The organism is Clostridium tertium, from assembly GCF_017873245.1.
GTDB lineage: Bacteria > Bacillota > Clostridia > Clostridiales > Clostridiaceae > Clostridium > Clostridium tertium.
In genome coordinates this window covers 57,672-111,306 of sequence record NZ_JAGGJY010000014.1, presented here as the reverse complement: position 1 = coordinate 111,306, position 53,635 = coordinate 57,672, and the positions used below count along the sequence as shown (strand labels likewise).

Genomic DNA, 53,635 nt, shown 5'->3' with positions numbered 1-53,635 from the left:
CTTAAGTAAAGTTAATAGGTATATTTTTAATACATACACTTCTATCTCAACTCCTCAACTTTCTTTCTAGCTTTATTAAATTCATTTATGCAGTTATTACAAAGCTTAACTCCTAAGATAGTTGCCTTTACATTTACATCACCACAACAATGGCAACCTGGTATATGTTTCTTAAGAATTATCATTTCGCCTTCTGTGTACATTTCTAATGGTTGTCCTTCTTCAATATTCATTGACTTTCTTAATTCCATAGGTATAACTACCCTTCCTAATTGATCTACTTTTCTTACTATTCCTATACTTTTCATTTTTACATTTCCCCCTCTTTTTAGTTATATTCTATTTCTGTAACCTTAACCGGATTAAGCAATTCATAAATTTTAGTCATACTCATGTTTATATAAGCTCTATTCTTGTCAATCCAAAAATCTTCTGTTTCACCTTCATCTGGAGCATATAAATCTATCTCTAAATCTATTTCTCTATTATCAAATGTGTGTATCTTAGCATAAGTAAATCCTATAAAATCCACTACAATCTCACCATTTACTCTAGGTAATAACCCTAAATAAATATCATCTGATATAAACTCAACCCTTCTTATATCTTTTTTATTAATTATTGTTCCATGAACTTCTAAAAATCTTTCAATATTAAATTACCTCCTCAAAATCTACTTGGTTATTTACTTGTATAATTTCATCTAATAAAGCTTTAGGTGCTTTATAATTTGTTATTATTCCTTTAGCAAGTTCTATTTGACTTCTCTTAATAGCTTTATATGACTTTACTTGAAATTCTCTTTTAACTTGTCCATAAATGTCTGAATAAACTCTACCTCTTAAAGATTTATCTTTATATGCAGGTGTTTCGTATCCAGTTACCTTAGTGCAGATCTTTTTAATTAAACTAGTAATTTCATCACAATCCACTCCAAGTAATGGCAAGTTATCTTTTAAATCCTTAACCTCATCTCTTACAACAATTATTTCTTGTTCTAATTCTTGTTGCTTGCCGTCTATCATAAATATTGCTTGCAACTCCTTAGATAACTTAGCTTGTACAATTTGCTTTGCTCTGAAATAGTTATTAACTAATTCTCTTTGAACTTTCCATGCTAAATCATCTTGAAGTGACTTTACTAACATTAAGTAACCACTTTCTGTAATTAGTAGTCCTTTAGGTGCTTTTTTATCAAATCCATATGTTAGTACGAAATCCGTACCGACATCATTTTTAGATAATTCAAAATAATCTACATTCTCTATAAAGTGTTTTTTATTATCTGCAAAATTTCTCTTTGCAGTTCCTTCTACTCTTTCATGTAACATATCAATATCTTTGAATGTTACAACTCTTTGTCCGTTAAATTCTTTTACTGATAAATCAGTATTGTTGATCTTTACAATTTGATTATTCATTTTCCATCCTCCTTAATTTTTATACTGCTAAGCTTTAACTCTTAATTCAGTTACATTATTTAAATCTGTAAAGTCTTTTCCAGAAGAAAATTCTATAAATCTATCTAGTTCCTTATCTGTAATCTTCAAAGCACCAAGCTTAAGAGCTATTATGTTCCCTGATTTTATAAGGCTATAAACTGTATTTTTATTAACCTTTAATTTACTTGCAGCTTCCTTAATAGTTAGTAACTCCAAATCATTCACCCCTTGTATTTCCGTCATTTTTTAATAAATTTAAATCAATCTCTAAAGCTGTAGCTAATGAAAGTAATTTTTCTACACTTGGTATATATCTCCCACACTCTATATCAGAAATATAGTTTCTTGATATACCTACTCTTTCTGATAAACCCTGCTGTGTTAGAGATTGCTTTTCTCTTGCTCTTTTTATAACCTTACCGATTTCCTTAGCAACTGTTATCGTCATTTGCTCACCTCCTCGCAACTTATGTTATTATTGTATTGTATATCCGTCATTAATTCAAAGTTCATTTACGTGTATTTCCGACCAAATTTGACTAAATAAGAGCATTAGAGTTATATTTCTTACACGCGCTTATATTTACTTGTATTTCCGTCTTTTTATGTATTGTAATTCCGACTTTCAAATTATATAATTACTATATAAAGTCGGTATGTTCGACATGGAGGTTATTGAAATGAGTATTGGCCAAAAAATTAAAAATATTAGAAAAGCAAATAAATTAACTCAAGTTGAATTAGCTAAAAAAGCTAATATTTCACGTTCATATTTAGCTGATATAGAAAACGATAGATATAATGCTAGTGTAGATACTCTTAAATCTATCGCTAATTCGCTAGATGTTAAACTTTCTGAACTAATAGAGGAAAGTTCTTCTGATAATAAAATTAATTCTAAAAATAATAAAAATAAAAAACAAATAGAAACTATTGCAGCTCATTTAGAAGATAAAAACTTAACTCCTAAAAAAGTTGAATTAATAAAAAACTATATAGATGCTCTATTTGATGAGTTTGACGATTAGGTTCTGATTTTATATAAGGGGATTATGGGATGACTTATGACGAAATGCTAATTGAAGCTGAGAAGGATGGATTAAGAGTAAAAGAAAAAGCCTTAAAATACGGATTCAAGGGACTATACAAAGATGGGAAAATACTTATAGACAAAAAAATTGTTACTGATGCTGAGCGTAAATGTATTCTTGCTGAAGAAATTGGTCATCATGAAACAACTTTCGGAGATATAATAGATGAAACCTCTATATCCAATAGAAAGCAAGAAATAATTGCTCGAAGATGGGCATATAAAAGAATGGTAAGTTTAACAAAAATAATAGTTGCCCATCAAGTTGGCATTAGAAATATATATGAGCTTGCTGATTTTCTTGAAGTAACTGAGGCTTTTTTAAAAGAAGCTTTAAATTATTATGAAAATAAATATGGCAATTGGTACTCAATTGATAATTACATTATTAGGTTTAATCCACTAGGTGTGCTTGAGAAACTTGAGGACTTCTAGTGTTTATTTTAAAAATCAAATAGAACATAAGTTCTGAAAGGAATGGTTTTATGCCAAAGGGATCAATTAGACAACGAGGAAAGAAATGGTATTATCGTTTCTTTGAAAATGGAAAAGTTATAGAGCGATGTGGAGGTGATAGGAAAGAAGATGCTTTGAAAGCGCTAAACGAAGAATTAAATAGAAAATATAAAGGATATACAAGACCAGAAGAAACAAAACTTTGCGATTATCTTAATATGTGGCTAGAAAATTATATTATAGATGAAAAATCAAAAAATACTTATGATAAATATAAGAATGTGATTACTAATAAAATAACACCAAGCATTGGTAATGTTAGACTTTGCGACCTTAAGGTAATCCATATTGATAAATTTCTGAGAGATTTAAAAAAAGATAAAATAAAGAAAGGTAAAAATATAACATGTCTATCTGGAACAACTATTCAAATGTATTACGGTATTCTAAATACTGCATTGAATAGAGCTGTAAAGTTACAAATGATAATAGAGAATCCATGTAAATATATTGATACACCAAAAAGAAATAAATATAAAGCAAACATTTTAACTTTAGATGAATTTAAACTTATTTATAATAATCTAAATGATAATGTTTTTGAAGATCACATTTTTAAACTTGCATTAGATATTTCTATAGAAACAGGCTTAAGACGTGGTGAATTATGTGGCTTGACATGGGATAGTATAAATCTCGAAGATAAATTTATTGATATTACTAAGGCTCTAATAAGAATAGAAAATATTTATACTATATCTACTTTAAAAACAGAAGGTTCATATAGAACTATACCTATAAGTGATGAACTTGTACAAAAATTGAAAAAACATAAGAATATTCAAAACTCAAATAAATTAAAATATGGAGAATTTTATAAAAAAGTATTTTTTAATAAGATGTCCTATGATTTAATTTTTAGACATGAAAATGGGGATTATATAATTCCATCAACTTTTTTACAACGATTAAAGAGATTATGTAAATATAATAAAATAGATAAAAATATTCGTTGGCATGATTTAAGGCATACTAATGCTACTTATTTGATAGAAAGCGGTGTAAATCTTAAGGTCGTTCAAGATAGATTAGGACATTCTTTAATGCAAACTACTGCTGATACTTATAGTCATGTAACAAAAAAAATGAATAGAGAAGCAACTGTAAAATTAACATCTCTGATTCATTCTTAAAGGTATACTTGGGCAAATACTTGGGCAAAATTTATATTACCCTCAGTAAATCCCTATAAACACTTGGTTGCGAGCAAGCCTTAAGCGGAGTTCTGTATTAAGCAATCATCTATCTAGGCTTATTGTTGCCAATAAGCTCAAGCGGTACACCCGGAAACGGAGCGGGCAACTCCTAAATGTTTCCCTATTCGACCTTGCTCCAGGTGGGGTTTACATAGCCATCATGTCACCATGATGCTGGTGAGCTCTTACCTCGCCTTTCCACCCTTACCTAAAAATTTAGGCGGTATCTCTCTGTTGCACTTTCCTTCAAGTCGCCTTGACTGGACGTTATCCAGCACCCTGCCCTATGGAGCTCCGACTTTCCTCTCCTAGATCTAGTCTAGCAGCGATTGCATGTCTTACTCGCGAAGATTATCTTAACACAACTTAATTAATAATGCAAATTATATTTTTTACAATTTACACAAATTGTAGTATTAATACTAACATAATTAATATAACCCAAGAGTAAAATCCTATCCCAGAAAGTAATAAAGTTAATAATATAAGTATGAATATACATAACCTGGCAGCTGGATTTACACAAGTTTTAAAAAAAGCTCCACCTTTTCCAATATTTTTACCTATACCATCACATATATCTTTGAAACCATCTTGAAATACTTTTGTCCATGATTTATTTTTCTTTTTATAATATGATTTACTCATAGTTCATCCCCCAATAATATTCCTATTATTAATATTATGCTTAAATCAAAAATTTTGTGTATAAAAAAGACCTTACACAAATGTGTAAGGATCTTCACTTTTTGTAGATATTAATATTTCTAAGTCTTCTAATTTATCTTTTATTTTATTTATAACTTCTAAAAAAACTATCCATTCAGACGAAAAATGTCCTGTATCTATTATAGATACTCCCATTTCTTTATAATCAGATGCATAATGATATGTTGTATCACCTGTTATTATGCAGTCTGCTCCTTTTTTGTATGCTTTTTCAAAAAAGTCACTTCCACTTCCATTTATAACTGCGATATTTTTTACTTTTTCACAGCCCCTAACAACCTTTAAGGAATTTATATTTAGCTTTTCTTTAATATCTTTTATTAAATCTTCCAATTGAATATAATCTTCTAATCTAATAATTCTCCCTAACCCTTCATTGTCATTTCTAGCCCTCTTATTTACCTCTAGAAGCTCTTTAGATTCATATCCTAGTATATTTACTATAGTTTCATTTAAACCTTTCTCAGCCGAATCTAAATTAGTATGACTAGAATATAAACTTATATCATTTTTAATAAGTTCTATTATTTTTTTGCCTATTAAAGTATCAGTTGTTATACTATTAGGTTTTCTAAATATAAGTGGATGATGGGTTATTATTAAATCTACCTTCTTTTCCTTTGCTTCTTCTATAACATTTAAGGTACAATCTAAAGCCAAAAGTATTTTTTCTACTTTCTTTTGTTTATCCCCTACCATTAGTCCTACATTATCAAAATCTTCTTTTAATGTTTTTGGAGCAAATTCCTCCATTACCTCAATAACATCTTTAACTTTTTTCATAAACATCTTCCTTATAAAAAATTAATCATATTACTAATAACATCTATTTTTTCTTGTATTGATTTTCTTCTTTCACTTGCATTAACAGTACTTTCTGTTATAAAACTAATAATCCTTTTATAATTTTCAACTTTTGAAATTAAATACTCCTTCATTAAATGATGTTTTTGCATCAAAAGTTTTGGACTTACTTCGTAATATATTGAATCTAAACTAGTAGCTTCGCCCTCTTTTCGTCTTACCTTAAAAAGCTCATAATATATATTTTCATCTAAACAAAGATCTTCACTTATTATTTCATAATTATTATTATAAAGATATTCTCTTAACACTTCTGGATTTTGTGCTGGTTGAAGTATTAAATATTTCATAGAGTCAACTTTTTCAATTTGTGATTCAAGTATATCTCTAATTAAATTTCCCCCCATACCTGCAATTACAGTTACCTCTACCTCATCTTTTTCTAAAGCATTAAGCCCATCACCTAATCTAAACTCTAATTCGTCTCCTGTACCTTCTAATATAGCATTTAACCTTGCTTTATCTAAAGGTTCCTTATTTATATCTACTGCAATTGCTTTACTACAAATTCCATTTTTTACTGCATATAGAGGAATATATCCATGATCTGTTCCTATATCTGCTAATACTGATGTGTTTTCAATGTGTTTAATTATAAAATTTAATCTTTCGCTTAGTTCCATAATTCTTCTCCTTGCTAAATTAAAATTAGCACCTTTTGGTGCTAATCTAAATAATCCTTTAATTTTTTACTTCTTGAAGGATGCCTTAATTTTCTAAGAGCTTTCGCTTCTATTTGTCTTATTCTTTCTCTTGTTACATTAAACTCTTTACCAACTTCTTCAAGAGTTCTTGCTCTTCCATCATCTAATCCAAATCTTAGCCTTAATACTTTTTCTTCCCTAGGAGTTAAAGTATCTAATACATTTATTAATTGTTCTTTAAGCATTGTAAATGCAGCTGCTTCTGCTGGTGCTAAAGCATCATCATCTGGTATAAAGTCTCCAAGATGTGAATCTTCTTCCTCACCTATAGGAGTTTCTAGAGATACTGGCTCTTGAGCTATTTTTTGAATTTCTCTTACCTTATCTACTGGTAAGTCCATAACCTTTGATATTTCCTCTGGGAATGGATCTCTTCCTAGCTCTTGTAACAATTGTCTTTGTACTCTTATTAGCTTATTTATAGTTTCTACCATATGTACAGGTATTCTGATAGTTCTTGCTTGGTCAGCAATAGCTCTTGTTATTGCCTGTCTTATCCACCATGTAGCATAAGTAGAGAATTTAAAGCCCTTTCTATAATCGAACTTTTCTACGGCTTTTATAAGCCCTAGATTTCCTTCTTGTATAAGGTCTAAAAATAGCATTCCTCTTCCAACATATCTTTTAGCAATACTTACAACAAGTCTTAAATTTGCTTCAGCTAATTTTTTCTTAGCTCTTTGATCACCTTGCTCTATTCTATTTGCTAATTCTATTTCCTCTTCTGAAGATAATAAAGGAACTTTTCCAATTTCTTTTAAGTACATTCTTACTGGGTCATCTATTGCAATTCCTTCTGGAATAGTTAAGTCCAAGTCTAGTTCCTCTTCGACTTCATCTGCTTCATTAGGATCACCTATTACTTCAATTCCCATTGACTCTAACACTTCATAAATTTTTTCTATTTGTTCTGGACTTAGGTCAATATGCTCAACCTCATCCATTATTTCCTTATATGTTAAAGTACCACTCTTCTTTCCTTTATCTAGTAGATTTTTAACTATAGTCATTTTGCTATTTTTGTCCTCATTCTCTTTTTTGCCTTGCTTAGCTTTTGTTTTTTCATCTACCATTTTGTTACCTCCTTCCGTTATTACCAACTACTACTTTGCACCTCTCTTTAACTGATCATTAACATTTTTTAATTCAATTGCGATTTGTATAGATTCTTCAATTTTTCCTTGTGATTCTAATACTTTTTGCTTACGTTTTAATTCATTTAGTTTTTGATTCAATTTATAATTATCCAATTGCTTGATAAAATCTTGTATTAACTTTTTATTATCCTTACCTATCAGTACATGATGTTCTTTTATTTTTACAATTTCCTCAATTGTTTTTACATTTGTACACTTCGATTCTAAAAAGGTAATTATATTATTTATATTCCCCTTTTTGGCTTCTTTAATAATAGAAAAAATCTCTTTATGTTCTGGAAGAATTAACTCATCTTGGTTTATTAACTGACTAATATAATCAAAATACTCTTCATTTAAACATAACTTCATTAAAGATCTTTCAGCTTTTATAAAAGCTGGCTCTAAATATAATTTTGTTCCATTTTCTTCCTTATTATTCATAAAATCATTTTCTTTTATATTTTTTGTCATTTCTTTTGATAATAAATCGTATAATGTTTGTTCTCTTATGCCTGTATTTTCAGATATTTTTTTTATATAGACATCTTTTTCTATAGAATTAACACTTGCTAATATTTCTGTAACTCTTTTTCCATATCTAACTAAGTCATTACTATCTTTAAGATTAATTCCTTCTTCTGCTTTCTTAAGCCTATAATCGATTAAGCTTTCAGCACCATTTATTAATTTTATAAATGCATCTTTTCCATTGCTTCTCACATATTCATCTGGATCTTTTCCCTGTGGAATACTTAAAACTCTAACATCAAATCCTGCATCTTTTAATATATCTAGTCCTCTCATAGTTGCTGCTTGACCTGCTATATCAGCATCATATGAGATTATTACCTTATCTGCATAACGTCTTAATAATCTTGCTTGATTTGTAGTTAAAGCTGTTCCTAATGAAGCTACTACATTTGTTATTCCATACTGATGCAACGTTATTAAGTCCATATATCCTTCAACAATAATAAAGTATCTTTCTTGCATCTTGCTTTTTATTGCAAAGTTTAATCCATAAAGATTAGTTCCCTTTTGAAACACCAAAGTTTCAGGTGAATTTAAATATTTGGGTTTTGAATCATCTAAAACTCGTCCTCCAAAACCTATTACCTTCCCCCTGTAATCAAATACAGGAAATATAACGCGATTTCTAAACCTATCATATTTATTTCCTGTCCTCTCAGAAGTAGATACTAATCCTGCTTCAAGCAATAAATCATCTTTAAAGCCTAACTTTCTTAAATGAAATAATAAATTATTCCAACTATCCTTTGCAAAGCCTAATCCAAATCTTTTAATTGTCTCTTCCTTAATACCCCTATTTAAAAAATATTCCTTTGCTTCTTTTGTTAATCTTAAGTTTGAATAAAAGAACCTTGCTGCTTCAACATTAACTTTATAGAGCAATTCTCTCTTTTTTGCAGTTGGACTTATTCTCCCTTTATCACTTTCTATTGTAATATTAACCCTATCAGCTAAATACTTAACTGCTTCAACAAAAGGCATATTTTTATTTTTCATAACAAAAGTAATTACATTCCCTGATTCACCACATCCAAAACATTTATATATTTGTTTATCCTGTGATACGGAAAATGAAGGTGACTTTTCATTATGAAATGGACATAGTCCTGAAAAGTTTCTTCCAGATCGCTTTAGTCTAACTGACTCAGATATTACATCTACTATATCATTTTGTTCTTTTACTTTTTCTAGAATCTCTTCAGAAATCTGCAAGGAGATTCACCTCCTTACCTATAATTTTCGTCAACTTATATTCATTTCGACATTTTTTCTCTATTTCCTTCTTTGAAAAAAAATTTTTATAAAAATTTATTGAATCTTCTTTATTTATATTCTTTATCAAATCTAAAATTCCTTTTAAATATATACTTTTTATTGTATCCATTTATTTAATATATTACTATTTTTGGTACAAATAGAGAGTTAAACTTATTTAAGCAATAATCATCACTCATTCCAGCTATATAATCTGTAACTGCTCTTTTTAATCCTTCTTCTTTAGCTATTTCTTTATATATAGTTGGCAATTCATCTTCATGAGTATAGTAATAGTTTATTATGTTTTCTAAAATAAATTTCGCCTTATTTCTCTCTACTTTTAAAATATCCCCTAAGTAAACATTTTTAAACATAAATCTTCTAAGCTCTGTCATAGCCTCCCAAACCTCAGTACTAAATTTTATATCAACTTCATTATTATTTAATGCATTTGTAGTGTTTTCTATTACATCTGTAACTAAAGTTTCAATTCTTTGAGAATGTGTTTTACCTAACACCTTTATTACTTCCTTTGGCAATACATCTTCACTTAAGAGCCCAGCCCTTATTGAGTCATCTATATCATGATTTAGATATGCTATTTTATCACTTACCTTAACTACTATTCCTTCTAATGTCTTAGCTTTGTTGTTGCCATTATCAAGACCACTATGATGTAATATTCCATCTATAACTTCAGTTGTTAAATTTAATCCTAATCCATTCTTTTCAAGTTTCTCAACTACTCTAACACTTTGTTCATTGTGTCTAAATCCGCCTTCCAAAAACTCATTTAAGACCTCTTCTCCATTGTGGGCAAATGCTACATGACCTAAATCATGCCCTAATGATATGGCCTCAATCAGATATTCATTTAATCCAATTCCACTACCTATTGTTCTTGCAATTTGAGATACCTCTAATGTATGAGTCAACCTTGTTCTATAATGATCACCAAAGGTCTTTATATAAACCTGAGTCTTATGTTTCAATCTCCTAAAGGACTTGCTATGAATGATTCTATCTCTATCAACCATAAAACAAGTCCTTACAGCGTCACTTTTTTCATCTCTTTTTCTTCCTAAAGTTGAAGTGCTAAAAGTAGCTTGAGGGACTAATGTCAACCTTTCGAAACTCTCTATTTTTTCTCTTACATTCATATATCTCACCTCTATATTACATATTCTATATTTTTCTCTTTTTTCCTCTATTTAAACATATTTTATAATAATATATTTAATACCAATTATATTTTACTTATATAAGTATATTTTGTTTTTTTTATTAATATCTTAATAATGAGTAATTATATAAGGAGAGAGTAATGGAAAACCTATTATCAGATTTAAGAGAAGAGTTGCTTCCTGTTAATGAAATAAAGACTAATATTTTGTCTCACTATAAACTTCAGAAAGCATCTATATTTAGTATTAAATTCAAAGATACAGAAAAACAAAGAGCTGTATATAGAATAGACTCTAATAATAAAAGTTATTGTTTAAAAAAAGTTTATTATGATGAAGCAAATCTTTTATATGTATATTCAGCCATGGAATGGTGTTATAGAAATAGAATCGATGTTCCTAAATTGTTACCTACTGTAGATGGAAATAGATATGTTAAATATAAAGATATGCTATTTATATTAACTCCATGGCTTAAAGGTGAAAAATGTGATTTTGATAACTTAGACCATGTTTTGTTATCATCAAAAACATTAGGCAAACTACATATAGCTTCTAAAAACTTTTCTCCAATAGCTGGAAGCAGCTTAAGAGAAGGTTTTGAAAATTATAACGAAACTATATCAAAACACTTTAATCAACTACTTTTGAGTATAAATAATGCTCATAGATATAATGATAGATTTTCAAAAATATTCCTAGAAAATATTAACGAAAACTTAGAACTTGCTAAGATTTCATTTGAAGTATCATCATCAATTATCCCTAATGAACTTTCAAGATCTCTTTGTCATGGAGATTACGTAAATAAAAACATACTAATAGATGACAATAAAATTTCTCTCATTGATTTTGATAAATGTAAAATGGATTATTGCTCTAGAGATATATCATATTTTTTAAGAAGATTATTGAAAAGAGAAAGTACTAATTGGCAGATAAATTTAACCTTAGAAGTTCTTGATAAATATATGGAAGAAAACACTTTAACCAGTTCAGATTTAAAATATATCTTATCATATATTGCTTTTCCTCAAAAGTATTGGAAATTATCTAGAGATTATTATAAAAATATAAGAAGATGTAATAAAAATGCTTTTATTCAACTCCTTGAAAAAGGTTTAGATAGGACAGCTAATCAATTAGAGTTTATTTATGAGCTTATGAATTCATTTGAAAAACATTATAATGTAAAATTTTAAAGAGGAGGTTTAACACCTCCTCTTTTTATAAATTATCTTTTATTTCTAACTTGTGCTTGTGCAGCAGCTAGTCTTGCTAATGGAACTCTAAATGGTGAGCATGATACATAATCTAATCCAATATTATGACAGAACTCTACTGATGATGGATCTCCACCATGTTCTCCACATATTCCAAGCTTAATATTTGGTCTAGTTAATCTACCTTTTTCTACTGCTATCTTAACTAATTCACCAACTCCAGTTTGATCTAACTTAGCAAATGGATCTTGTTCGTAGATTTTCTTTTCATAGTAATCTTTTAAGAATTTAGCAGCATCATCTCTTGAGAATCCAAATGTCATTTGAGTTAAATCATTTGTTCCAAATGAGAAGAACTCTGCTTCCTTAGCAATTGTATCTGCAGTTAACGCAGCTCTTGGTATTTCTATCATAGTACCAACTTTATACTCTAATTCAACACCCTTTTCTGCCATAACTTCTTGTGCTGTTTTAACAACTATATCTTTAACATATTTTAATTCTTTTATTTCTCCAATAAGCGGAATCATTATTTCTGGAACTATGTCAAATCCTTTAGCATTTTTCACTTCTATTGCTGCCTCAATTACAGCTCTAGTTTGCATTTCAGCTATTTCTGGATAAGAAACTGCTAATCTACATCCTCTATGTCCCATCATTGGATTAAATTCATGTAATTCATTAACAGTAGCCTTTAATTCTTCAAAAGTTATATCTAACTCTTTAGCTAATTCATGAATATCCTCATCATTATGTGGTAAGAACTCATGTAGTGGTGGATCCAAGAATCTTATAGTAGCTGGCATTCCGCCTAAAGCTTCATATATTCCAACAAAGTCTTCTCTTTGCATTGGAAGTATTTTTTCAAGAGCTTTTCTTCTTTGCTCTTCATTCTTAGCAACTATCATTTCTCTAACTGCCATTATTCTATCTTCTGCAAAGAACATATGCTCAGTTCTACATAAACCTATACCTTCTGCTCCAAATTCTACTGCTTGTTTTGTATCTCTTGGAGTATCAGCATTAGTTCTAACCTTTAATTTTCTAATTTCATCTGCCCATCCCATAAATGTAGCAAAATGTCCTGATATTTCTGGTGTAACTGTCTTAACAGCTTCTCCATATATATTTCCTGTTGAACCATCTATTGAAATAAAATCATTATCAGTATAAACTTTTCCATCAACTTCTAAAGTCTTAGCTTCTTCATTAACTTTTAAAGCTCCACATCCTGCAACACAGCAAGTTCCCATTCCCCTAGCAACAACAGCTGCATGAGATGTCATACCGCCTCTAACAGTTAATATACCTTCTGCTGCTATCATACCTTCTATATCTTCAGGTGAAGTTTCTAGTCTAACTAAAACAACATTTTCACCTTTTTCTTTTCTTTCTTTAGCTTCTTCAGCTGTAAAAGCTATTTTACCACAAGCAGCTCCAGGTGATGCAGGAAGTCCTTTAGCAATTGGTGTAGCCTTCTTTAAATCTCCTGTATGGAAAGCTGGGTGAAGTAGAGAATCTAATTGATTTGGCTCAACCTTTAATATTGCTTGTTCTTTAGTTAACATTCCTTCTTCAACTAAATCAACAGCTATCTTTAAAGCTGCTTGAGCTGTTCTCTTACCATTTCTAGTTTGTAAGAAATATAGCTTTCCTTCTTCTATAGTTATTTCCATATCTTGCATATCTTTATAGTGATTTTCTAATGTATGAACTATATCAGTAAATTGTTTATATATAACTGGATTTTGCTCTTCTAATTTTGCTATTGGAAGTGGTGTTCTTATACCTGCAACAACGTCTTCACCTTGTGCATTCATTAAGTATTCACCATATATTTTATTTTCTCCAGTAGCTGGGTCTCTTGAGAATACAACTCCTGTACCTGAAGTTTCTCCTTTATTACCGAATACCATTTCTTGTACGTTAACTGCTGTACCCCATTCCCCTGGAATATCGTTTAATCTTCTATAAACTATTGCTCTTGGATTATCCCATGATCTAAATACTGCTGTAATAGATTCAATTAATTGAGTTTTTGGATCTTGTGGGAACTCTTCTCCCATTTCTTTTTTATAAAGCTCTTTATATCTTCCAACTAATACTTTTAAATCATCAGCTGTTAAATCGGTGTCAACTTCAACACCCTTTTCTTCTTTTATCTCATCTATTAGATTTTCAAATAATCTCTTTTCAATCCCCATAACAACATCTGAGAACATTTGAATGAATCTTCTATATGAATCATATGCAAATCTTGGGTTATTAGTTAAATCAGCCATTGCAACTACTGATTGATCATTTAATCCAAGATTTAATACTGTATCCATCATACCTGGCATTGATACTCTTGCACCTGATCTTACAGATACTAATAATGGTTTTGTTAAACTCCCAAACTCTTTTCCTGTTAGTTTTTCTAGTTCTGTAATTTTTTCGTGAATTTCTTCAATAACTTCTTCTGCGATTATTTTTCCATCCTCGTAATACTTATTACAAGCCTCTGTTGTAACTGTGAATCCTTGTGGTACTGGAATTCCTAGTAGAATCATTTCTGATAAATTTGCCCCTTTACCTCCTAGAAGGTTCTTCATTGAACCATTGCCTTCACTAAAAAGGTAAACGTACTTCTTTTTCTCCATCTCAATACTCCTCCGTTCAATCAAATTGAATATATTTACTAACAGTACTTTTGCACTGTAGTTACCCTAAATAAATTACCCATAGTCTTCTCTTAATTGCCTTCTCCAAGCTTAACAAAAAGCTTTGTTATGTTAGTTTTTGATATCTTTCCAATTATTTTAAATTGATTTTTTTCATTAGCTGTTGTTTCTATCTTTTCTACTATTGGAATACTATCAATCTCATGCTCAATAATTTTCTTTGCTAAGCTATAAGCACTATCTTCCGCATATCCACATATGATATTTGGCATTCTAGTCATTATAACCCCAATAGGAACTTTATGAATATCAGTTCCCCCTATAGCATTTTTTAAGAAATCTTTTCTAGAAACTGCACCTACAAGCACTCCGTTACTTTCTACAAACAATGTACCTACATCATTTAAGAATAAGAATACGATTGCATCATACACTGTAGTTTCCTCACTTACTGTAACCGGTTTAGACATAATTTCTCCAACTAAAACCTTAGAAATATTTTCTAAAATTCTAGTATTTTGTGCCTCTCCTAAATATACATAACCAACCTTAGGTCTAGCATCAAGTATCCCTATCATGGTTAAAATAGCTAAATCTGCTCTTAATGCTGCTCTAGTTACACCAAGATGCTCTGCTAAGGCTTCGCTTGTAACAGGCTGTCCTTCTTTTACTATCCTTATAATTTCCTCTTGCCTTTGTGATAACTTCAAATTTATCCCTCTTTCTGCATTTTCAAGGAATATTCAGATAATTTAGATTTGTTTGATTAGTTTGATATTTACAATCTAATTATAACATTTTCTAAAAGTTTGACTATACTTAATTTTCTGAAAAATCAGTCATATTAGCTGAATATTCCTTTTCTGTTTATTTTATTCTGCTGTATCTCCTGTTTATCTCAATTTTGCTTTAATTTAGTCCTCATCTTCAAAATTCACAGTATATGTAAATACATTTTCATCTACTTGCTCATTTTTATCAGATTTTGTTTTCTCATTATTATTGTCATTGCCCTTAAATTTTTCATTTTTAACTTCGCTTACTTTATCTTTAAACATATAAGCAACATCTGTAGCAGCATCCTTTATATCATTAGCAGCCTTACTTATATATTTATTAACAACTTCGACACTACCATCTGCTTTAGTTATTTCTATAGTTATTTGAGTTACCACTGCTGCAATAACAACAAAAGCTAATATAGGCGGAATAATGACAGCAATTACCCCAGCTGCTATCCCTGCATTAACAGGAACGTCTACAAGTTCTTTACCATCCTTACTAACTTTAATCCTAGTAACATTTCCCTTATTTATTAAGTCTTTTAACCATTTCTTAAGCTCATCTATAGTTTCATACTTTTCTTTCTCTTGGCTATCTTCTATATGGTCTTGCTTAATTCCCTTTGTGCCTTCAATATATATTATTGCTTCTAGTACGTCTCCATTACTTACTTCAAGGGCATATTTTGCCTCTGCATAGCTTACACCAGTTCTCTCTTTAACTTGATCTACCTTTTCTAAATTTATTTCCATATCTATTCACTCCTTTATATAATTTAACATTTCTAAGCTTTTTGGCTTTTTAGAATAGTTTGAGGATATAATAAATGTCGTAACCTTACTTATATCTCTCTTTACATCCGCATTAATATTTAGTTTGTATATCTTATCCATAGGAGTCCTCATTAAAAATCTTATAGCATTATATGCAGGCTTTGAAATATAAATTCCATATTCTCTTGAACATTCTTCACAAACTCCACCATAATGTGATAAAGATATATAATTAGATACCGATATTTTTTTTCTACAACTTACACAACTTTCTAAGTTTAATCCATACCCAGTTGCTTTTAATAATCTAAGTTCAAAGGATCTAATAAGCATTTCATAATCTAATGCATCTGTATTAAGTAAATACATACAAGTTAGAAAATCTTTAAATAGCCCCTCATTTACTTCTCCCTCTTCTACACATATATCTATTAATTCACATATATAGGATGAGTAAGTTAATTTATCTAAGTTATCCAATAAGCCTTGAAAAGAATTTGTTATTTTACCTTCTTGAAGATTAAATAAACTTTTCCCTTTAAATAAAACATACTCTCCGTAGCATAGAGGCAAAGTAAGAGATAAAAGCTTACTCTTACTTTTTCTTGCTCCTTTTGCTATAGCTGTTATTTTTCCCAAGTTATTTGTGTATAACCATACTAGTTTATCATTTTCTTTAAATTCTTTAGTCTTTATAACTACCGCATTTACCTTATGTAGTGACAGAAACACCATCCCCTTATTTTATTTAACCTTTTTATACCCTAGCTCTTTTAATAGGTTTTGATTATCTCTCCACTCTTTTCTAACCTTTACCCAAATTTTTAGATTAACCTTAGCACCTAAGAATTTTTCTATTTCATATCTTGCACTTTCACCTATTTTCTTTAGACATTGACCATTTTTCCCTATAATTATTCCTTTATGTGAATCCTTCTCACAAAGCATATCTACTTCAATGTGCCATGTTCCACTTGGACTTTGTTTCATTTGAATTATATCAACTGCAATTCCATGTGGTATTTCTTCTCTTAATGTTCTTAAAGCCTTTTCCCTTACTATCTCTGATACAACAAATCTCTCTTGTACGTCTGTTATCATATCATCTGGATAATATTTAGGTCCTTCTGGCATTGTTTCAATCATCAATTCAACTAATTTATCAACATTCTTTCCTCTAAGTGCTGAAATAGGAATTATTTCTTTGAACTCTAATTCTGATGAATACATTTGAAGAGTTTTTGCAACTCTCTCTTGAGTAAATTCATCAATTTTATTTACTACTAAAAACACAGGAGCTTTTTGGTTCTTCAAAGTCTCTATTATAAATTTGTCTCCTCTTCCTACTTCCTCTTCAGGATTTATTAAGAATAATACAAGATCTACTTCTTTTATAGAATCTTTTGCCGAGTTAACCATGTATTCTCCTAATTTATGTTTAGGTTTGTGTATTCCTGGTGTATCTACAAATACTAACTGATGATCTTTTCCTGTTAATATTGTTTGTATATTATTTCTAGTAGTTTGGGGTTTATTTGATACTATTGATAGCTTTTCTCCCATTATATGATTTAATAAAGTTGATTTCCCTACATTTGGCCTACCTACTATTGTTACAAATCCTGATTTAAACATTTTTCCTCCTAATTATCTAAATCTTTTAGCTAATGCTTCTAGCATTATTTTTAAAAGTTTTAATTAGATACTTATCCTTATTTTTATTATTTTGTCTTTTTAATTTCAAAATTATTGTATCTTTTATTATATCATTACTTTTTCAAAATTAAAGCATTGTTAGTAAGATTTATAAAAGTACCAAGATACTATATTATATCTTAAATATAACAAATATCAATAATGTTAATAAAGTTCCAAATAGAGCACCCACAATAACCTCCCAAATAGAGTGCACATTAGAATCTACTCTACTTTGCGCTGTTATTAATGCCATTAAATAACTTAATACTATACATATGGGTTCTTCTGTTATTAACGAAATTGCTGTTGCTATTGAAAACGAAAGAGCACTATGCCCGCTAGGCATTCCTCCTCTTAATGGCGTTCCTTCTCCAAAAATAGACTTTATTATTAAAGTAGCTAAAACGACAAATACTAATGCTATAAATATCATATAAGGTTCTGATTCTTTTACCTTGTGTATTACATTATAAGACAAATTAGATATCTTATCCCAAAATATTATATATCCTACAAGTAATGCATTTACAGCTGTAACTAATACGGCTCCTGCTGATGCATTCTTTGCTATTTTGGCTAAAGGATGATAATGATTTGTAGACATATCTATAGTTGCTTCTATTGCTGTATTAATTATTTCAGCTCCAAGTACTAATGTGATTGTGATTGCTAAAATAAGAAACTCTATCTTTGATACATCGAATAAAAAACATGCTAACAGCACGCATAATGCTGCAAATATATGAATTTTCATATTTCTCTGTGTTCTCACAGTTTCTATAATCCCATTTATTGCATAGTTAAAACTCTCCACCATCTTCTTTATTTTCATAAGCTCCCCCCACTTATAGTATTATCTTCTAATTTGCAATTTATTTAATATTTCTTCCTCTCTTTTTCTCATTCTTTTTTTGTCATCTTCCTCCATATGATCATAACCTAATAAATGAAGAATTGAATGTACTACTAAATAGCTAACTTCCCTTTCATATGAATGGCCATATTCCTCACTTTGCTCTAAAGCTCTTTCCAAAGATAAAACCATATCTCCTAAAATCAATTCATCTCCATCTTTGAAAGTTTCATCAAAATCATAATTTAAATACATTTCATTAAAAACTTTCTTATCTTCAAAATCTAACATTGGAAAAGATAACACGTCTGTTGCTCTATCAACATTTCTTGTTTCATTATTTATTTCCCTTATTTCTTCATTATCAACAAATAATAAAGAAATTTGATATTGACATTCTACCCCTTCTTCTTTCAATGCAAAATCACATACATTGCTTAATCTTTCTATAAAATCTTCTGTAACCTCTAACTTATCTTGTCTGTTTTCTGTATATAACATTTTTATCTCCTTTATTATTTTTTTAAAATTAAAGGGAAAGGTATGATACCCTCCCCTATCAAATCCCTTATAAAATTAAATTACTTAGTTATTTCACTTTCTTTTCAGTTGGATATTCAATTCTATGATGATATATTCCATCTAATGTCTTAAGAAAAGTCTTTCTTATAGTCTCTATATCTTTTAATGTTAAATCACAATTCACAAGCTGTCTAGAATTAAGTTTATCATTTATTATATTATTTACCATCTCTTCTATTTTCCCCTTTGTAGGCTCATTAATTGACCTTACAGCAGCTTCCACACTATCTGAAAGCATCAAAATTCCTGATTCCTTAAAAGATGGAATTGGACCTGGATATCTAAAATCCTCTTCCTTAATTTCCTCTGGTTTATCTGATGAATTCTTAAGTTTATAATAGAAATATTTAACTAATGTAGTTCCATGATGTTGTTCTATCATATCTTGAATTACCTTAGGAATTTTATGCTCCCTAGCCATTTCTAAACCATCTTTTGTATGTGATAATATAATTAATGTACTTAAATTAGGTGTTATCTTATCGTGGGGATTTTCTTTTCCCATTTGATTTTCTCCAAAAAAGTATGGTCTTTTTGTTTTTCCAATATCATGATAATAAGCACCTACTCTAGCTACAACTGGATTTCCTCCCACAGCCTCTGCAGCAGCTTCTGCCAAATTAGCAACCATCATACTATGATGATATGTTCCTGGCGCCTCCATTAATAGTTTTTTCATTAATGGTTGGTTTGGATTTGATAATTCTAATAATTTTATATTAGTAACTACATCAAATATCGATTCAAAGAAAGGTAATAGTCCAACTGCTAAAATTCCTGAAAGTAAAATTCCTATTGCAGTATATCCTGTCTGTATTAATATTTCTTTTATATTATTTGATGAAATCATACCTAAAGTAAATGATAATAAAGCTAGTATTCCAGTTATATAAATGGTTGAATATATTATATCATTTCTTTGCTGAACTTTTTTAAGACCTGTTGATCCAAGAACAACACTTAATATTGATAACACAACTACTGATGGATTAAATCCAACTATTATAGCTATAAATATTATATTTAACAAATTTATAACTAAGGATATCTTATAATCGATTAATATTGTCATAAGCATAGCACTACAAACTAACGGTATTAAATATGGAGAAATTACATTTAACCCCATTGAAATCAATATTATTATAAGATTTATACTACTTATAAGTATGATCATTTTAGTGTCATTAAATACTTCAGGCTTTTCTTTAGATATATATCTATATTGAATAAATAATACTAAAGCAACTAATATTCCTAAAGAAATAAATGAGAATAAGTAACTCTTTGTTGTACCATTATTTAAAAGACCTAATTCTTTTAAAATTTCTATTTGTCTTTCAGTTACTGGCTCCCCTTCTTTTACTATTATTTGATTTTTCTTTATTATTTCTTTTGGAACACTTTTTTGAGCTTCTTTAACTGCTTCTTCCATTTTTGCATTATCAACAAATTTATTTGGATTAATTTGAATATGGCATATATTCTTTAAAACATCCTCTAAGTCTCTATCTATATTACTATTAGACAATTGACTATCTGCTATTGACTTAGCTTCTAATAAATCTTCATATTTATTTTCTTCTATTTCTTCCTTATAAACTGTTTCTAATACATTTACTACCAAATGTTGTATCTCAGATGTCTTTTCCTTTAACTCAACTAATATCTTATACTCAGCATCAGTTAAATTAAATTCTTCAATTTTTTTTATTTCAGCTATCTTATCTTTTTCTTCCTTATTAGAAGAATTTTCAGATACAATCTTATTAAATAATTTATTAACATTTTCAATTGCTTGAGCTTTTACCTCACTTTTAACTATATACTGCTTATCTTCTCTTGCTTTAGCCATAGCCTCTTCTTCTTTTTGCTTAGTTGCAATTTCATCTACAGTATCAATAGGAGCTTTTATATCTACAGTTGCTATATCTCCAACTGAAAGATTATGCCTCTTAGGTGCAATCACTGTTAATAAAAGTAAATATATTACTAAAAACACAGTTAGATAAGTAAATCCTCTTTTGTATTTTATATCATCTTTTTTCTTTTCTTTATTCCAAAACAAGTCCATCACCCTCTAATCCATATAGTTTTTCTAATAATCTATCGGCTCATTATTTACTATATTTTGTTCTACAACAAATACTACATTTACTATTATATTTCCATCCGAACTATCCTTTGTGCTTATTATTCTATCAACTACTTTAGCTTCTCTAGTCAAATTATTATAAAGAGATTCCTCTAATTCATTTACTGCACTATCAATCGCCTCTTCTTTTGTGTATGTAACTGGAAATTCTCTCTTTTCAAAATAATTAGCCTTCTTTATAATTTTTCCACTCTCTTCTATTTTATCATACTCTTCAAAATCTTTTATAGCTTTTTTCAGATAAATTTTTTTTCCGAATACTTCTACGTATATATCACTATCTTTCTCTCCACTTCTTTTTAGTTCTGTCCCTTCTACTTTAGTAGTCATACTCTTTTCATAAAAAGTATTTGCCATAACTACACCTTCTGGTACAACTTCATATGGATCTTCCTCTTTACCGTTAATTCCTTCTATAACAATATCACCAGCCTTCACCATATCTCCAACATGAACTGCTGATCTACCTGAAAAAGCATAAACTCTACTTACTTCCCCATCCATCTTTGCAACTAAATTTCCTTGTTTTTCTTCTTTAACTTCTGGTGGATTCACTTTCTCTTCTATAAATATCTTCAATGTTGAGCCTTCTATTCTAGCTCTTAGCCATAAAACATCCGAATTTACATCCTCTAGTTTCTTTTCTACATCTTTAACATCTATTTTATTTTTGCTTATCCCTGGCTTTATACCTATTTCATATAATTGTTGTCTTAACTCATAAGGTGAAACATTCTTTTTAGTAGTTATTTCTATACTCCACACATAGGTAGAAAAATATAATAACAATGCAATAAATATCCCTCCTCCTATAGCTAAGAATAATTTACTCTTTAGTTTTCCTATAAAAAATAATATTCCGGTACTTCCTATGACTTTACTTTTACCATTCAATCTTTTTACAACATCAATTAAAACATTATAATCATTATAATCAATTGTTACTCTAATCGTTGCTACATCTATTCTCTTAACATTTATAACATTTATATTTTCATTCCACAATATGTTTAAAAGTCTTTCTGGCTTTAATATGTTAACTTCAACTACTACTTTTCCACTATCAAAAACTCCTGTTGCCATATTACACCTCGTATGATATAGATTTAAATTTTCCACTAATTGTTATTGTAGAATCCCCAATATAAAGTATCTCAAAATTCTCACCTTCAATATTAATGGCCTTTACTTTTGTATTTACTTTTATAACATTTCTCTCAAATAATATTATTCCTTTATGATTTTCTATCGTTATTTCATCATTTCCTATGATAGTTATTTTAGGGACATTTAAAACTATATCTTTAGGTAAATCAAAAGTTTCTGCTATGATTTCTCTGCTCTTCTCTATTTTTCTTTGCATAATCTTCTCTCCTTATATTTTTCCTAATAGTACTTTATGATAAAAATATATAGAAAATTACTTATAATTTATTTGAGTTTATAAAGTTAACAGTTTCAATGCCTTATAAAATTTATTTCAATATAACAAAAAAGCAAAAGGAACTAGATAAGTTCCTTTTGCTTTATTTATTAGTTAATATTCTTCTTATAAATTGACTTTATTTTGTCATAACTAAGCTAATTAAGACTTAGCTATCTTTTAAATGTTATTAACACCGATGGTGTAGCCGTTCCTTTAATAATTCTATCTTTTCTTTTATAACTGCTGAGGAAGGTACTCTAACAAGATCTACCTCTTTAGAATATCCAATTAATTAAATCCTGTTTATTCCCTTAAATTCAAGTATAATAATTCTTACACTTATTTTTGCTAAAATATATAACTATAGTCCTCAACCTTAGTGTATTATAAACAATACATCCAGACTTATTGGATAAATTGTAGACTCCAATAATAACTTTTAATTAAGTTCTATTAAAATTTCAAACCAAAATAGTTTCTACTTGAATTTTCTCTTTCTAGCAGCTTCTGATTTTTTCTTTCTCTTCACGCTTGGCTTTTCATAGTGTTCTCTCTTCCTAACTTCTGAAAGAACTCCAGCTCTAGCGCATTTTCTCTTGAATCTTCTTAATGCACTTTCAAGTGTTTCATTTTCTCCAACTTTTATTTCTGACATCTATTATCCCTCCCTCCGCTAGCTCAAATTAATTAATTTAACTCAGCTACGGGCTTAATAACACACGCTATATTATACAATAGGCACATCTTAAAGTCAACCTTTAGATAAAAAACTCTTTAGCCTGGTGGCCATTTTAATTCTCTTTGTCCTAGCACGTGAAAATGCATATGATCAACTGTCTGCCCACCATCTTTTCCACAGTTATTAACAATTCTATATCCTGTTTCAGCTATATTTAGCTCCTTTACTAGTTTATTAATAACTAAGAAAATATGTGAAATAATATTTGCATTTTCTTCATTTAATTCATTCACACTTTTTATATGTTTCTTAGGTATAACTAAAAAATGTATAGGTGCTTCAGGGCTTATATCATGAAAAGCTATGACCTTTTCATCTTCATAAAGCTTTTTACTTGGTATTTCACCCTCTGCAATTTTACAAAAAATACAATCCATAAATTCACCCCGTTTCTTTAATTGATAATGGTTAATTGATAATTTATAATTTTGGAGATAATTCAGCATAGCCGAATTGTTTTCAATTATTCGACAACTACTTTTACCTATGCATTGTCGACTACCAATTGTTATAGAAGTTTTGCTATTCCAATTTCATTTTCTGCTTCTGTAATTTCTATATCAACTATTTTACCAGTAACGTCTGCACATGTACATGGTACTTGAACTTTTATATAATTTCTTGTATATCCTTCATATATACCATCTTTACCTTTTACTTCTGCTTCTATAAGTGCATCCATTTCTTTTCCTATGAATTTTTCTATGAATTCTTTTTCATTTTTATTGCTTAATTCAATTAATAACTTACTTCTCTTTTCCTTTATGCTTCCATCAAGTTGATCTTGCATATCTGCAGCTTTGGTTCCTTTTCTTGGACTATATTTAAATACATGAGTTTTAGTAAGCTTAATATTTTTTAAAAATTCATATGTTTCATTGAATTCCTCTTCTGTTTCTCCTGGGAAACCAACTATGACATCAGTTGTTATAGATACATCCGGCATAGTTTCTCTTAATAAATTTACTGAATCAGCATATTCCTTTGCAGTATATCTTCTATTCATTCTCTTAAGTGTAGCATCACATCCACTTTGTAGTGATAAATGGAAATGTGGACATAACTTCTTAAACTTCTTTATCTTTTCTATAACTTCAGGCGTAAAGAATGCAGGTTCAATTGATCCTATCCTTATTCTTTCTATCCCCTCAACTTTTTCTATTTCTTCTATTATGTCTATTAAATTAACACTACCTTCTAAATCTAAGCCATAAGAAGCTGTATGTATTCCCGATAAAATTATTTCTTTAAATCCATGCTCTGCCAATTTATTAACTTCTTCTAATACCTTTTTAGGATCTTTTGAACATACTGAGCCTCTTGAATATGGAATTATACAATATGTGCAAAATCTATTACATCCATCTTGTATTTTTAAAAATGCTCTAGTTTTATCTTGATATTCTTCTATATTTAATTCTTCAAACTTCTTATTTTTAAGTACACCTTCAACATGAACTTGTGACTTTCCTTCGTCTCTAGCTTTATTTACATAATAAACAACATCACCTTTGTTTCTTGTTCCAAGAACTACATCTACTCCCGGTATTTCTGAAACTTCCTTAGGTGCAATTTGTGAGTAACATCCTACAACTGCTACTGTAGCATTTTCATTTAATCTTCTTGCTCTACTTATAATTTGTCTTGATTTTTTATCACCCATATTAGTAACAGTACAAGTATTTATTACATATACATCAGCTGCTTCACTTGCATCCACAACTTCATAGCCTTCTCTAATAAACTTTTCGGCCATTGCTTCTGATTCATATACGTTAACTCTACATCCCAATGTAGAAAATGCAACTTTCATTATTAATTTCCTCCTAAATCTCCTAGCTCATATTGAACTAAAGAAGTAGCTACAAAACCTGCTGTCTCTGTTCTAAGGATTCTACTTCCTAAAGTTACTATATAAGCACCATTTTCTTTTAGTCTATTTATTTCATCTTCTTCAAATCCGCCTTCAGGACCAACTAGTATTCCAACAGTTTTTATTTTAGTTCTATCCAAATCAGTATGATTAAATAAAGTCTTAATTCCAAAGTTTTCAGCATTTTCGTATGGAACTATAACAATGTCTAAATTATTCATTTTATCTAAAGCTTCATCAAAGCTTATTGGATCCACAACATTTGGTATTATACTTCTTTTACTTTGTTTAGCTGCTTCTAGCGCTATTCTATTAAGCCTATCTAATTTCTTAAAATCACCTTTTAATTTTATATCAACTCTATCTGTTAAAGTTGGTATAAATTCAGTAATTCCAAGTTCTGTCCCCTTTTGAACTATTAAATCCATCTTTTGTGCCTTGGGCAAACCTTGAAACAAATATATTTTTACACTACTTTCATTGTTTATTTGAAGCTTTTCTTCTATTTCAACAATAACTTCTTGCTTAGTTATTGTTGAAATAGAAGCTAAAAATTCTTCACCATCACAATTATTTAAGACTATTTTATCCCCTTCATTTAGCCTTAGTACTTTATATAAATGTTTTACATCATCACCTAAGATTTTAGCTTCATTATCTATAAAATTTTCTTTAGGAGTAAAAAATTTATGCATTGTTCATTCTCCTTAAAACTATTTTACTTTGGCAACTATACAGTTCCATTCCCCATCTTTATTTATTTCTATTACTTCAAATCCAGTTTCTTCAAGTTTTTTAGTAACCATATCTACTCTATCATGTATTATTCCTGAAGTAATAAAGTATCCATTATCCTTTAAGACTCTTTTTACGTCTTCCGTTAAAATACATATAACTTCTGCAATTATGTTAGCAACAACTATATCTGCTTTTCCATCAATTACTTCTACTAAATTACCATATAATATTTGTATATTTTCCAAATTATTATATCCAACATTTTCTTTAGCAGATTCAACTGCAACTGGATCTAAATCAACTCCAACAGCCATTTTAGAACCAAGCTTTGCTGCTGCTATAGCAAGAATTCCTGAGCCACATCCAACGTCAAAAACAGTACTATCTTCCTTTACATACTTTTCTAAGGATTGAATACACATTCTTGTTGTTTCATGTGTACCTGTTCCAAAAGCCATACCAGGATCAAGCTCTACTACTAACTCTTCCCCCTGTGCATCATATTCTTCCCATATAGGCTTTACAACTATTTTTTCTCCAATCTTCGTTGGTTTATAATACTTTTTCCAGTTATTAGCCCAGTCTTCTTCAAACATTTTTTCACTTTCTACTTTAGCTACTCCTGTGTCAATTCCAAGCTCTTTAAGTTCATTCATCTTTTCATTTATATACTCTAATATCTCATCTATATTATCTTCTTCTGAGAAATAAGCTTTAACAACTGCAACCTTCCCCTTATGCTCTAATACATTAATATCTGCAAAATCCCAAGTTAATGGTCCTTGTTCTCTTTCTAATATATCATTCGGATCTTCAATTGCAACTCCTTTACAATCTAATCCATAAAATATTCCAGAAACAGGTTCTAGTGCCTCACTTTTAGTTATAACTCTAACTTCTATCCAAGTTCCTTGCATTTAAATCAGTCCTTTCAAACATACTTTGACTAATTTATTATTTTACACTTATGTTAACTTTCTGTCTATATTTAAAACTAAAGTAATTAATTCCTTTTAAATAAATAAAAAAAATTAAAAGTATTTGGAAGCCCCAAATACTTTTAATTTTTAACATATATTATTTTGCTGATTTAGCTGCTTCTAAAACTTTATCATAACTTGGTTCACTTGTTATTTCATCAAGATACTCAACAAAAGTTACAACTCCATTTGAATCTACAACAAATGATGCTCTTGTTAATAAACCTAATTCTTTTGCATAAGTTCCAGTAGCCTTAGCAAAACTTCTATCTTTGTAGTCTGATAAAGTCTTAACTTTTTCTACTCCTTCTGATCCACACCATCTAGCTTGTGCAAATGGTAAATCCATTGAAATAGTATAACATGTTACTCCATCTAAACTATCTACTTCTTTATTAAATCTTTTTACTTCCATATCACAAACTGGTGTATCTATTGAAGGTACTGTTAAAAATACCCTAACACCATTTGTATCTTTAAGAGTAAATTCTCCTAAATCATTTGTTGTAACTGAAAAATCCGACAACTTATCTCCAACACTTAATGTGTTTCCTTCTAATGTTATTGGTGATCCTTGAAATTTTACTTGTTTCATTTTACCCTTCTCCTTACTTTAAGATTTCTATTCTATCTTTTCCAAAATCTCATAAAATTATATATTTCAATTATACTTGATAATTATTATTTGTAAATACTTTTTATCGTTATAATTTTCTGCTGTAAGTGGAAGGCAATTAATTAAATTTTTATACAGCGTATTTATTTACTATTTCTTTAAAGCTTTCTTCTTTTTCTTCTAGATATTCTTCAAATTTTAAATCACTAACTTCTATAGCTTTAGAAAGTTCATATAAAAATTCTGGAATCTTATTGCCTGGAATATCTCCATAAGAATTGCCTAAATTTGTTTTTCCTACACCAAATGATCCACCAGCAAACATAGTGAAGCATTCCTCAATTTTTTCTCCTACTCTCTTCTTCTTACCAGTAAATCCTATAGATCCAATTTGATGAACCCCACAAGAATTTCCACACCCTGAAATATAGACTCTTGGTAATACATCTGATTTATATTCTTTATCTTTAAAATAATCCATAATTGAGTTTAACGTTCCTTGACTATTACATATTCCCACTTGACATGTTGGTACTCCTATACAAGATACACTTTGCTCGAAATTAGTTGTTGCCCCCATATTTTCAGTTAATTCTAATAGTTCTCTAGCTTCATTACCATTTAAGTTTCTAAAATAAACTCCTTCTGTCATAGCTAATCTAATTTCTATATCTTCAAAATTTTTAATTGTATCTAGAATTGCTTTTAAATCATTAGCAAGTAATTGCCCTCCAATCGGATGAAGATAAACACTATATAATCCTGTTTGTTTTTGGTCAATAATTCTTGGATTATTAATTTCTACTTCTATTCCTTTTTTATTACAAATTTTATCTTCAACTTGTATTTCTAAATTACCTTTTTCTATAACTTCTTCTATATGTTTTTTATAACATTCTAAGAAATCTTTCTCGCCCATTCTTTCTAAAATATATCTAACACGTGCTTTATTTCTATTTTCATAATTTCCTTCAGCCTTAAATAAGCTTACCATTGCTTCTACATAATAAAGTACATCTTTTGCTTCAATTAAATCATAATATTTAACTGCTTTTCTAGGATTTTGTCCTAAGCCTCCACCTAAATATATTTGAAAATACTTCTCTCCATCTTTATTAACTGCAACAAAACCTAAATCTTGAACAGTACAATGTGCTGAATCATATTCACTATTCGAAAATGAAACTTTAAGTTTTCTAGGAAGCTTATAAGTATAAATTCTTTCTAAAAAATAATTCCCTACAGCTTTTGCATAAGGAGTTACATCGAACTCTTCTTTTGGATCAACCCCAGATAGCGGTGACATAGCAACATTTCTTGGATAATTTCCTCCTGCACCTCTAGTATATATATCATTATCTAAAGCTTCCTTCATTAAATCACAAACTTCATCAATACTTAGACCATGTAGTTGTATTGCTTGACGTGTTGTTAAATGTATTTTATCCAATCCATATCTTTTTGCAAAATCATAAACCTTATACATTTCATCAATATTAGTTATACCTGAAGGAATCCTAAGTCTTATCATGAATTCTTTACCACCTCTATGAGCATATACACCAAATCCTCCAGATACATGCTTGAATTGCATTACATTTAATTCCCCATTTAAAAATTTATGTCCTTCTTTTCTAAATTCTTCTATTTCTCCATATAGAACTTCTTTTAATTTGTCCATTTCATACCACCTCTTTTATAAATTAGTACTATTGTTAATTATATCACTAAATATAATATACATTTATTGAATATTCCTATAGTAATAATAGGGAAAACTTATATTGTATATCATATCACTTTTAGTATTTTGTGCATATATCATATATTTTATAAAAAAAGAATTAGCAACATGCTAATTCTTTTATTTAAATAAATCTTTAAATCCTTTTTTATGATGGGTTCCTTCACCAACATTTTCTCCACAAGCTTCCATAAATGCTTTTAAAGCATCTTTTTGCTTATCATTTAAGTTTTTAGGAATATCAACAATTACCTTAACATATTGATCTCCTCTGCCTGATGAATTTACTCTTGGAACACCTTTTCCCTTTAATCTAAATAAAGTTCCTGATTGTGTTCCTGCAGGAATTGTATATTTTACATCTCCATCTACAGTTGCAACAGTTATTTCAGTTCCTAGCGCTGCTTTCCCCATAGATATATGAGTATCTATATATATATCATTTCCTTTTCTTGTAAACTTCTTAGATGAAGCAACATTTATTCTTACATATAAATCTCCTGGAGGACCATCATTAGTTCCATGATCTCCTTGCCCTCTAAGCGGCATAACATTTCCTGTATCAACTCCAGCTGGAATATTAACAGTTATTTTTCTGTTTTTTCTAACATTTCCTTTTCCATGACATGTAGTGCATGGATCATCTATTACTTTACCACTACCACCACACGTGCTACATGTTGAAGTACTTACAAAGCTTCCTAAAGGTGTTTGCCTTTGAACTCTTACTTGACCTTGACCATTACATGTTGGACAAGTTTTTGCTGAAGTACCTGTTTTAGCTCCACTACCTTTACATGAATCACAAGTTTCACTTCTATTTATAGAAATTTCCTTTTCTACTCCAAATATAGCCTCTTCAAAGGTTAAATTAACTGTATATTCTAAATCTGCACCTCTTTGTGGCCCATTTCTTCTTCTACTGCTACCACCGCCGCCGCCAAAGAAGCTATCAAATATATCTCCAAAACCTCCCATATCTGAGAAGTCAAAGCCACCAAACCCACCTGATCCAAATCCACTTCCGTCAAAATCCGCTGTTCCAAACTGATCATATCTCGCTTTTTTTTCTGGATCTGAAAGCACTTGATAAGCTTCATTTATTTCTTTAAACTTATCCTCTGCTTCTTTATTGCCTTGGTTTTTATCAGGATGATATTTTATAGCTAGCTTTCTAAAGGCCTTTTTTATTTCTTCATCTGAAGCTCCCTTTTGAAGCCCAAGGGATGCATAATAGTCTTTATTTGCCATCTATTTTCACCACCATTTTTTTACTTTATAAAAGGGAAGACGACTTATGCCTTCCCTCATATATTATATATATTAGACTAATAGGTTACAACTATTTATCGCCTTTAAAATATTATTTATCTTCTTTAACTTCGAAATCTGCATCTACAACATTATCATCTTGTGGAGTTTGGCTTGCACCTGCTCCTCCCATATTGTTTGGATCAAATCCAGCACCTGCTGCACCATTTGCATTTGCATCAGCATATATCTTTGATGATATCGCATAGAATTCTTGGTTTAATTCATCCATAGCTTTCTTTATAGCTTCTAAATCTTCGCCATCTTTTACTTTGTTTAATTCATCAAGTTTAGCTTGAACCTTAGCTTTATCGTCAGCTGTTACTTTATCACCAAGTTCTTCTAAAGTTTTAGTTGTTTGATAAGCAACTTGATCTGCATTATTTTTAACTTCTATTTTTTCTTTTCTCTTCTTATCTTCTTCTGCAAATCTTTCTGCTTCTTTTACTGCTGCTTCTACTTCAGATTCACTTAAGTTAGTTGAAGCTGTAATAGTTATATTAGCTTCTTTATTAGTTGCTTTATCAACAGCTGATACTTTAACTAATCCATTTGCATCTATATCAAATGTAACTTCAATTTGTGGAATTCCTCTAGGAGCTGGCGCAATACCTGATAATGTAAATCTACCTAGAGTCTTATTGTCAGCTGCCATTTGTCTTTCACCTTGAACTACATGAATTTCAACTGATGTTTGACCATCTGCTGCAGTTGAGAATGTTTGACTCTTCTTAGCTGGAATTGTAGTATTTCTTTCAATAAGTGGTGTAGCAACTCCACCTAATGTTTCAATTCCTAATGTTAATGGAGTAACATCTAGTAACAATACATCTTTAACTTCTCCAGTTAATACACCTGCTTGAATAGCTGCTCCAACTGCAACACATTCATCTGGGTTTACTCCCTTTGAAGGTTCTTTTCCAGTAAAGTTTTTAACTGCTTCTACAACAGCTGGGATTCTTGTTGATCCCCCAACTAATATTACCTTATTGATATCACTTAATGAAAGATTTGCATCTGCTAAAGCTTTTTTCATTGGCTCAATTGATCTTTGAACTAAGTCATGAGTTATTTCATTGAATTTAGCTCTAGTTAAGTTCATATCAATATGCTTTGGACCTGTTGCATCTGCTGTTATAAATGGTAAGTTAATGTTTGTTTGCATTGATGATGATAATTCAATCTTAGCTTTTTCAGCAGCTTCTTTTAATCTTTGAAGTGCCATTTTATCATTTCTTAAATCTATTCCATTTTCAGCCTTAAATGTTTCAGCTATATGATCCATTATTCTTTGGTCAAAGTCATCTCCACCTAATTTAGTATCTCCATTTGTTGATAAAACTTCGAATACTCCATCACCAAGTTCTAAGATAGATACGTCGAATGTACCACCACCTAAGTCATAAACAAAGATTTTTTGATTTGTATCCATTTTATCTAAACCATAAGCTAAAGCAGCTGCTGTAGGTTCATTTATTATTCTTAATACTTCTAATCCAGCTATTTTACCAGCATCTTTAGTCGCTTGTCTTTCTGAGTCATTAAAATATGCAGGAACTGTTATAACTGCTTGAGTTACAGCTTCTCCTAAATAAGCTTCTGCATCAGCTTTTATTTTTTGAAGTACCATTGCTGATATTTCTTGTGGTGAATGATCTTTGCCATCTATATTAACTTTATAATTTGTACCCATATGTCTCTTTATTGATATTATTGTTTTATCTGGGTTTGTGATCGCTTGTCTTTTAGCTACTTGACCTACTAATCTTTCTCCATTTGCTTGGAATGAAACTACTGATGGAGTAGTTCTTGCCCCTTCTGAGTTGCTGATTACTACTGGTTCTCCACCTTCCATAACAGCTACACATGAGTTAGTTGTTCCTAAATCAATTCCTATTATTTTTCCCATAATTTATTTCCTCCTAAAAACTATCTTTTTAATAAGTTTAGTTAATATCAATATTAGTTAGCTACTTTTACCATTGTATATCTAATTATCTTTTCGCCTCTTTTATATCCCTTTTGGAATACTTCAACTACTGAATTAGTACCAAATGATTCATCTTGAACGTGCATAACTGCTTGATGTAGATTTGGATCAAATTCACCAGTTGCATCTATTTCTTCAACTCCTAATTTTTCAAAGGATCCTTTAAAACCTTTTATAGTCATATCTATTCCTTTTTTGAAGTCTTCTACACTTCCATCAACAGCTATTGCTCTTTCTAATGTATCTAATACTGGAATCATTTCTTTTAATACATCTGTACACGCCTCTGTATAAATGCCTTCTTTTTCCTTAGTTGTTCTTTTTCTGTAATTATCATATTCTGCTGATATTCTAAGTAATCTTTCTTTTAAAGCTTCTACTTCATTGTTTAGCTTCTTATTTTCATCTTTTAATTTTCTCATATTATCTAGATCATTTTCCTTATCATTATTTTCTTCAACTATATCATCTGAAGATTGATCTGTTTCTGATTCAGTAGTAGAATTTACATCCTCATTATTTTCTGTTTCAACTGTTTCTTCTATATCTTCTATTACCTCTTTGTTATCTTCCACAACAACACCTCATCTCTTTTATTCTATAATTTGATTTCTTAAGCTTTTATTTAACTCTTTCATAACTTGCCCCATAATAGCTATAACCTTAGAGTAATTTATCCTCTTTGGTCCAATTAATCCAATCTTACCAATAGGTCTTCCATCCAATGAATACTCCGCTGATATAATTGAACAATCCTTAGCCTCTGGAAAATAATTTTCATCACCTATTCTTATGGTAATATCACTACTAGGTTCTATCAAATCTATTAAATTATCTTTATCATTAATTAAAGAAAGAATTTCCTTAGCTTTTTCAATATTATTATACTCAGGATAATTAAATATATTTGTAGTTCCTTCAACAAATACTTCTGTATTGTTAGCTTCTTTTAATGTTTCATATAAAGCAGGTAATATTCCATTAAATAGTTCATCGTAGCCATTTAATTCTACTTTGAGCTTATTAATTACTTCCAAATTAATTTCTTCAATAGTTAGATTCCTTAGCCTTATATTTAAGACTTCATTTATCATTCGAATAGTTTCAGGCTTTGGCATATTATTTATTCTTATTCTGTGATTCTTAATAATTCCACTATCTGCTACTATTACTGAAACCAAATTATGACTATCAATAGTAAGTAATTGAATAGATCTTATATAGCTACTTCTTACAGATGGAGTCTGTACTACAGTAGTTAAATTAGTAAGCTCTGACAACAATGAACAAGCTTGCTTTACTATCTTATCAACCTCATACATTGCTGAATTTATAATGTACTCCCTTATTTTAAGCTCCTCTTCTCGAGTTAGCCTTCCAGTTTCCATTAGCTTATCTACATATAGCCTATATCCTTTGTTTGAAGGTATTCTACCTGCAGATGTATGTGGTTGCTCTAGATAACCCATTTCTTCTAAATCAGCCATTTCATTTCTTATTGTAGCTGATCCAACTCCTAAATCATATTTCTTAGCTATTGTCCTTGAACCTACTGGTTCCCCTGTCATGATATAGTCATTAATGATAGCCTGAAGTATTTTTATTTTTCTTTCATCAATAGCCATTACATCACCTCTATCTGTTAGCACTCATTATAATCGAGTGCTAATGACTACAATATCAATATATTCCTTATTACCTTTTTTGTCAATTTGAATAACTTATAAATTAAATAACCTCATTTAATTTTATTAATTTATCACTATTTTTCTCTACTTTTTTAACATATTCTCTTGTTTTCTAGGCACTCCATTTTATAATATAAAATCACTCATAACCAAATTAGATAACTCAATCCCTTTATCAGTTAGCCTTAAAATATCATTTTCTAATACAAGTAACTTTTTGTTTATATTTTTCTCTATAACATCTTTATATATACTATTTATGTGTATTCCAAATCTTCCTTTAAATTCATTAATGCTTACTCCTACATTCATTCTAAGTCCCATAAATATAAATTCTTCCATATTATCTTCTTTTGAATTTTCAATTACTTCTTCTATGACACTCTCGTTACTATTAACTTTTTCTATATAAGACTTTACATCTTCTATATTTTTTATTCTTTTTCCATCTATAAATGAACTTGAAGCAGATCCAACTCCCAAATAATCATCACATCGCCAATAAACCTTATTATGATAGCACTCATACCCTGGTTTTGAATAATTAGATATTTCATACTGATTATATCCATGCTCCTTAAGTATTTCCTTAGTAGTTGAATACATCTCCCTCTCATCATCCTCTGAAGGTAATATTAGTTTGTTTCTTTTCCATAGTTTATAAAATGCTGTTCCTTCCTCTATAATCAGACTATACGCAGAAATATGCTCTGGGTTTAACTTTGCAATTGTTTCTAGAGATTCTTTCCACTCATCTACTTTTTGATTTGGCAATCCAAACATCAGATCTACATTTATATTCTTAAAGCCAACTTTCCTAGCTAAATTGAAATTTTCTTCAAATTGCTTAAAACTATGTATTCTTCCTATATCTTTTAAAAGTGAATTTTGTACTGCTTGAAGTCCCATGCTTATTCTATTTACACCACCACTTAGCATAGTTTCTAATTTTTCTTTTTCTAATGCTCCAGGATTACATTCCATAGTAAATTCCATATTTTCAGTTATATTAAGTTTACTTATAGTTTTTAGTAATTTATATATTTGATTAATTTCCAAATAAGATGGAGTTCCTCCGCCTATAAATATACTTTTTATTTTATAGTCTATTACTTTTTCATCTATTTCCTTGCATAATGCATCTACATAATCATCTTTAAGATGATCTAATGAAGCATAAGATGGAAAATCACAATAAAAACATTTTTGTTTACAAAACGGTATATGTATATAAAGTGCTATTTCTTTTAAATCTTTCATTTGTATAATCACTCTTTCTATCATTTAAATTTCTCTTTATTGCTATTATACAGAACTACTCCAAAATGAAAAGATAAAAAATAGGAGAATAAATTATATAATATAATTTATTCTCCTATTTTTATATTTCTATAAGATCTATATTAATAATGTTGTGTAATACTATGTCCTTCTGCGCTCGTCGAATCTTTGTATCGATTACATTACCTTCTAAATTCACCTTCATTGTTGCATTTAATCCATTTCTTAAAATATATGTTTCTAATTTATGACTAACCATTGATATTAATGATGTTTCTCCATTTTTTCTTTTAATGGTACCAGTTACTAACCCTGAATTTCTTAATACTTTTCCCTTCTTTTTTAAATCCCTCAATTTTGCCTCTAGCATAACATACACCTCACTTAAATATTTTATACAATTTAAATATATTTTCCTTTATTAACTTTAATTACAAATATATTTATTAAGTAAATAATTTTATAAAAAATTTATATATTCTACTGATTGCCTACATAATTAAGATAATTCCCTATTAAATTTTTATTGTAACTTCTATGTCAATAACTCTTTAATTGAATATATTATCTATAGATTATCACTTGAAAAATAGTTTGTATAAGGAGAGATTTATTTTGAAAACATTTAAAATACTCGCCTTCGATGGTGGTGGAATTAAAGGTGCTTTAAGTGTCGAAATTTTAAATAGAATTTGTTCGAAATATCCCAACTTTTTAGATGAAGTAGATTTATTTACAGGCACTTCAACTGGTTCAATAATTGCTTCATTGCTAGCAAAAGAGGTTTCTATTAATGAAATAAGTAATTTATACAGTAATCCTACTGCAAAAAAAATTTTTTCTCCATCTCATTTTAATTTATTTCGTCCCAAGTTTAATAATATTAATTTGAAGAATATTATCTCAAATTATTTCGATGACAACCTAAAAGTTGGAGACTTAAAAAAATTTATTTTTATTCCTGCTTTTCATGTAAAGGGATTAAACAAAAATACTTGGGAACCAATATTCTTTAATAATTTATCTAAAAATCCAACATGTGATTTTAGTGTAAAAGATACTATCTTATCAAGCTCAGCTGCCCCTACATACTTTCCATCATATAAAGGTTTTGTCGATGGAGGCGTTATTGCTAATTCTCCTACAGCTATTTCATTGTTAGCCGCTTTAGCAGCTCTTGGCCCTTCTTATAACCTAGAGCAGATAAGACTGCTTTCTATAGGTACTGGTGATAGTCCTGAAAGGATTAACGGCAAAACAGAAAAATGGGGAATTTTACAATGGTCATTTCACCCCTTAGCTAAAATGAAATCCCCATTATTAGCTCTTTTAATGGATGGAATGTCAGATTTAGAAGATATGTACTGCAAAGAAATTTTAAAATCTAAATATTTTAGGATAAATCCAAAGGTCTCTAAGTTTATTGAAATGGATGATTATAAATTTATTCCTTACTTGAAGTTAATAGCTAATACTTATGACTTATCATCTTTATACAATTATATCGAAAATATTTATTTAAAATAATTTAATATAATGCACAACTTTAGGTAAATTTAAATATAATAAATTATAATATTACCACCTTACTCTTATAGTTATCTATCAAAAAAGCTAAGTTTCTTTATGAAACTTAGCCTTTTTGATATTTGAATTTATTTATCTACTTTAAGAACTGCCATGAATGCTTCTTGTGGTATTTCAACTGATCCCACTTGTCTCATTCTCTTCTTTCCTTCTTTTTGCTTTTCTAATAGCTTTTTCTTTCTTGATATATCTCCACCGTAACATTTAGCAAGAACATCTTTTCTCATAGCCTTAACTGTTTCTCTTGCTATTATCTTTGAACCAACTGCTGCTTGAATTGGAACTTCAAACATTTGTCTCGGAATTATTTCTTTTAACTTTTCAGCAATTCCTCTTCCTTTTTCATAAGCTTTTTCTCTTGGTACTATCATAGATAATGCATCTACAACATCTCCATTTAACATTATATCAAGCTTAACTAGTTCAGTTTGAGTATATCCTTTAAATTCATAATCTAATGATGCATATCCTCTTGTTCTAGATTTTAATGTATCAAAGAAATCATATACTATTTCATTTAATGGAATATCATAATTTATAGAAACTCTTGTTTCCTCTAAATATTGCATATCAATAAAAGTTCCTCTTCTTTCTTGACATAATTCCATTACAGCTCCAACATAATCAGAAGGTGCTATTATACTTGCCTTAACTATTGGTTCTTCCATGTACTCTATCTCTGTTGCTTCTGGAAGATTTGTAGGATTTGTAAGTTCTATTATATCACCATTAGTTTTTATTACCTTGTATATAACTGATGGTGCAGTTGTAATTATATCTAAATTAAATTCTCTTTCAATTCTTTCTTGAATTATTTCCATGTGTAATAATCCTAAGAATCCGCATCTAAACCCAAACCCTAAAGCTATAGATGTTTCTGGCTCAAAGCTTAAAGCAGCATCATTTATTTGAAGCTTTTCTAAAGCATCTTTAAGTTCTTGATATTTTGCTCCATCTACAGGATAAATTCCTGAATAAACCATTGGTACTGCTGGTTTATAACCTGGCAGTGCTTCAGCTGTTGGTCTATCAGCTTCAGTTATAGTATCACCAACTCTTGCATCTCTTACATTTTTAATAGATGCAGCAATATATCCTACATCTCCTGCACGCAATTCACCTATCGGTAGTGTCTTAGGCGTAAACACACCTACTTCAGTTACTTCACATACCTTATTTGTAGCCATTAACTTAATTTTAGTTCCTGGTTTAACTACGCCATCAAATATTCTTACATATGAAACAACACCCTTATAACTATCATAATATGAATCAAATATTAATGCTTTAAGAGGCGCCTCTTCATCTCCATCTGGTGCAGGTATATTTTCTACTACAGTTTCTAAAACATCTCCTATATTTAGACCTGTTTTAGCAGATATCATTGGTGCATCTTGTGCTTCTATACCGATTATATCTTCTATTTCTTGCTTAACTTCATCTGGTCTTGCAGATTGTAAGTCAACTTTATTTATTACCGGAGCTATTTCTAAATCATTATTTAATGCTAAATAACAATTTGCCAAAGTTTGTGCTTGAACTCCTTGTGTAGCATCTACAACTAAAACTGCTCCTTCACATGCAGCTAAGCTTCTTGAAACTTCATATGTAAAATCTACGTGACCAGGAGTATCTATTAAATTTAATATATACTCTTCTCCATCTGATCTTCTATATATAAGTCTTGCTGCTTGAGACTTAATAGTTATTCCTCTTTCTCTTTCTATTTCCATATTGTCAAGGATTTGCTCTTCCATTTCTCTTTGTGTTAGAGTTCCTGTGGCTTCTAATAATCTATCAGCTAGGGTTGACTTCCCATGATCTATATGGGCAACTATTGAAAAATTTCTAATATGTTTTTGTCTATTACTACTCATATATAAAACTACAACCGTTTTTTTGGTTAATAGTCACTTCACCCCCATTATAATTAAATCAAAGTAAATTATATCACAATGCCTAGGATACATGTCAATATAAATGTGAAGTTGTTAAACGCTGTAAAATACTATATCTAATTAGATTTTTCTAAAAAGTCATCAACTATTTTATCTAATTTATCACTATTAGTATTTATATTTTTATCTTTAGGTTCTATATTATTTTCATCGTGTTGATTACTTTCATTTATATCTTCTTGACTATTTTCATTTATAGAATTTGTTTCCTCATCCTTGTCATCACTCTTTATTTTATCATTAATTTTATTCTTTATACTATTAAATCCATTATATATACTACTACCTAACATGTAAATTTTTTCTGTTACTGGATTATTAGCATTTATCATAAACTCTTTATCTGATACCTTTATGGTTGTATTTTCATTATTTTCATCTGTGGTATAGATTTTAATTTCTGCATTATCCCTTATAAATTCCTCAAAATCTTCTCCAAATTCTTCTTTTACTAACTGATAATTATCTTCTCCATTCCCAATTGGTGATAATGCTCTAGTATTTACAATATTAATTTGAACAAAACCAATAAATATTAATAATGAAAATATTAATGTTCCTATTAAGACTTTTTTATTAAACAAAAAAGCACCCCCTAGTATTTTTATTATCTAAAAGGATGCTCATAAATATCAAATTTTATTCAATTTTAATTCCTATTTAAGTGTTCTGCCAAAACTCTTGCTATATATTTTGCAGTTAATTTTGCTTCTTGAGCAGTATTTACATTTGCACCTACTTCTATAAGTACAAAATTGTCACTTAAGCTATAATTGATAGATGTTGCTGCAATTTCATATTCATAAGTGTTTCTAATTATCCCTGGAAATAAAGTATTAGCAGTATTATACAATTCATCCACCAAGGCTTTATTAGCTTCATATCTTGTACTGTTTTGTCCTGTAACAAACATCATCTTAGCTAAATTTTGATCATTTAAATTAACTGTTACTGCATCTTTATTAGCTACGCTATCTCTATGCAAGTCTATTATTATTTTAAAATCACCATACTTATTCAAATAATTTGTTAACGTCTGATTGGATCTTGTATAAGAATCATTATAAGAAACACTATGATTTGTCTTATCGTGAATTACCGATATTCCATACCCTTCTTCTAGTTCCTTCGATAAAACATCACCAACACCTACAACATTAAAGTTACTATCAGTAGTATCTTTTCCTGCTTCTGCATAGTTTTCTGTTGTATGTGTATGGAATATAAGGACTTCTGGCTTTGAGTTATCTAATGCTTTCTTTAAGCTTGGATCATATGCTGCACTTACCTTATTTAATTCTGCAATTTCCTCTGAGGTCATTTTAGCTATACTTTCGTTTTTCAATGAAAACGGTGTTAAACCTTTTATTGCTGATCCTAAAGCAGAATCTCCTAAAATACTGTCTTTAAACAAGCTTATTTCTCTTCCAACTATTCCATAAGTACTAAATCCTCTAAGACCTAAAGCTTCTAACGCTACATTCTTTACTGAAAGGTTATTTTCTGCATACTCACCTTCATCATACACTTGAGTTTTAACAACTGGCATAGTAAAGTTTAACATTTGAACATATGCATAGCCACCTCGCTCATTGTATTTATTTATAACTCCCATTGCTCTTATAAAAAATACAATAACAGCAAGTATAATTATTACATATCCAAAATTAAAGCCTGATTTAGGTGAGGCTGGTTTTCCCCTAACACTTCTTAGTTTTTGCTTAGGTATAGTTTGTCTTAATGAATACAACGGCAACTCCCCCTTTTCTATATTATTTATATTAGGGGAGTTACATAATTATTAATACTTTTATTAAATTTATTTAATTAATTCATAAATTTATTTATATCTTCCATATCCAAATTAGGTTGTACTGCCATGTTTATTCCATTAGCAATTATTTTTGCTAAAGATTCTATAACCGCATCAACATCTTTAGGAGTTACCATTAAATCTCCAACAAATGGATCTAATATTTCTTTTATTAAATTGCTCTTTTCAACTTTATCCACTGACTTTAACATATTATAAAACTCTTTTCCACTTTCTGCCTTACTTATGAGTTCATCAAGCAATAAATCAATAGTATCATTTGCTATTGTTGATGCATGAACTACAGTTGGAACTCCAATTGCAATAACCTTTACTCCTAACACTTCTTCATTTATTTTCATTCTATGATTGCCAACGCCTGCTCCTGGAGAAATTCCAGTATCACTTATTTGAATAGTTCTATTAACTCTTTCTAATTTTCTAGATCCTAATGCATCTATACATATGACTAAATCTGGTTTTATTCTATCTACTAAAGACTTTACTATTTCTCCTGTTTCTATTCCAGTAACACCTAAAACACCTGGTGATATACAACAAACGGGTCTTACTGAATCATCTATTGCATCTGGCATCACTTGTTTTAAATGTCTAGTTACCATAATTTTTTCTGTTACCTTTGGTCCAAGTGCATCAGGAGTTACATTCCAGTTTCCAAGTCCAACAACTAAAGCTGTCTTTTCTTCTGAGATATCAACCATTCTTTTTAACACATTGTCAACAACCTTAGATACTTTATCCATAGATTCTCCATCATAGTGTGTAAATTCTGGAAAATCTATAGTTATATAATTCCCCTTAGGTTTTCCAAGTTCCTTTCCTGCTTCATCACTTTCTATAGTTACTGTAGTTATTTTTATATCATCTTCCTTTTCTTCTTCTACAATAACTCCATCAAGTTCTCTTTTATTTTCTTTTGTATACATGTCTCGTGCTTCTATAGCTAAATCTGTTCTTACATTTATCATACTAATACCTCCTAAAATTCTTCCATCCTTCTTATTTTTCCTTAATGTTATAATTTAATACTTGAACTTATAAAGTTTCAATGATATAATCTAGTATGTTAAAAACGAACTCGAACGCAGATTTCCCCAAAGCTGCAAAGAGACCCTATAAAATTATTAAGGGGGTGAATTTAGAATGGCAAATATTAAATCAGCAAAAAAGAGAATTAAAGTTACAGAAGCTAAGACTGCTCAAAACAGAATGATAAAATCAGCTTTAAAAACTGCTATAAAGAAGTTTGAAACTGCTGTTGCTGCAAATAATGCAGAAGAAGCTAACGTTCTTTTCCCTAAGGCTGTTAAAGCTTTAGACATGGCAGCTCAAAAAGGAGTATGTCACAAGAACATGGTAGCTAGAAAGAAATCAAGATTAGCTGCAAAGTTAAACGCTATGGCGTAATCAAATAAGAAGCCGGTCCACTGGACCGGCTATTATTTTACATAATTACTTTACCATAAATATATTAAAAAGCATAAGTTCCATCTCCATAGTTTTATCTATACCAGACGTTTTTAGCTTATTTTCAGTTTCTAAACAAATTTCCATTAATCTTTGCAATTGCTTTACAGTAAATTTATTGCATTGGTTCACAAGCTTTTCGCATATAAAAGTTGGCAATTTATATTTACTTGCAAGATCATTTATATTAAGCCCATTTTGGCTAAGTATCTTAATTTCATATAATCTTTTGAAATTATTTTCTATATTACTTATTATTAGCATATGTTGATCGCTTTTAAATAATAATTCATCTAGTAAATCAATTGCTTTTTCTGCTTTTCTTTGAGATATTAAATCAATTAAATCAAATATATCATCTTCACTAGAATTAGCTATAAGTTTATCTATATCTCTTTTAGTTATTTGTTTCCCATTAGTATAAGAAATAATTTTATCTGCTTCTCTCTTAATTATATCAAAATTATTTTGGACTTTTTCAGCAAAATATCGTGCTTCTATCTTTCCTATTTCTTTGCCATTAGCTTTAAATACTTCTTCTACCTTTTTATAATATCTGTCTTTTTTAAGCCTATCAAAATAAACTACTTTAGAAACTTTATCTAGGGATTTTAATTTATTATTTTTTTTAGGAGTATCTCTTTTATCATTAAATAAATAATACATTATTAGCACTGTATAAGGTGGTAAATCCTTTAGATATTTTAATACTTCATTATAAATTTTAGTGTTTGCACTATCTGTTTTGTCCTTTAAAAATGCTGCTCTATATACAACTACAACTTTCTTATCTCCCATAAAAGGCATTGTTTCACAAGCATTCATAATTTCATCAAAATTTGTAGTTAATCCATCTAACCTTATATAATTTAAATCTAATAAGGATTTGTCTACAGTATTATTTACAATTAAATTTATTCCTTCTTTTATAAGTTCCTCATCTAAACCACAAAAAATATAAGAATTTTCTATTTTATTTTTTTTAACTTCACCTTCTAGTGCATCAAAATCTATCAAATTAATCTACCTTTCTTTAATTAAATACTAAAATCTTATTTTCAAGCAAAATTATCTTACTATAATTGCTCAATTTAAAATCTATTATATCATAATTAGAATCATTTTTCCCTTTTGATATTTTAAGTACATAACTCTTATTTCTTCCTTTTAGTATAATATCTTTATTGTATTTTAACATTTGATAATTATCATTTATTCTTATATTATTAAAATCTTTATATGAATTTTGTGATAAAGTTACTATTTTATATTTTTCCAAATCTACACTTTTTTTCAGAGCAATTATACTTCGTTCTCCTTTAAAGCTTATTGCTATTATTCCATCTTTATAATATTCTATCTTAGGAAATGGACTATATACTAACATGTAATAATAGAAAATTAGTATTAATGGAAAATAAATAACTCTTCGATAGCCTTTATAATAAAAATAACATGTAATTGAAATAATAATATAACATATAATTACCATTTCATTTAAATATAAGGCATTTGGAGTTATATTTAGTAACCATTCTGTTGATATATCTATAAATAGTGTTACATAATAAGTTATAAAAGCTATATAGTTAAAAAGAGTATTGAATTTAACTAAAACAGCTAATAAATTTCCTAGTACAACTACTATATTTATTAAAGGTAATAGTATTAAATTTCCCATTAGAAATCCCAAAGAAAACTCTTTAAAATATATTATTAAAATTGGAAATGTAAAAACTTGTGATGATAAACAAATAGATATTCCTTCCCTTAAAAACTTTGGAAACTTATATAACTTTTTATTTATTGATTTGTTAAATAGTATTATCCCAAGAGTAGCTAAAAAACTTAGTTGAAACCCTACTTCGAAAACGCTATATGGCTTATATAAAATTAATACAACTCCAGCCATAGATAATGATGCAAGAGGATTATAATTTCTTTTTAAAGGAGTTGCTAAGCCCATAAATAACATCATTATATATGATCTTACAGTTGATAATGCAGCACCTGTAAATATTACATAAATTATAGAAACTATAGGAGCAAGTTTACTTCCAAATATCCTTTTTAATATTGAGTAAACTAGAACCATATGTAGCCCTGATACAGAAATTGCATGAAGTACACCTAAATTCTTCATATCCTCCTCATCATCTCTATCTAAAAAATCTGAGTATCCAAATGATATAGATGTAACTATTGCTGCTCTTCTATATCCCAATTTTTCCTTTAATGAATTAAATATATCTTCCCTAATTCTATATATTTTTCCTTTTAAATCAACATCTAATTTCTTAAAATCATCTACTTTAAACTCTCCTATTACCCCTTTTTCTTGATTTATTTCTTTAGTAAACTTTCCAGTTATTATAAGCCTTTCACCTAATTTAGCATTTTTTAAATTACCCGATAAATATATCTTTCTTTTTGATACTTCAGCAGTTGCTCCGTACGAATTAATTGATATTATTCTTACATTTTCTTTTTCACCGATCTCTAAATTATAGTAATAAATATTATTAATTATTGGTATTGAAAAGAAAGCTATAAGTATAATAGTTAACTTCAAATTTATTTTGAATATTAACATTATAAAAAAACAGCTAGCAATAAGTATTGCTAGCCCAATATTTCTATTTGAAATTACAAATATATAACTTGATAATATAAAAGTAATAAATATATATGGTAATATATTTATTTTTTCTTCATAGTTCAAATGGCAACACCTCATTAATAATTTTTACCATTTTTTTATAATTAAATCTCCTAATAAAAAAATAAATATTAACCACGATATCACAATAACAAATATCATTGAATAGGTAAATTTAGTTATCATAATTAATATGAATAAAGATACTATATAAATTAATATAGTTAATATTAATAGCTTTACTCCTTTTAAATTTCCTTTTTTAAATATTTGACAATTAATTAAGGTATCTATAATCAGCATTACTCCCATTAAAGAAAATCCTATTATGTCATAATTATCTTTTATAAAATAAATTGCAACTCCAGGTATAACACAAAATAATATACCTCTTAAAACTACCTTTTTCCCTTTATAAACATCATTACCATATATCATATTTATAAGTATTATAGGTGAAAGCATTAAAAAGTTCATTAATATAATAAAATACTCGTCTACTACCGTTCCGCTTGTTATAAAATATTTTAAATTTAAAAATACAATTTCGCATAGCATAGCTATTGTATATATACTTATTCCTCTTTTTATTCCATCTTCTACTTCAGCATGTTTTTCTTTTAATTTAAAGAAAGCTTTGATACTACTTTTATAAGTATATATATCTCCCATTTTTTTTAGTAACATTGATAACTTACCTTTAACTATTCCAACCCTTGCTAAACTTATAAGAGAAATATCTCCTAAGGTTTCTCCCTCAATAGAAAACTTATATCCATCAGTATGATATAATGATATAATTTTATTCTTTTGTTCCGGATTTAGTTTACAATAAATCCTCGTTTTAGAAACAACTTTAAGCATTTCCTCATTACTTAAAGATTCTAATTCAACTCCTGTAGTTATCTGTTCTAATGACGATATAAGACCTATTTTCTTACCAAACATTTCAGAAGCTATTTTATTATCTTCAGTAAATATAATTGGTAAGACACCCTGCTCCATAATATTTTCAATATCATCAACTACATCATCAATTAACGGATTCTCTAAAGCTATAATTCCAACAAACACTAAGTTACTTTCTATATTTTCAAATTCTGAAGGCTCATAATTAAAACTTCTATATGCAAATGCTTCTGTTACTAATCCTTCCTTTGAAAAATTTAAATCTGCAAGTTTAATCTTAATTATATCCTCTGGAGAAATTTCTCTTTCTATTCCATTAATAAGAATGTGAGTACAACAATTTAATACCCCTTCCAAACTTCCTCTAGAATTTGCTCTATATCCATTTCTATTTTTATTTACTGTAGTTATAATATTCTCATTAGAGTCTCTTTTTATTTGGAACTTCCTCTTATTTTTACTCTCTAAGTTACCTTTGAAAATAGAATTTTCAACACCATATTTTACATATGCTACTTCAAACATATTTCCTTTTGACCAATTATTATCACTATTGTACTTTGCATTATTACAAAGTATTGATATATCTAAAAGTCTTTTGATATTTATATCATTAATATCTATTGCATTAGATTTATAAATTTGTTCATTTGTATATAATTTATCTAAAAATAATTCCTTTTTAGTTATAGTTCCAAGCTTATCTAAAAAAAATATTTTTACATCATTAACTAAATCTAAAGCTGAAAAATTTGTTAGTTCAATATCGTCTTCTTTCAAAATTTTTTCTTTTATGTATTTTCCATAATATGTTGCTATAAGCGGGATAAATATACAAATTGTCGCAAATATCTCTTGACTAAATAGTTGTTTTTTGTCAATTAATTTCCCAGGAAATACAACTATAAAAATTGCTTGTACAATAATTAAACATAATGCAAGTTTAATTAAAATTTCCTCTACTTTTTTTATAGTAATATCCTTTTTGCTATTTGAATCATCTATTATTCTTATTAATTTTCCTAATTGTGTATTATTCCCAATTTCTACAACAATACCTTTTCCTGAACCTTCTTTAACTAAGGATCCTCTAAAAAGAATATTACTTATTTCACCAATAGATAATATTTCATTATCTAGCTTTGTTGAAAACTTATCCTTTAAAAATCTATCTCCAGTTACATTACTTTCATCCACTTTAAGATTTTCACTCTCTATAATTCGAATATCAGCTGCAATTATGGAATTTTTTCTAAAATAAACTATATCTCCTTTTACTAACTCTTCTGCTTCTACTAGCTTCTCTACTCCTTCTCTTAAAACTAGCACTTGAGAAGTATTTAAATTTTGTAAAACTTCTATTTCTTTTTCTTTAGAAACTTCATGATATAACTTAAACCCTAAATTAAATAATAGCAAAAATATAGTTAGTACACTAACTATGTAAAATTTATTAAATAAAAAAAATCCTATAAATAATAAATATAAATACAAGTATTTTTCTTTTAAGATGTCTAATGCTAATTTAAACATTCCTCTAGAATGTGGAAGAGAAATTTTATTATTCCCACCCTCTTCTTTTCTTAAATTACAATCATATTCATAAAGCCCCTTATTTACATTACTCCCAAGTGAATTTACCACCCTTATCCAGCTATTCCCATAATAACTTTTCATTTTCCTCCTCCTACCTCTAATAATTCGCCATTTATTACTATCATTTTTTAAGTTATTTTAATTATATCATTTTTTATATTTAACTAAAAAAAGAAAAACCTAACACTTATAGTATAAGTTGTTAGGATATTTTTTTAAAGTATTAATTTCTAATATTTTCTATAAACTATTAAGATTTTGTTTTTGGATTAAATATTAATGCCATTATGTATCCAAAGAAAATTGCAGCTGTTATTCCTGCTGCTGTTCCAGTTATTCCACCTGTAAAAGCGCCTATTAATCCTTTTTCTTCAACGGCTTTTATAGCACCTTTTGCAAGTGAGTTTCCAAAGCCAGGCAACGGCACTGTCGCTCCAGCTCCACCTATTTCTACTAATTTATCATATATTCCGAACGCACCTAATATTGCTCCAACAGTTACAAAGATTACTAATATTCTTGCTGGTGTTAACTTTGTTGTATCCATAAGAATTTGTCCTATTACACATATTATTCCACCTACGATAAAAGCATTTAAATACTCCATACTAGTTTCCCCTTTCTATTTTTCTTTAAATTCTATTGCTACAGCATGTGCTATTCCAGGGATACTTTCTCCTTGTAAAGATGAGGTTGTACTCATAAGAGCTCCTGTAGAAATTAATAAAAGATTTTTTATTTCTTTTCTCATTAATTTTTTATAGAAACATCCTGATGATACCACAGCTGAGCATCCACATCCACTTCCACCTGAATCTGTATTTTGAACTGTATCGTCATATATCATATCGCCACAATCAAAATAATTTTCTCTTATATCATATCCATATTCTAATAGTAATTTACATGTTATTTCCTTACCTACTTTACCTAAATCTCCTGTTGCAATTACATCGTAAAATTTAGGATCTCTACCTGTATCCTTGAAATGCCTTGCTATTGTATCTACTGCTGCTGGTGCCATAGCCGCTCCCATATTATTGGGATCTTTTATTCCATAATCTTTTACAACTCCTGTTGTTATATATGTCACTTCTGGAAAATCACCACTTTTTCCAAGAACCATAGCACCTGAACCAGTTACTGTCCACTGAGCCAATGGACTTCTTTGTGACCCATATTCTAAAGGAAACCTAAATTGCCTTTCCGCTGAACTAAAATGTGATGAAGTAGATGCAACAACATAATCTGCAAATCCTCCGTCTATCATCATAGAAGCCACACTTAATGATTCTGACATAGTGGAGCAAGCTCCATATAATCCAAAGAACGGTATATTTAATTTTCTAGCTGCAAAAGATGAAGATGTTATTTGATTTAATAAATCTCCAGCAAATAAATAATCTATATTCTCTTCTTTTAATCCAGCTCGATTTATTGCACTTGTTATTGCTGTATACATCATTTCGCTCTCAGCTTTTTCATAGCTTTCTTTTCCAAACATATCATCATTTAATATTTCATCAAAATATTCCTTCAAAGGTCCTTCACCCTCTTTAGGTCCAACAATAGAATATGTTGCTATTATTTTAGGAGGGTTTTGAAGTTTTACGGTTTGCTTTCCAACTTTTTTTATATTTAAATTATTAGTACTCATAGTGATGCCCCTTTCTTATCTTAATAGTTGTATAAGATAATAAATAATACCTATTATTACAGAACTTCCTATACCATATACTAACACTGGCCCTGCTATAGTAAACATTTTAGCTGCTACTCCAAACACGAAACCTTCCTTTTTAAATTCTATAGCCGGAGCAACAACAGCATTTGAAAAACCTGTTATTGGAACTACTGTTCCTGCACCTCCAAAAGATGCTATTTTATCATATATTCCTACTCCAGTTAATAAAGCTCCTAAAAATACCATAATTATTGGTAACAACATTTTAACTTCTTCTTCTTGAAATCCATATTTAACTAGAAGCGTTTGAAAAATTTGACCTAAAGTACAAATTGCTCCTCCAACTAAAAAAGCTCTTGCACAATTTCTTACTATTTTAGGCTTTGGATTTGTCTGATCAGTAATAGTTTGAAATTTATTTAATATCTGTTGTTCACTTGGTGTCTTTTTTTTAGCCATAATATTACTCCTTTCTAAATATGTATAATTTTATTATTCCAATAATAATAAATATAACACTGGAATATACTTCAAAATTTTTTCAATAAAAAAAATCTTTTGACATAACTTCAAAAGATTTTTTACTATACATTATTCATTTTTTCTTTCCTTTATTATCATTTGTAATTTAAGTGTAATTTAAGATTTTTCTTTATTCTTGTAGTTTTTGTTTCATTAAAACTAATACTTTCTTTTCAATTCTAGATACTTGAACCTGACTTATACCAAGCATTTTCGCAACTTGAACTTGTGTTTTATCCTTAAAATATCTAAGCATTATTATTTGTCTTGCCTTACTATCGAGACTTCTTAGTGCTTCTTTTAATGCAATCCTATTTATCATATCACTATCATCTTCACCTTTTTCACTTAGTTTATCTATAAGTAAAACCGGGGCACCATCATCTTGATGAATAGTATCATATAAATATTGCATACTAGCAGAAGATTCTATAGCAAATAGTATTTCTTCTTTATCTACTCCAGAAAACTGAGATAGTTCTTCAATAGTTGGTTCTCTATCTAATTTTTTAGTTAGCTGCTCTTTGTCAAAATGTAATTTTCTAGCTAAACTTTTTACATTTCTACTGACCTTTATTATTCCATCATCTCTAATAAACCTCTTTATTTCTCCTATTATCATAGGAACTGCATAGGTAGAAAACTTTACATTAAATTTGTCATCGAAATTATTTATAGCTTTAACTAAACCTATAGAACCTATTTGAAATATGTCTTCGTAATCATACCCCCTATTAAGGAATTTTTTACTAATGGATGATACAAGAGGTAAATTCATTTCAATGACTTTATTCATAGCATCTTGATTACCTGCCTTGGCTAGAGGTATTAATTGTGAATTTTCTTCATAATTATACGCCTCTTTTCTTACACTTCCATTTTCCATATACTTCACCTAACTTACTGTGTTGAATTTCTTCTTCATTACAACTTTAGTTCCTTTACCTTCTTCGCTATTTACTTCTAAGCTATCCATAAATGTTTCCATAACTGTAAATCCCATCCCTGATCTTTCTAGCTCTGGTTTTGAAGTATATAATGGTTCCATTGCTTGCTCAACATTTGTAATCCCTCTACCAAAATCTTCAATACTTATAGTTATTTCATCTCCACTTATAGTAGCTTCTATTTTGATTATGCCCTCTTTTTTGTTTTCATAACCATGTATTATAGAATTTGTTACAGCTTCTGATACCGCTGTCTTTACATCTGTTAATTCTTCTACTGTTGGGTCTAATTGGGATACAAATGCAGCAACTGCAACCCTTGCAAACCCTTCGTTTTGGGATTTACTCATTAACTCTATACTCACTTTATTATCTACCATTTTAAACCCCTCCATTAAATATTGACTACAGCTTCATCTATACTGCTATATACATCAATAATTTTATACATACCTGATATTTCAAAAACCTTATTAACAGTTCTATTTATTTCTGCTACACAAAGTTTTCCATCCCTGTTTTGCATTTTCTTGAATCTTCCTATTACTACACCTATTCCAGAGCTATCCATAAATGTTACTCCATTAAAGTTTAATATAACTTTTTTTATATTATCCCTATCTATCCTATCATCTATTTTAACTCTTACTTCTTCAGCACTATGATGATCTAATTCACCCATTAGGCTAACAACTAGTTTGTCTTCTTTTTTATCGAATTTTAGATACATACAAACTACTCTAAAGTCTTCCTTTAGAGCACCCACCTCCTCAATAGTTATTTCAAATATTTTCCTTCTTTTTCCATAATTTTAACATACTATTTTATTCATAGTCAAATAAAATAATAACTTTTTATCTTATTACTTTTAAATTAATAGAAAATTTTGGTGTTTTATTTATTATTTCATATAAACTTCATAAATTAATTCAATATATTATATAATTTTTTCTAAATTGGCTCGCGTTTTGTTAGCCCATTTAGAAAAAAATTAATATGGAAGTATAAAAGAGGGTAGCGAAACGCGACCCCCTTGTAAAAATTAGATATTAACTTTTTAAAGGTACTAAAGATTTACTTAAATTTAAATAAATTAAATTCTATATTAAAGTAAATTTCTGAAACTAACACTTTTTCTTATATTTCTATTCCTCTTTTTTCTCTATAACCTTTTTATATTTTTTTAGTTCTGATTGTAAGCTTGTATAAAAATCCTCTAAAGATTCTCCTTCTTCTAATATTAAAGTTTCTATTGCGTCATCTAGATTATCCATAGTATATATATGGAAATCTCCATTTTCTATAGACTTCTCAATTTCTGGTATTAATATTAATTCATCCTTATTTGAAGAAGGAATTAAAACTCCTTTATTTTTAACTGTATCTAAAAAATCACATACTCTATAGAATCCTTCAATTTTTTCATTAACACCTCCAATTGCTTGCACCTCACCTAATTGATTTATAGATCCAGTTACTGCAATTGTTTGCTTTATAGGCCTTTTGCTTAATGAAGATAAAATACATATAATCTCTGCTACTGATGCACTATCTCCATCAACTAACCCATAAATTTGTTCAAAACTCAAATAAAAATCTACCGGTATTTCTTCATATGGATTAATTATATTATTCAGTAATCCCTTTAATATATTTATTGATTTTTCATGTATTTTTCCACTTAGTCTACTTTCCTTATGAATATCTACTATTCTTCCTGATCCTTTATGAGATACGCACGTTATTCTCATAGGCTTTCCAAAAGAATGATATCCAGTATCTAAAACGGCTAGTGCATTTATAACTCCTACTTTTTTTCCTATAATAGATATTAAAATTTTATTTTCTTTATAAAGTTTATCATATTCATTTTCTATTCTTTCTTTAACATATGCAATATCTACTATATCTTTAGATTCTATCATTAATGAATTTCTCTTTTTGGCATTATCATTAGCCAAAATCATTAATTTTTCTATTTCAGTAGTATCTATATTTATTTTAGTCTTACTATTTGCAGTTCTTGATAAATATTTGATGATTTCATTTACTCCATCCTCTGTAATAGGCATAAGATTATTTCTCTTTACCTTATCCTTTATAGACTTGTTTATATAAGCTGTAACATTATCATTAGTCTCTACAATAGGATTAAACTCAGCTCTTAGTGGAAATAACTTTCTGAAATCTTCATCTAAACTGTATAATGTATCATAAGTCTCTTGATCACCTATTAAAATCACTTTTACATCTATAGGTATTGGTTGTGGCTTTAATCCACTTATTGATATTACTTCCACATATGATTTTGAAATATCATATGTTATTTTGTTAGTTATAAGGGCTTTTTTCAAATGATAATATGAATATGAATTATTAGCAAGTGAACTTACTCTAACAATTAAACATCCACCATTTGCTTTTAATAAAGTTCCTGAGTTTATCAAGGATATATCAGTCGTATACACACCATTATGGTTTTCATACTCTATAAACCCCATTAAATTGTTTAAATTTGGATCCTCTTCATAAATAACAGGTGGCGTAGATCTTAAACTATTGTCCACAAGTAAATGTATATCATACTTATTTATAAGTTGATAAAGTTGTTCTTCATCTTCTTCAATATCCATTGTATAACAACTTATAATTTCTTTTTCCATGGATATAAATAATTTTTCTAAATATTCATAAGCTGCATCAT

The 53,635-nt window shown here is 28.9% G+C and carries 54 protein-coding genes and 1 other RNA gene (1 of these 55 running past the window's edge); 6 read left to right on the top strand and 49 right to left on the bottom strand.

Annotation, left to right across the window (positions count from 1 at the left end; all coding sequences use genetic code 11):
* Window positions 1-41: 41 nt before the first annotated feature.
* The 5 genes from J2Z25_RS18830 to J2Z25_RS14785 form a co-directional block, all read right to left on the bottom strand.
* The gene (locus tag J2Z25_RS18830) at window positions 42-308 is read right to left on the bottom strand and encodes an AbrB/MazE/SpoVT family DNA-binding domain-containing protein (RefSeq protein WP_142691525.1); all 267 of its coding nucleotides are present in this window, start codon (window positions 306-308) and stop codon (window positions 42-44) included.
* 20 nt (window positions 309-328) lie between these two features.
* Window positions 329-532 (bottom strand): hypothetical protein, encoded by a 204-nt coding sequence (locus tag J2Z25_RS14800; protein ID WP_209741136.1) that lies wholly within the window; start codon window positions 530-532, stop codon window positions 329-331.
* 121 nt (window positions 533-653) lie between these two features.
* A complete protein-coding gene (locus J2Z25_RS18640; protein ID WP_245173413.1) occupies window positions 654-1,421 on the bottom strand; it encodes an ORF6C domain-containing protein in 768 nt (255 codons plus the stop codon).
* A gap of 27 nt (window positions 1,422-1,448) precedes the next feature.
* A complete protein-coding gene (locus tag J2Z25_RS14790; protein ID WP_342451351.1) occupies window positions 1,449-1,667 on the bottom strand; it encodes a helix-turn-helix domain-containing protein in 219 nt (72 codons plus the stop codon).
* Window positions 1,660-1,890 (bottom strand): helix-turn-helix domain-containing protein, encoded by a 231-nt coding sequence (locus tag J2Z25_RS14785; protein WP_209741134.1) that lies wholly within the window; start codon window positions 1,888-1,890, stop codon window positions 1,660-1,662. The genes J2Z25_RS14790 and J2Z25_RS14785 overlap by 8 nt, the downstream gene beginning before the upstream one ends.
* Before the next feature lie 232 nt (window positions 1,891-2,122).
* Between J2Z25_RS14785 and J2Z25_RS14780 the strand changes: the two genes are divergently transcribed.
* Genes J2Z25_RS14780 through J2Z25_RS14770 form a run of 3 tightly spaced genes read left to right on the top strand, consistent with a single transcriptional unit; the run spans window position 2,123 to window position 4,181 of the window.
* Window positions 2,123-2,470, top strand: a complete 348-nt coding sequence (locus J2Z25_RS14780) for a helix-turn-helix domain-containing protein (RefSeq protein WP_209741133.1) — start codon at window positions 2,123-2,125, stop codon at window positions 2,468-2,470.
* A 29-nt stretch (window positions 2,471-2,499) separates the two neighbouring features.
* Complete coding sequence (locus J2Z25_RS14775; RefSeq protein ID WP_209741132.1) at window positions 2,500-2,967, top strand: hypothetical protein; 468 nt, start codon at window positions 2,500-2,502, stop codon at window positions 2,965-2,967.
* Between the two features lie 50 nt (window positions 2,968-3,017).
* Window positions 3,018-4,181 (top strand): tyrosine-type recombinase/integrase, encoded by a 1,164-nt coding sequence (locus J2Z25_RS14770; RefSeq protein ID WP_209741131.1) that lies wholly within the window; start codon window positions 3,018-3,020, stop codon window positions 4,179-4,181.
* 66 nt (window positions 4,182-4,247) lie between these two features.
* Here the strand turns inward: J2Z25_RS14770 and rnpB are convergent.
* From rnpB to J2Z25_RS14735, 7 genes are all read right to left on the bottom strand, one after another.
* An RNA gene (gene rnpB, locus J2Z25_RS14765) (RNase P RNA component class A) lies at window positions 4,248-4,589 on the bottom strand.
* A gap of 54 nt (window positions 4,590-4,643) precedes the next feature.
* On the bottom strand, window positions 4,644-4,892 hold the full coding sequence (locus J2Z25_RS14760) for a hypothetical protein (RefSeq protein ID WP_111928030.1): 249 nt from the start codon (window positions 4,890-4,892) through the stop codon (window positions 4,644-4,646).
* 72 nt (window positions 4,893-4,964) lie between these two features.
* A complete protein-coding gene (locus tag J2Z25_RS14755) occupies window positions 4,965-5,756 on the bottom strand; it encodes a Nif3-like dinuclear metal center hexameric protein (RefSeq protein WP_008677350.1) in 792 nt (263 codons plus the stop codon).
* An 11-nt stretch (window positions 5,757-5,767) separates the two neighbouring features.
* The gene (locus tag J2Z25_RS14750) at window positions 5,768-6,460 is read right to left on the bottom strand and encodes a tRNA (adenine(22)-N(1))-methyltransferase (protein WP_111928031.1); all 693 of its coding nucleotides are present in this window, start codon (window positions 6,458-6,460) and stop codon (window positions 5,768-5,770) included.
* A gap of 41 nt (window positions 6,461-6,501) precedes the next feature.
* Window positions 6,502-7,614, bottom strand: coding sequence for an RNA polymerase sigma factor RpoD (rpoD, locus tag J2Z25_RS14745; protein ID WP_008677348.1), 1,113 nt, complete (start codon window positions 7,612-7,614; stop codon window positions 6,502-6,504).
* Window positions 7,615-7,644: 30 nt separating this feature from the next.
* Window positions 7,645-9,423 carry a DNA primase gene (gene dnaG / locus J2Z25_RS14740; RefSeq protein ID WP_008677347.1) on the bottom strand — a complete coding sequence of 593 codons (1,779 nt, stop codon included), beginning with the start codon at window positions 9,421-9,423 and terminating at the stop codon, window positions 7,645-7,647.
* Window positions 9,424-9,599: 176 nt separating this feature from the next.
* Window positions 9,600-10,628 carry a deoxyguanosinetriphosphate triphosphohydrolase gene (locus J2Z25_RS14735; protein ID WP_008677345.1) on the bottom strand — a complete coding sequence of 343 codons (1,029 nt, stop codon included), beginning with the start codon at window positions 10,626-10,628 and terminating at the stop codon, window positions 9,600-9,602.
* 164 nt (window positions 10,629-10,792) lie between these two features.
* Here J2Z25_RS14735 and J2Z25_RS14730 point away from each other — a divergent pair, with 164 nt between their 5' ends.
* Complete coding sequence (locus tag J2Z25_RS14730) at window positions 10,793-11,854, top strand: CotS family spore coat protein (RefSeq protein ID WP_209741130.1); 1,062 nt, start codon at window positions 10,793-10,795, stop codon at window positions 11,852-11,854.
* Window positions 11,855-11,886: 32 nt separating this feature from the next.
* On the opposite strand, the gene ppdK is transcribed toward J2Z25_RS14730, so the two are convergent.
* From ppdK to J2Z25_RS14615, 23 genes are all read right to left on the bottom strand, one after another.
* Entirely contained in the window at window positions 11,887-14,517 is a 2,631-nt protein-coding gene (gene ppdK / locus J2Z25_RS14725; RefSeq protein WP_209741129.1) for a pyruvate, phosphate dikinase, read from the bottom strand.
* Window positions 14,518-14,609: 92 nt separating this feature from the next.
* Window positions 14,610-15,248 carry a transcriptional regulator CcpN gene (gene ccpN / locus J2Z25_RS14720; protein WP_008677338.1) on the bottom strand — a complete coding sequence of 213 codons (639 nt, stop codon included), beginning with the start codon at window positions 15,246-15,248 and terminating at the stop codon, window positions 14,610-14,612.
* Window positions 15,249-15,452: 204 nt separating this feature from the next.
* On the bottom strand, window positions 15,453-16,073 hold the full coding sequence (locus tag J2Z25_RS14715) for a DUF4342 domain-containing protein (RefSeq protein ID WP_209741128.1): 621 nt from the start codon (window positions 16,071-16,073) through the stop codon (window positions 15,453-15,455).
* A 6-nt stretch (window positions 16,074-16,079) separates the two neighbouring features.
* Window positions 16,080-16,829, bottom strand: a complete 750-nt coding sequence (recO, locus tag J2Z25_RS14710; RefSeq protein WP_209741127.1) for a DNA repair protein RecO — start codon at window positions 16,827-16,829, stop codon at window positions 16,080-16,082.
* Window positions 16,830-16,838: 9 nt separating this feature from the next.
* A complete protein-coding gene (gene era, locus J2Z25_RS14705) occupies window positions 16,839-17,729 on the bottom strand; it encodes a GTPase Era (RefSeq protein WP_209741126.1) in 891 nt (296 codons plus the stop codon).
* Window positions 17,730-17,922: 193 nt separating this feature from the next.
* Window positions 17,923-18,624, bottom strand: coding sequence for a diacylglycerol kinase (locus J2Z25_RS14700; protein WP_209741125.1), 702 nt, complete (start codon window positions 18,622-18,624; stop codon window positions 17,923-17,925).
* A gap of 21 nt (window positions 18,625-18,645) precedes the next feature.
* Window positions 18,646-19,146: an rRNA maturation RNase YbeY gene (gene ybeY, locus J2Z25_RS14695; RefSeq protein WP_209741124.1), complete on the bottom strand. Its 501-nt coding sequence runs from the start codon at window positions 19,144-19,146 to the stop codon at window positions 18,646-18,648.
* 88 nt (window positions 19,147-19,234) lie between these two features.
* The gene (locus J2Z25_RS14690; protein WP_209741123.1) at window positions 19,235-21,301 is read right to left on the bottom strand and encodes an HD family phosphohydrolase; all 2,067 of its coding nucleotides are present in this window, start codon (window positions 21,299-21,301) and stop codon (window positions 19,235-19,237) included.
* 24 nt (window positions 21,302-21,325) lie between these two features.
* Complete coding sequence (gene yqfD / locus J2Z25_RS14685; protein ID WP_111928035.1) at window positions 21,326-22,465, bottom strand: sporulation protein YqfD; 1,140 nt, start codon at window positions 22,463-22,465, stop codon at window positions 21,326-21,328.
* Between the two features lies 1 nt (window position 22,466).
* Window positions 22,467-22,745 (bottom strand): sporulation protein YqfC, encoded by a 279-nt coding sequence (gene yqfC / locus J2Z25_RS14680; RefSeq protein ID WP_008677328.1) that lies wholly within the window; start codon window positions 22,743-22,745, stop codon window positions 22,467-22,469.
* Between the two features lie 541 nt (window positions 22,746-23,286).
* A complete protein-coding gene (gene rpsU, locus J2Z25_RS14675; RefSeq protein ID WP_003441547.1) occupies window positions 23,287-23,463 on the bottom strand; it encodes a 30S ribosomal protein S21 in 177 nt (58 codons plus the stop codon).
* 119 nt (window positions 23,464-23,582) lie between these two features.
* A complete protein-coding gene (locus tag J2Z25_RS14670; RefSeq protein ID WP_111930665.1) occupies window positions 23,583-23,924 on the bottom strand; it encodes a histidine triad nucleotide-binding protein in 342 nt (113 codons plus the stop codon).
* A gap of 131 nt (window positions 23,925-24,055) precedes the next feature.
* A complete protein-coding gene (mtaB, locus tag J2Z25_RS14665) occupies window positions 24,056-25,360 on the bottom strand; it encodes a tRNA (N(6)-L-threonylcarbamoyladenosine(37)-C(2))-methylthiotransferase MtaB (protein WP_008677315.1) in 1,305 nt (434 codons plus the stop codon).
* Window positions 25,361-25,362: 2 nt separating this feature from the next.
* Entirely contained in the window at window positions 25,363-26,115 is a 753-nt protein-coding gene (locus J2Z25_RS14660; RefSeq protein WP_209741122.1) for an RsmE family RNA methyltransferase, read from the bottom strand.
* Between the two features lie 18 nt (window positions 26,116-26,133).
* Window positions 26,134-27,075, bottom strand: coding sequence for a 50S ribosomal protein L11 methyltransferase (prmA, locus tag J2Z25_RS14655; protein WP_209741121.1), 942 nt, complete (start codon window positions 27,073-27,075; stop codon window positions 26,134-26,136).
* 160 nt (window positions 27,076-27,235) lie between these two features.
* The gene (tpx, locus tag J2Z25_RS14650) at window positions 27,236-27,733 is read right to left on the bottom strand and encodes a thiol peroxidase (protein ID WP_209741120.1); all 498 of its coding nucleotides are present in this window, start codon (window positions 27,731-27,733) and stop codon (window positions 27,236-27,238) included.
* Window positions 27,734-27,884: 151 nt separating this feature from the next.
* Entirely contained in the window at window positions 27,885-29,435 is a 1,551-nt protein-coding gene (locus tag J2Z25_RS14645) for a nitrite/sulfite reductase (RefSeq protein WP_209741119.1), read from the bottom strand.
* 183 nt (window positions 29,436-29,618) lie between these two features.
* Window positions 29,619-30,749 carry a molecular chaperone DnaJ gene (gene dnaJ, locus J2Z25_RS14640; protein WP_111931723.1) on the bottom strand — a complete coding sequence of 377 codons (1,131 nt, stop codon included), beginning with the start codon at window positions 30,747-30,749 and terminating at the stop codon, window positions 29,619-29,621.
* Window positions 30,750-30,861: 112 nt separating this feature from the next.
* Window positions 30,862-32,718, bottom strand: coding sequence for a molecular chaperone DnaK (dnaK, locus tag J2Z25_RS14635; RefSeq protein ID WP_209741118.1), 1,857 nt, complete (start codon window positions 32,716-32,718; stop codon window positions 30,862-30,864).
* Between the two features lie 53 nt (window positions 32,719-32,771).
* The gene (grpE, locus tag J2Z25_RS14630) at window positions 32,772-33,374 is read right to left on the bottom strand and encodes a nucleotide exchange factor GrpE (RefSeq protein ID WP_209741117.1); all 603 of its coding nucleotides are present in this window, start codon (window positions 33,372-33,374) and stop codon (window positions 32,772-32,774) included.
* A gap of 18 nt (window positions 33,375-33,392) precedes the next feature.
* A complete protein-coding gene (hrcA, locus tag J2Z25_RS14625) occupies window positions 33,393-34,424 on the bottom strand; it encodes a heat-inducible transcriptional repressor HrcA (protein WP_008677301.1) in 1,032 nt (343 codons plus the stop codon).
* A gap of 189 nt (window positions 34,425-34,613) precedes the next feature.
* The gene (gene hemW, locus J2Z25_RS14620) at window positions 34,614-35,771 is read right to left on the bottom strand and encodes a radical SAM family heme chaperone HemW (protein ID WP_425340186.1); all 1,158 of its coding nucleotides are present in this window, start codon (window positions 35,769-35,771) and stop codon (window positions 34,614-34,616) included.
* A 97-nt stretch (window positions 35,772-35,868) separates the two neighbouring features.
* On the bottom strand, window positions 35,869-36,138 hold the full coding sequence (locus tag J2Z25_RS14615; protein ID WP_008677297.1) for a hypothetical protein: 270 nt from the start codon (window positions 36,136-36,138) through the stop codon (window positions 35,869-35,871).
* Window positions 36,139-36,383: 245 nt separating this feature from the next.
* On the opposite strand from J2Z25_RS14615, the gene J2Z25_RS14610 reads away from it, so the two are divergent.
* The gene (locus tag J2Z25_RS14610; protein WP_209741116.1) at window positions 36,384-37,295 is read left to right on the top strand and encodes a patatin-like phospholipase family protein; all 912 of its coding nucleotides are present in this window, start codon (window positions 36,384-36,386) and stop codon (window positions 37,293-37,295) included.
* A 128-nt stretch (window positions 37,296-37,423) separates the two neighbouring features.
* On the opposite strand, the gene lepA is transcribed toward J2Z25_RS14610, so the two are convergent.
* From lepA to gpr, 4 genes are all read right to left on the bottom strand, one after another.
* The gene (gene lepA, locus J2Z25_RS14605; RefSeq protein WP_209741115.1) at window positions 37,424-39,232 is read right to left on the bottom strand and encodes a translation elongation factor 4; all 1,809 of its coding nucleotides are present in this window, start codon (window positions 39,230-39,232) and stop codon (window positions 37,424-37,426) included.
* Between the two features lie 137 nt (window positions 39,233-39,369).
* A complete protein-coding gene (locus J2Z25_RS14600; protein ID WP_209741114.1) occupies window positions 39,370-39,897 on the bottom strand; it encodes a hypothetical protein in 528 nt (175 codons plus the stop codon).
* 65 nt (window positions 39,898-39,962) lie between these two features.
* A complete protein-coding gene (locus J2Z25_RS14595) occupies window positions 39,963-41,063 on the bottom strand; it encodes a stage II sporulation protein P (RefSeq protein ID WP_209741113.1) in 1,101 nt (366 codons plus the stop codon).
* A gap of 77 nt (window positions 41,064-41,140) precedes the next feature.
* Complete coding sequence (gene gpr / locus J2Z25_RS14590; protein WP_008677291.1) at window positions 41,141-42,115, bottom strand: GPR endopeptidase; 975 nt, start codon at window positions 42,113-42,115, stop codon at window positions 41,141-41,143.
* A gap of 175 nt (window positions 42,116-42,290) precedes the next feature.
* On the opposite strand from gpr, the gene rpsT reads away from it, so the two are divergent.
* Window positions 42,291-42,554 carry a 30S ribosomal protein S20 gene (gene rpsT, locus J2Z25_RS14585; protein ID WP_008677290.1) on the top strand — a complete coding sequence of 88 codons (264 nt, stop codon included), beginning with the start codon at window positions 42,291-42,293 and terminating at the stop codon, window positions 42,552-42,554.
* A gap of 45 nt (window positions 42,555-42,599) precedes the next feature.
* Here the strand turns inward: rpsT and holA are convergent, their stop codons facing one another.
* The 10 genes from holA to J2Z25_RS14535 form a co-directional block, all read right to left on the bottom strand.
* On the bottom strand, window positions 42,600-43,631 hold the full coding sequence (gene holA, locus J2Z25_RS14580) for a DNA polymerase III subunit delta (RefSeq protein ID WP_209741112.1): 1,032 nt from the start codon (window positions 43,629-43,631) through the stop codon (window positions 42,600-42,602).
* A 16-nt stretch (window positions 43,632-43,647) separates the two neighbouring features.
* The gene (locus J2Z25_RS14575) at window positions 43,648-45,207 is read right to left on the bottom strand and encodes a ComEC/Rec2 family competence protein (protein WP_245173411.1); all 1,560 of its coding nucleotides are present in this window, start codon (window positions 45,205-45,207) and stop codon (window positions 43,648-43,650) included.
* Window positions 45,208-45,360: 153 nt separating this feature from the next.
* Window positions 45,361-47,859 (bottom strand): P-type ATPase actuator domain-containing protein, encoded by a 2,499-nt coding sequence (locus J2Z25_RS14570; RefSeq protein WP_209741110.1) that lies wholly within the window; start codon window positions 47,857-47,859, stop codon window positions 45,361-45,363.
* Between the two features lie 169 nt (window positions 47,860-48,028).
* Complete coding sequence (gene spoVAE / locus J2Z25_RS14565; protein ID WP_008677283.1) at window positions 48,029-48,385, bottom strand: stage V sporulation protein AE; 357 nt, start codon at window positions 48,383-48,385, stop codon at window positions 48,029-48,031.
* A 15-nt stretch (window positions 48,386-48,400) separates the two neighbouring features.
* Window positions 48,401-49,435, bottom strand: a complete 1,035-nt coding sequence (spoVAD, locus tag J2Z25_RS14560; protein ID WP_008677282.1) for a stage V sporulation protein AD — start codon at window positions 49,433-49,435, stop codon at window positions 48,401-48,403.
* A gap of 15 nt (window positions 49,436-49,450) precedes the next feature.
* A complete protein-coding gene (gene spoVAC, locus J2Z25_RS14555) occupies window positions 49,451-49,921 on the bottom strand; it encodes a stage V sporulation protein AC (protein WP_008677280.1) in 471 nt (156 codons plus the stop codon).
* 193 nt (window positions 49,922-50,114) lie between these two features.
* Window positions 50,115-50,870 carry an RNA polymerase sporulation sigma factor SigF gene (gene sigF, locus J2Z25_RS14550; RefSeq protein ID WP_008677279.1) on the bottom strand — a complete coding sequence of 252 codons (756 nt, stop codon included), beginning with the start codon at window positions 50,868-50,870 and terminating at the stop codon, window positions 50,115-50,117.
* Between the two features lie 9 nt (window positions 50,871-50,879).
* Window positions 50,880-51,311 carry an anti-sigma F factor gene (gene spoIIAB, locus J2Z25_RS14545; protein ID WP_008677277.1) on the bottom strand — a complete coding sequence of 144 codons (432 nt, stop codon included), beginning with the start codon at window positions 51,309-51,311 and terminating at the stop codon, window positions 50,880-50,882.
* Between the two features lie 14 nt (window positions 51,312-51,325).
* Window positions 51,326-51,661, bottom strand: a complete 336-nt coding sequence (gene spoIIAA / locus J2Z25_RS14540) for an anti-sigma F factor antagonist (RefSeq protein ID WP_035284999.1) — start codon at window positions 51,659-51,661, stop codon at window positions 51,326-51,328.
* 415 nt (window positions 51,662-52,076) lie between these two features.
* Window positions 52,077-53,635 carry the 3' portion of an AAA family ATPase gene (locus tag J2Z25_RS14535; protein WP_209741109.1) on the bottom strand. It continues 751 nt past the right edge of the window, so only the last 1,559 of its 2,310 coding nucleotides appear in the window; the start codon falls outside the window, past its right edge — the gene reads right to left on this strand; the stop codon is at window positions 52,077-52,079.

What these genes read in the sequence shown, in the direction of transcription:
- J2Z25_RS18830 (WP_142691525.1), bottom strand. Translation starts at nt 308, where the DNA reads ATGAAAAGTATAGGAATAGTAAGAAAAGTAGATCAATTAGGAAGGGTA.
- J2Z25_RS18640 (WP_245173413.1), bottom strand. Translation starts at nt 1,421, where the DNA reads ATGAATAATCAAATTGTAAAGATCAACAATACTGATTTATCAGTAAAA.
- J2Z25_RS14785 (WP_209741134.1), bottom strand. Translation starts at nt 1,890, where the DNA reads ATGACGATAACAGTTGCTAAGGAAATCGGTAAGGTTATAAAAAGAGCA.
- J2Z25_RS14780 (WP_209741133.1), top strand. Translation starts at nt 2,123, where the DNA reads ATGAGTATTGGCCAAAAAATTAAAAATATTAGAAAAGCAAATAAATTA.
- J2Z25_RS14775 (WP_209741132.1), top strand. Translation starts at nt 2,500, where the DNA reads ATGACTTATGACGAAATGCTAATTGAAGCTGAGAAGGATGGATTAAGA.
- J2Z25_RS14770 (WP_209741131.1), top strand. Translation starts at nt 3,018, where the DNA reads ATGCCAAAGGGATCAATTAGACAACGAGGAAAGAAATGGTATTATCGT.
- J2Z25_RS14760 (WP_111928030.1), bottom strand. Translation starts at nt 4,892, where the DNA reads ATGAGTAAATCATATTATAAAAAGAAAAATAAATCATGGACAAAAGTA.
- J2Z25_RS14755 (WP_008677350.1), bottom strand. Translation starts at nt 5,756, where the DNA reads ATGAAAAAAGTTAAAGATGTTATTGAGGTAATGGAGGAATTTGCTCCA.
- J2Z25_RS14750 (WP_111928031.1), bottom strand. Translation starts at nt 6,460, where the DNA reads ATGGAACTAAGCGAAAGATTAAATTTTATAATTAAACACATTGAAAAC.
- rpoD (WP_008677348.1), bottom strand. Translation starts at nt 7,614, where the DNA reads ATGGTAGATGAAAAAACAAAAGCTAAGCAAGGCAAAAAAGAGAATGAG.
- J2Z25_RS14735 (WP_008677345.1), bottom strand. Translation starts at nt 10,628, where the DNA reads ATGAATGTAAGAGAAAAAATAGAGAGTTTCGAAAGGTTGACATTAGTC.
- J2Z25_RS14730 (WP_209741130.1), top strand. Translation starts at nt 10,793, where the DNA reads ATGGAAAACCTATTATCAGATTTAAGAGAAGAGTTGCTTCCTGTTAAT.
- ppdK (WP_209741129.1), bottom strand. Translation starts at nt 14,517, where the DNA reads ATGGAGAAAAAGAAGTACGTTTACCTTTTTAGTGAAGGCAATGGTTCA.
- J2Z25_RS14715 (WP_209741128.1), bottom strand. Translation starts at nt 16,073, where the DNA reads ATGGAAATAAATTTAGAAAAGGTAGATCAAGTTAAAGAGAGAACTGGT.
- recO (WP_209741127.1), bottom strand. Translation starts at nt 16,829, where the DNA reads ATGGTGTTTCTGTCACTACATAAGGTAAATGCGGTAGTTATAAAGACT.
- era (WP_209741126.1), bottom strand. Translation starts at nt 17,729, where the DNA reads ATGTTTAAATCAGGATTTGTAACAATAGTAGGTAGGCCAAATGTAGGG.
- J2Z25_RS14700 (WP_209741125.1), bottom strand. Translation starts at nt 18,624, where the DNA reads ATGAAAATAAAGAAGATGGTGGAGAGTTTTAACTATGCAATAAATGGG.
- ybeY (WP_209741124.1), bottom strand. Translation starts at nt 19,146, where the DNA reads ATGTTATATACAGAAAACAGACAAGATAAGTTAGAGGTTACAGAAGAT.
- J2Z25_RS14690 (WP_209741123.1), bottom strand. Translation starts at nt 21,301, where the DNA reads ATGGACTTGTTTTGGAATAAAGAAAAGAAAAAAGATGATATAAAATAC.
- yqfD (WP_111928035.1), bottom strand. Translation starts at nt 22,465, where the DNA reads ATGGCAACAGGAGTTTTTGATAGTGGAAAAGTAGTAGTTGAAGTTAAC.
- yqfC (WP_008677328.1), bottom strand. Translation starts at nt 22,745, where the DNA reads ATGCAAAGAAAAATAGAGAAGAGCAGAGAAATCATAGCAGAAACTTTT.
- rpsU (WP_003441547.1), bottom strand. Translation starts at nt 23,463, where the DNA reads ATGTCAGAAATAAAAGTTGGAGAAAATGAAACACTTGAAAGTGCATTA.
- J2Z25_RS14670 (WP_111930665.1), bottom strand. Translation starts at nt 23,924, where the DNA reads ATGGATTGTATTTTTTGTAAAATTGCAGAGGGTGAAATACCAAGTAAA.
- mtaB (WP_008677315.1), bottom strand. Translation starts at nt 25,360, where the DNA reads ATGAAAGTTGCATTTTCTACATTGGGATGTAGAGTTAACGTATATGAA.
- J2Z25_RS14660 (WP_209741122.1), bottom strand. Translation starts at nt 26,115, where the DNA reads ATGCATAAATTTTTTACTCCTAAAGAAAATTTTATAGATAATGAAGCT.
- prmA (WP_209741121.1), bottom strand. Translation starts at nt 27,075, where the DNA reads ATGCAAGGAACTTGGATAGAAGTTAGAGTTATAACTAAAAGTGAGGCA.
- tpx (WP_209741120.1), bottom strand. Translation starts at nt 27,733, where the DNA reads ATGAAACAAGTAAAATTTCAAGGATCACCAATAACATTAGAAGGAAAC.
- J2Z25_RS14645 (WP_209741119.1), bottom strand. Translation starts at nt 29,435, where the DNA reads ATGGACAAATTAAAAGAAGTTCTATATGGAGAAATAGAAGAATTTAGA.
- dnaJ (WP_111931723.1), bottom strand. Translation starts at nt 30,749, where the DNA reads ATGGCAAATAAAGACTATTATGCATCCCTTGGGCTTCAAAAGGGAGCT.
- dnaK (WP_209741118.1), bottom strand. Translation starts at nt 32,718, where the DNA reads ATGGGAAAAATAATAGGAATTGATTTAGGAACAACTAACTCATGTGTA.
- hrcA (WP_008677301.1), bottom strand. Translation starts at nt 34,424, where the DNA reads ATGGCTATTGATGAAAGAAAAATAAAAATACTTCAGGCTATCATTAAT.
- hemW (WP_425340186.1), bottom strand. Translation starts at nt 35,771, where the DNA reads ATGATAGAAAGAGTGATTATACAAATGAAAGATTTAAAAGAAATAGCA.
- J2Z25_RS14615 (WP_008677297.1), bottom strand. Translation starts at nt 36,138, where the DNA reads ATGCTAGAGGCAAAATTGAGGGATTTAAAAAAGAAGGGAAAAGTATTA.
- lepA (WP_209741115.1), bottom strand. Translation starts at nt 39,232, where the DNA reads ATGAGTAGTAATAGACAAAAACATATTAGAAATTTTTCAATAGTTGCC.
- gpr (WP_008677291.1), bottom strand. Translation starts at nt 42,115, where the DNA reads ATGATAAATGTAAGAACAGATTTAGCTATAGAAGCACGAGACATGTAT.
- rpsT (WP_008677290.1), top strand. Translation starts at nt 42,291, where the DNA reads ATGGCAAATATTAAATCAGCAAAAAAGAGAATTAAAGTTACAGAAGCT.
- J2Z25_RS14575 (WP_245173411.1), bottom strand. Translation starts at nt 45,207, where the DNA reads ATGTTAATATTCAAAATAAATTTGAAGTTAACTATTATACTTATAGCT.
- J2Z25_RS14570 (WP_209741110.1), bottom strand. Translation starts at nt 47,859, where the DNA reads ATGAAAAGTTATTATGGGAATAGCTGGATAAGGGTGGTAAATTCACTT.
- spoVAE (WP_008677283.1), bottom strand. Translation starts at nt 48,385, where the DNA reads ATGGAGTATTTAAATGCTTTTATCGTAGGTGGAATAATATGTGTAATA.
- spoVAD (WP_008677282.1), bottom strand. Translation starts at nt 49,435, where the DNA reads ATGAGTACTAATAATTTAAATATAAAAAAAGTTGGAAAGCAAACCGTA.
- spoVAC (WP_008677280.1), bottom strand. Translation starts at nt 49,921, where the DNA reads ATGGCTAAAAAAAAGACACCAAGTGAACAACAGATATTAAATAAATTT.
- sigF (WP_008677279.1), bottom strand. Translation starts at nt 50,870, where the DNA reads ATGGAAAATGGAAGTGTAAGAAAAGAGGCGTATAATTATGAAGAAAAT.
- spoIIAB (WP_008677277.1), bottom strand. Translation starts at nt 51,311, where the DNA reads ATGGTAGATAATAAAGTGAGTATAGAGTTAATGAGTAAATCCCAAAAC.
- spoIIAA (WP_035284999.1), bottom strand. Translation starts at nt 51,661, where the DNA reads ATGTATCTAAAATTCGATAAAAAAGAAGACAAACTAGTTGTTAGCCTA.